Origin of the sequence: Flexivirga oryzae (assembly GCF_014190805.1) — a bacterium.
Lineage (GTDB): Bacteria > Actinomycetota > Actinomycetes > Actinomycetales > Dermatophilaceae > Flexivirga > Flexivirga oryzae.
Genome location: NZ_JACHVQ010000004.1, coordinates 56081 through 112579, shown reverse-complemented (window position 1 = coordinate 112579; position 56499 = coordinate 56081). Strand labels below are relative to the sequence as shown.

The 56499-nt window shown below is 69.0% G+C and carries 55 protein-coding genes and 1 pseudogene (2 of these 56 only partly in view); 26 read left to right on the top strand and 30 right to left on the bottom strand.

Features of this window, described 5'->3' with window-relative positions; genetic code table 11:
• Positions 1-1046, top strand: the 3' portion of a protein-coding gene (gene paaK, locus FHU39_RS19735; RefSeq protein WP_183322449.1) for a phenylacetate--CoA ligase PaaK. Its footprint begins 256 nt before the window's first position; 1046 of the gene's 1302 nt are visible here — the last part of the coding sequence; its start codon lies beyond the left edge, outside the window; its stop codon occupies positions 1044-1046.
• Between the two features lie 23 nt (positions 1047-1069).
• Here the strand turns inward: paaK and FHU39_RS25090 are convergent, their stop codons facing one another.
• Entirely contained in the window at positions 1070-1642 is a 573-nt protein-coding gene (locus FHU39_RS25090) for a DivIVA domain-containing protein (protein WP_183322448.1), read from the bottom strand.
• A gap of 33 nt (positions 1643-1675) precedes the next feature.
• Here FHU39_RS25090 and galE point away from each other — a divergent pair, with 33 nt between their 5' ends.
• Entirely contained in the window at positions 1676-2695 is a 1020-nt protein-coding gene (gene galE / locus FHU39_RS19725; protein WP_183322447.1) for a UDP-glucose 4-epimerase GalE, read from the top strand.
• 107 nt (positions 2696-2802) lie between these two features.
• On the opposite strand, the gene FHU39_RS25265 is transcribed toward galE, so the two are convergent.
• Positions 2803-2997, bottom strand: coding sequence for an MbtH family NRPS accessory protein (locus FHU39_RS25265; RefSeq protein WP_183322446.1), 195 nt, complete (start codon positions 2995-2997; stop codon positions 2803-2805).
• A 228-nt stretch (positions 2998-3225) separates the two neighbouring features.
• Here FHU39_RS25265 and FHU39_RS19715 point away from each other — a divergent pair, with 228 nt between their 5' ends.
• The gene (locus FHU39_RS19715) at positions 3226-4902 is read left to right on the top strand and encodes an alpha/beta hydrolase (RefSeq protein ID WP_183322445.1); all 1677 of its coding nucleotides are present in this window, start codon (positions 3226-3228) and stop codon (positions 4900-4902) included.
• 191 nt (positions 4903-5093) lie between these two features.
• Here the strand turns inward: FHU39_RS19715 and argS are convergent, their stop codons facing one another.
• Entirely contained in the window at positions 5094-6932 is a 1839-nt protein-coding gene (gene argS, locus FHU39_RS19710; RefSeq protein WP_183322444.1) for an arginine--tRNA ligase, read from the bottom strand.
• Positions 6933-7019: 87 nt separating this feature from the next.
• Here argS and FHU39_RS19705 point away from each other — a divergent pair, with 87 nt between their 5' ends.
• Positions 7020-7814, top strand: coding sequence for a hypothetical protein (locus FHU39_RS19705; RefSeq protein ID WP_183322443.1), 795 nt, complete (start codon positions 7020-7022; stop codon positions 7812-7814).
• A 69-nt stretch (positions 7815-7883) separates the two neighbouring features.
• Positions 7884-8696, top strand: coding sequence for a hypothetical protein (locus FHU39_RS19700; protein ID WP_183322442.1), 813 nt, complete (start codon positions 7884-7886; stop codon positions 8694-8696).
• 72 nt (positions 8697-8768) lie between these two features.
• Here FHU39_RS19700 and FHU39_RS19695 read toward each other — a convergent pair whose 3' ends face one another.
• Genes FHU39_RS19695 through FHU39_RS19685 form a run of 3 tightly spaced genes read right to left on the bottom strand, consistent with a single transcriptional unit; the run spans position 8769 to position 12189 of the window.
• Positions 8769-11084 carry an MMPL family transporter gene (locus FHU39_RS19695; RefSeq protein WP_183322441.1) on the bottom strand — a complete coding sequence of 772 codons (2316 nt, stop codon included), beginning with the start codon at positions 11082-11084 and terminating at the stop codon, positions 8769-8771.
• A gap of 34 nt (positions 11085-11118) precedes the next feature.
• Complete coding sequence (locus FHU39_RS19690; RefSeq protein WP_183322440.1) at positions 11119-11751, bottom strand: TetR family transcriptional regulator; 633 nt, start codon at positions 11749-11751, stop codon at positions 11119-11121.
• Positions 11752-11808: 57 nt separating this feature from the next.
• Positions 11809-12189 (bottom strand): hypothetical protein, encoded by a 381-nt coding sequence (locus FHU39_RS19685; RefSeq protein ID WP_183322439.1) that lies wholly within the window; start codon positions 12187-12189, stop codon positions 11809-11811.
• Between the two features lie 260 nt (positions 12190-12449).
• Here FHU39_RS19685 and FHU39_RS19680 point away from each other — a divergent pair, with 260 nt between their 5' ends.
• Both FHU39_RS19680 and FHU39_RS19675 read left to right on the top strand, forming a co-directional pair.
• A complete protein-coding gene (locus FHU39_RS19680) occupies positions 12450-13613 on the top strand; it encodes a sensor histidine kinase (protein WP_246336788.1) in 1164 nt (387 codons plus the stop codon).
• Positions 13610-14260 (top strand): response regulator, encoded by a 651-nt coding sequence (locus FHU39_RS19675; protein ID WP_183322437.1) that lies wholly within the window; start codon positions 13610-13612, stop codon positions 14258-14260. Before FHU39_RS19680 ends, FHU39_RS19675 begins: the two co-directional genes overlap by 4 nt.
• Before the next feature lie 7 nt (positions 14261-14267).
• Here the strand turns inward: FHU39_RS19675 and FHU39_RS19670 are convergent.
• The 3 genes and pseudogenes from FHU39_RS19670 to FHU39_RS19660 form a co-directional block, all read right to left on the bottom strand.
• Positions 14268-14844 (bottom strand): annotated as a pseudogene (locus FHU39_RS19670) (amino acid ABC transporter ATP-binding protein).
• A gap of 38 nt (positions 14845-14882) precedes the next feature.
• A complete protein-coding gene (locus FHU39_RS19665; RefSeq protein WP_183322436.1) occupies positions 14883-15674 on the bottom strand; it encodes an amino acid ABC transporter permease in 792 nt (263 codons plus the stop codon).
• Between the two features lie 46 nt (positions 15675-15720).
• Entirely contained in the window at positions 15721-16563 is an 843-nt protein-coding gene (locus FHU39_RS19660; RefSeq protein ID WP_183322435.1) for an ABC transporter substrate-binding protein, read from the bottom strand.
• A 311-nt stretch (positions 16564-16874) separates the two neighbouring features.
• Between FHU39_RS19660 and FHU39_RS19655 the strand changes: the two genes are divergently transcribed.
• Positions 16875-18086 carry a cystathionine gamma-synthase gene (locus tag FHU39_RS19655; RefSeq protein ID WP_183322434.1) on the top strand — a complete coding sequence of 404 codons (1212 nt, stop codon included), beginning with the start codon at positions 16875-16877 and terminating at the stop codon, positions 18084-18086.
• A gap of 73 nt (positions 18087-18159) precedes the next feature.
• Here FHU39_RS19655 and FHU39_RS19650 read toward each other — a convergent pair whose 3' ends face one another.
• The 3 genes from FHU39_RS19650 to FHU39_RS19640 all read right to left on the bottom strand — a co-directional run bounded on the left by FHU39_RS19650 (position 18160) and on the right by FHU39_RS19640 (position 20814).
• Positions 18160-18600 carry an OsmC family protein gene (locus FHU39_RS19650; RefSeq protein WP_183322433.1) on the bottom strand — a complete coding sequence of 147 codons (441 nt, stop codon included), beginning with the start codon at positions 18598-18600 and terminating at the stop codon, positions 18160-18162.
• Positions 18601-18640: 40 nt separating this feature from the next.
• On the bottom strand, positions 18641-19771 hold the full coding sequence (gene cds1, locus FHU39_RS19645) for an L-cysteine desulfhydrase Cds1 (protein WP_183322432.1): 1131 nt from the start codon (positions 19769-19771) through the stop codon (positions 18641-18643).
• A gap of 104 nt (positions 19772-19875) precedes the next feature.
• The gene (locus FHU39_RS19640; RefSeq protein ID WP_183322431.1) at positions 19876-20814 is read right to left on the bottom strand and encodes a LysR family transcriptional regulator; all 939 of its coding nucleotides are present in this window, start codon (positions 20812-20814) and stop codon (positions 19876-19878) included.
• A gap of 205 nt (positions 20815-21019) precedes the next feature.
• Here FHU39_RS19640 and FHU39_RS19635 point away from each other — a divergent pair, with 205 nt between their 5' ends.
• From FHU39_RS19635 to FHU39_RS19620, 4 genes are all read left to right on the top strand, one after another.
• Positions 21020-21589 (top strand): DUF4282 domain-containing protein, encoded by a 570-nt coding sequence (locus tag FHU39_RS19635; protein ID WP_183322430.1) that lies wholly within the window; start codon positions 21020-21022, stop codon positions 21587-21589.
• A gap of 148 nt (positions 21590-21737) precedes the next feature.
• On the top strand, positions 21738-22853 hold the full coding sequence (galT, locus tag FHU39_RS19630) for a galactose-1-phosphate uridylyltransferase (protein WP_183322429.1): 1116 nt from the start codon (positions 21738-21740) through the stop codon (positions 22851-22853).
• Positions 22850-24031, top strand: coding sequence for a galactokinase (gene galK / locus FHU39_RS19625; RefSeq protein ID WP_183322428.1), 1182 nt, complete (start codon positions 22850-22852; stop codon positions 24029-24031). Before galT ends, galK begins: the two co-directional genes overlap by 4 nt.
• Before the next feature lie 15 nt (positions 24032-24046).
• Positions 24047-24565 (top strand): low molecular weight protein-tyrosine-phosphatase, encoded by a 519-nt coding sequence (locus FHU39_RS19620; protein ID WP_343066027.1) that lies wholly within the window; start codon positions 24047-24049, stop codon positions 24563-24565.
• A 6-nt stretch (positions 24566-24571) separates the two neighbouring features.
• Here the strand turns inward: FHU39_RS19620 and FHU39_RS19615 are convergent, their stop codons facing one another.
• The gene (locus FHU39_RS19615) at positions 24572-24949 is read right to left on the bottom strand and encodes a hypothetical protein (RefSeq protein WP_183322427.1); all 378 of its coding nucleotides are present in this window, start codon (positions 24947-24949) and stop codon (positions 24572-24574) included.
• Positions 24950-25110: 161 nt separating this feature from the next.
• Here FHU39_RS19615 and FHU39_RS19610 point away from each other — a divergent pair, with 161 nt between their 5' ends.
• From FHU39_RS19610 to FHU39_RS19575, 8 genes are all read left to right on the top strand, one after another.
• Positions 25111-25884: a VOC family protein gene (locus tag FHU39_RS19610; protein WP_183322426.1), complete on the top strand. Its 774-nt coding sequence runs from the start codon at positions 25111-25113 to the stop codon at positions 25882-25884.
• Positions 25885-25898: 14 nt separating this feature from the next.
• Positions 25899-26858, top strand: coding sequence for an FAD-dependent monooxygenase (locus tag FHU39_RS19605; protein WP_183322425.1), 960 nt, complete (start codon positions 25899-25901; stop codon positions 26856-26858).
• Between the two features lie 81 nt (positions 26859-26939).
• Positions 26940-28352, top strand: coding sequence for an adenylosuccinate lyase (gene purB, locus FHU39_RS19600; RefSeq protein ID WP_183322424.1), 1413 nt, complete (start codon positions 26940-26942; stop codon positions 28350-28352).
• Between the two features lie 449 nt (positions 28353-28801).
• On the top strand, positions 28802-30070 hold the full coding sequence (locus FHU39_RS19595) for a hypothetical protein (protein ID WP_183322423.1): 1269 nt from the start codon (positions 28802-28804) through the stop codon (positions 30068-30070).
• A gap of 301 nt (positions 30071-30371) precedes the next feature.
• On the top strand, positions 30372-31349 hold the full coding sequence (locus tag FHU39_RS19590; protein WP_183322422.1) for a hypothetical protein: 978 nt from the start codon (positions 30372-30374) through the stop codon (positions 31347-31349).
• A 364-nt stretch (positions 31350-31713) separates the two neighbouring features.
• Positions 31714-32454, top strand: a complete 741-nt coding sequence (locus FHU39_RS24420; protein ID WP_281379813.1) for a guanyl-specific ribonuclease — start codon at positions 31714-31716, stop codon at positions 32452-32454.
• 646 nt (positions 32455-33100) lie between these two features.
• Positions 33101-33382 carry a metal-sensitive transcriptional regulator gene (locus FHU39_RS19580; protein WP_183322421.1) on the top strand — a complete coding sequence of 94 codons (282 nt, stop codon included), beginning with the start codon at positions 33101-33103 and terminating at the stop codon, positions 33380-33382.
• 42 nt (positions 33383-33424) lie between these two features.
• Positions 33425-33640 carry a heavy-metal-associated domain-containing protein gene (locus tag FHU39_RS19575; RefSeq protein ID WP_183322420.1) on the top strand — a complete coding sequence of 72 codons (216 nt, stop codon included), beginning with the start codon at positions 33425-33427 and terminating at the stop codon, positions 33638-33640.
• A 43-nt stretch (positions 33641-33683) separates the two neighbouring features.
• Here the strand turns inward: FHU39_RS19575 and FHU39_RS19570 are convergent, their stop codons facing one another.
• From FHU39_RS19570 to FHU39_RS25085, 8 genes are all read right to left on the bottom strand, one after another.
• Positions 33684-34337, bottom strand: a complete 654-nt coding sequence (locus tag FHU39_RS19570) for a VOC family protein (protein ID WP_183322419.1) — start codon at positions 34335-34337, stop codon at positions 33684-33686.
• Positions 34338-34371: 34 nt separating this feature from the next.
• Positions 34372-35181: a TrmH family RNA methyltransferase gene (locus tag FHU39_RS19565; RefSeq protein ID WP_183322418.1), complete on the bottom strand. Its 810-nt coding sequence runs from the start codon at positions 35179-35181 to the stop codon at positions 34372-34374.
• Position 35182: 1 nt separating this feature from the next.
• Entirely contained in the window at positions 35183-35965 is a 783-nt protein-coding gene (locus FHU39_RS19560; protein WP_183322417.1) for an HAD hydrolase family protein, read from the bottom strand.
• Positions 35966-36107: 142 nt separating this feature from the next.
• On the bottom strand, positions 36108-37304 hold the full coding sequence (locus FHU39_RS19555; protein WP_183322416.1) for an ABC transporter permease: 1197 nt from the start codon (positions 37302-37304) through the stop codon (positions 36108-36110).
• Positions 37301-38194, bottom strand: coding sequence for an ABC transporter ATP-binding protein (locus FHU39_RS19550; RefSeq protein ID WP_183322415.1), 894 nt, complete (start codon positions 38192-38194; stop codon positions 37301-37303). Before FHU39_RS19550 ends, FHU39_RS19555 begins: the two co-directional genes overlap by 4 nt.
• Positions 38195-38315: 121 nt before the next feature.
• The gene (locus tag FHU39_RS19545) at positions 38316-38753 is read right to left on the bottom strand and encodes a hypothetical protein (RefSeq protein ID WP_183322414.1); all 438 of its coding nucleotides are present in this window, start codon (positions 38751-38753) and stop codon (positions 38316-38318) included.
• Between the two features lie 129 nt (positions 38754-38882).
• The gene (locus tag FHU39_RS19540; RefSeq protein WP_183322413.1) at positions 38883-39569 is read right to left on the bottom strand and encodes a response regulator; all 687 of its coding nucleotides are present in this window, start codon (positions 39567-39569) and stop codon (positions 38883-38885) included.
• Between the two features lie 55 nt (positions 39570-39624).
• Positions 39625-40902: a histidine kinase gene (locus tag FHU39_RS25085; protein WP_183322412.1), complete on the bottom strand. Its 1278-nt coding sequence runs from the start codon at positions 40900-40902 to the stop codon at positions 39625-39627.
• Positions 40903-41077: 175 nt separating this feature from the next.
• On the opposite strand from FHU39_RS25085, the gene FHU39_RS19530 reads away from it, so the two are divergent.
• On the top strand, positions 41078-41488 hold the full coding sequence (locus FHU39_RS19530; RefSeq protein ID WP_183322411.1) for a hypothetical protein: 411 nt from the start codon (positions 41078-41080) through the stop codon (positions 41486-41488).
• A 7-nt stretch (positions 41489-41495) separates the two neighbouring features.
• Here FHU39_RS19530 and serS read toward each other — a convergent pair whose 3' ends face one another.
• The gene (gene serS / locus FHU39_RS19525; RefSeq protein WP_183322410.1) at positions 41496-42806 is read right to left on the bottom strand and encodes a serine--tRNA ligase; all 1311 of its coding nucleotides are present in this window, start codon (positions 42804-42806) and stop codon (positions 41496-41498) included.
• A gap of 96 nt (positions 42807-42902) precedes the next feature.
• On the opposite strand from serS, the gene FHU39_RS19520 reads away from it, so the two are divergent.
• Positions 42903-43820 (top strand): diacylglycerol kinase family protein, encoded by a 918-nt coding sequence (locus FHU39_RS19520; RefSeq protein WP_183322409.1) that lies wholly within the window; start codon positions 42903-42905, stop codon positions 43818-43820.
• Complete coding sequence (locus FHU39_RS19515; protein ID WP_183322408.1) at positions 43817-44266, top strand: SRPBCC family protein; 450 nt, start codon at positions 43817-43819, stop codon at positions 44264-44266. The genes FHU39_RS19520 and FHU39_RS19515 overlap by 4 nt, the downstream gene beginning before the upstream one ends.
• On the opposite strand, the gene FHU39_RS19510 is transcribed toward FHU39_RS19515, so the two are convergent.
• Both FHU39_RS19510 and FHU39_RS19505 read right to left on the bottom strand, forming a co-directional pair.
• Positions 44263-44874: a TetR family transcriptional regulator gene (locus FHU39_RS19510; RefSeq protein ID WP_221185739.1), complete on the bottom strand. Its 612-nt coding sequence runs from the start codon at positions 44872-44874 to the stop codon at positions 44263-44265. The two genes, FHU39_RS19515 and FHU39_RS19510, sit on opposite strands and share 4 nt — an antisense overlap.
• A gap of 190 nt (positions 44875-45064) precedes the next feature.
• A complete protein-coding gene (locus FHU39_RS19505; protein WP_183322406.1) occupies positions 45065-45457 on the bottom strand; it encodes a hypothetical protein in 393 nt (130 codons plus the stop codon).
• 16 nt (positions 45458-45473) lie between these two features.
• On the opposite strand from FHU39_RS19505, the gene FHU39_RS19500 reads away from it, so the two are divergent.
• Positions 45474-45890, top strand: a complete 417-nt coding sequence (locus FHU39_RS19500; protein ID WP_183322405.1) for a sortase domain-containing protein — start codon at positions 45474-45476, stop codon at positions 45888-45890.
• Positions 45891-46293: 403 nt separating this feature from the next.
• Here the strand turns inward: FHU39_RS19500 and FHU39_RS19495 are convergent, their stop codons facing one another.
• A complete protein-coding gene (locus FHU39_RS19495; RefSeq protein ID WP_183322404.1) occupies positions 46294-47148 on the bottom strand; it encodes a prephenate dehydratase in 855 nt (284 codons plus the stop codon).
• Between the two features lie 102 nt (positions 47149-47250).
• Here FHU39_RS19495 and FHU39_RS19490 point away from each other — a divergent pair, with 102 nt between their 5' ends.
• Entirely contained in the window at positions 47251-49425 is a 2175-nt protein-coding gene (locus tag FHU39_RS19490) for a hypothetical protein (RefSeq protein WP_183322403.1), read from the top strand.
• Between the two features lie 92 nt (positions 49426-49517).
• Here the strand turns inward: FHU39_RS19490 and FHU39_RS19485 are convergent, their stop codons facing one another.
• The 5 genes from FHU39_RS19485 to FHU39_RS19465 form a co-directional block, all read right to left on the bottom strand.
• Positions 49518-50384, bottom strand: a complete 867-nt coding sequence (locus FHU39_RS19485) for a DUF5926 family protein (protein WP_183322402.1) — start codon at positions 50382-50384, stop codon at positions 49518-49520.
• Between the two features lie 70 nt (positions 50385-50454).
• Positions 50455-51321, bottom strand: coding sequence for a P1 family peptidase (locus tag FHU39_RS19480; protein ID WP_221185738.1), 867 nt, complete (start codon positions 51319-51321; stop codon positions 50455-50457).
• A gap of 5 nt (positions 51322-51326) precedes the next feature.
• On the bottom strand, positions 51327-51755 hold the full coding sequence (locus FHU39_RS19475) for an ATP-binding protein (protein ID WP_183322400.1): 429 nt from the start codon (positions 51753-51755) through the stop codon (positions 51327-51329).
• 24 nt (positions 51756-51779) lie between these two features.
• Complete coding sequence (locus FHU39_RS19470; RefSeq protein WP_183322399.1) at positions 51780-52604, bottom strand: glycerophosphodiester phosphodiesterase family protein; 825 nt, start codon at positions 52602-52604, stop codon at positions 51780-51782.
• Between the two features lie 201 nt (positions 52605-52805).
• Positions 52806-54254: a UDP-N-acetylmuramoyl-L-alanyl-D-glutamate--2,6-diaminopimelate ligase gene (locus tag FHU39_RS19465; RefSeq protein WP_343066025.1), complete on the bottom strand. Its 1449-nt coding sequence runs from the start codon at positions 54252-54254 to the stop codon at positions 52806-52808.
• A gap of 358 nt (positions 54255-54612) precedes the next feature.
• Here FHU39_RS19465 and FHU39_RS19460 point away from each other — a divergent pair, with 358 nt between their 5' ends.
• Positions 54613-56499, top strand: the 5' portion of a protein-coding gene (locus FHU39_RS19460; RefSeq protein WP_183322397.1) for a hypothetical protein. Its footprint extends 156 nt past the window's final position; the window shows 1887 of its 2043 coding nt (coding positions 1-1887); it begins with the start codon at positions 54613-54615; its stop codon lies off the right edge, out of view.

Here is a 56499-nt window from a genome sequence, read left to right as displayed (position 1 = left end):
GGACGCAGGTGGTGCGGGTGCACGCGAGCAGCGGCACGACCGGCGCACCGACGGTCGTCGGCTACACCCAGCAGGACGTCGACACCTGGGCCGATCTCGTGGCCCGCTCGCTGCGCGCCGCCGGCGTCCGGCCGGGCGACGTCTGCCACGTCGCCTACGGCTACGGCCTGTTCACCGGCGGGCTCGGTGCGCACTACGGCGCCGAACGGCTCGGTTGCACGGTCATCCCGATGTCCGGCGGGCAGACCACCAAGCAGGTCCAGCTGCTGCGGGACTTCGGCGCCCGCGCCATCATGGTGACGCCGTCCTACTTCCTGTCGATCCTCGACGAGATGACCGCCCAGGGCCTCGACCCGCGCGAGTTGCCGCTGCAGATAGGCGTTTTCGGAGCCGAGCCATGGACCGATGCCATGCGCGCCGAGATCGAGGAACGTGCCGGCATCGACGCCGTCGACATCTACGGGTTGTCGGAGGTGATGGGCCCTGGTGTCGCGATGGAGTGCGTCGACACCAAGGACGGCCCCACCATCTGGGAGGACCATTTCCTGCCCGAGATCATCGACCCGGTCACCGGCGAACCGGTCGGCGACGGCGAGGAGGGGGAGCTCGTCTTCACCTCGCTGTCCAAACAGGCGATGCCGGTGTTGCGCTATCGGACACGGGACCTGACCCGTCTGTTGCCCGGCACATCCCGGCCGTCGTTCCGGCGGATGGCGAAGATCACCGGCCGCAGCGACGACCTGATGATCGTGCGCGGCGTCAATGTCTTCCCGACCCAGATCGAGGAGCTCGCACTGCGGTACGACGGGCTGTCGCCATACTTCCAGTGCGTGCTGACCCGGCCCGGCCGGTTGGACGAGCTGACGGTGAACGTCGAAGCCGCAGAAGGCTTCCCGCAGGAACGGTGGGCACAGGTCGAACAGGACCTGGCACGTGACATCAAGGACCGCATCGGCACGTCCGCCCGGATCGTCGTGCTCCCGGTCGGCGGCATCGAGCGGTCGGTCGGCAAGGCCCGCCGCATCGTGGACCAGCGGCCCAAGTAGGACGGCACCGGCTCGAGCAAACGTCACCGCAAGGGCCGGATGCGTTCCAGCTGATCGAGGAAGTGGTCGACGGCGGCGGCGTCATACCCTCCGCGCCCGGGGCGCGCCATGTGGAACTTCGCACTCTGGATGTCCGGCAGCGGCTCGCCGTTCGCCATGGCCCGCAGCACGTTGTCGAGGAAGTCGTCGACCTGATCGGTTTCGTAGGAAGACCCGAACCGGGTTGACACGAAGGTGATCTCGCGCACCCAGACCTGCTGCTCCCGGCTCCAGGTCAAGCGCTGCTGCGTCTGCTTCGGGTCCTCCGGCGCGGCCGCCTCCTCGATCTGCTGCGTCATGTCGAACTGCCGTTGCCACTCGGCGATGTTGTCGAACAGCGCCGTGACCGACTCCGGGGAGTAGCCCTCGCGGAACCGGGATCGCCGCAGTCCCGCCGTACTGATCGGCGGCACCGGTTGCCCGGTGCGCATCAGTGACAGGACGCGATCCAGCTGTCGCTTGACGTCGGCGACGACGTAACCACCGCGTTGCTGCACGGTGAGCACAGGATTCTCGACACGGGCAATGTGATCAGCTGTCCACGGGGTCCTCGCCACGGGCTCCATCCTTGCACCGTAGCCTTGGTGGCCATGCGGGTACTCGTCTCCGGCGGCGCCGGTTACATCGGATCGCACACTGCGCTGTCGCTGCTCGACAACGGGCATGACGTTGTCATCGTCGACGACTTCGCCAACAGCAAGCCGACGGTGCTCGGCCGGCTCGAAGCGCTCGCGGGCAAGACCATCCCGTTGCACGCCTTCGACCTGACCGATGTGGACAAGACCGAGCACCTCTTCGCCCAGGAGAAGTTCGACGCGGTCATCCATTTCGCCGGACTGAAGGCCGTCGGCGAGAGCGTCGAGAAGCCGCTCGCCTACTACCGCAACAACCTCGACAGCACGTTCTCGCTGCTGCACGCGATGACCCGGCACGGTGTGGACAAGCTGGTCTTCTCCTCGTCGGCGACCGTGTACGGCGACCACGCCCCCGTGCCGTATCACGAGGACTACGAGCCGCTTTCGGCGTCATCGCCGTACGGCAGGACGAAGGTGATGATCGAGCGGGTGATCACCGACGTCGCGAGCATCACCAAGGACTTCCGGGTCGCCCTGCTGCGCTACTTCAACCCCGTCGGCGCGCACCCCTCCGGCCGCATCGGCGAGGATCCCCAGGGGATCCCGAACAACCTCATGCCGTTCATCGCCCAGGTGGCGGTGGGGCGCCGGGACAAGCTGACCGTCTTCGGCGACGACTACCCCACGGACGACGGCACCTGCGAGCGCGATTACATCCACGTCATGGACCTCGCGGAGGGGCACGTTGCTGCGCTCGAGCACCTGCCGGCGATGGGCGAGCCGGTGCGCGCATTCAACCTCGGCACCGGGCAGGGCACCTCGGTGCTGCAGTTGTTGCACGCTTTCGAGCGTGCGGTCGGGCACGAGCTGCCCCACGAGATCGGGCCGCGCCGTGCCGGCGACCTGGCGGCGTACTGGGCCGACCCGACCCGCGCCCACACCGAACTGGGCTGGCACGCCACACGCACCATCGACGACATGTGCGCCGACACGTGGCGCTGGCAGTCCGACAACCCGCAGGGCTTCCCGGACTGAACAACTCATCGAAAGGAGCACCACCGCACCGACAGGAGCACAAATCCGACCGGTATTCCTGCTCCGCTCGGTCGGGATGTGCTCCCCTCGATCGGGGTGGGACCGCGTCAGCGGTGGTGCGCGGCAAGTGTTGGCTTGTCACCCCGGTGGCGCTCGACGTACGCCACGCACTGTGCGTGCGTGTCGGGACCGAACGCAACGCGCCAGTCGACGGGGATCTGTGCGGCACAGGGCCAGATGGTGCAGCGGCCGACTCGACCTATCAGCACGAAATAAAGCTCTGTGTCCGGCGTACCGGACATCGTGACCCTCCAGCTCCTACCAAGCCCCCGAGCTTCATACGACCCGTTTCCAGTGTGACGCATGCGAGGCTCGGTCCGCAGGAGGTTCCGCCGAAGGGGCCCGATCGGTCGGAACCATCCACAGGGGTCATCGCGTCAACGTCGCGACATACAAAGCCGCCACAGCGCGGACGAGAAGGAGTTCCAGTCATGCGCCGTCGCCTGTCGCACGCCGTCACCGTAAGTGCCATGGCCATCCTGCTCGCCGCGGGTGGCGGAGCCCTCGCCGCAGGCCCGGCCTCGGCCGCCGGCCAGACCGACGCCCTGTCACCCACGAACGCGAACCTCACCAAGTACACGACCCAGAAGCTGGCGTGGAGCGCGGCCCTGTGCCCGCAGGAGGTCAAGGAACTCGGCAAGGCAGCGGCCCGGTCACAATGTGCACGGGTCAAGGCACCCAAGGACTACGCCGACCCGGGCAAGGGCGACATCACCCTGATGGTGACTCGCACCACGCCCGAAAAGGCCTCCCACAACAACAGATTCGTCTTCACCAACCCGGGTGGCCCGGGTGGCCCCGATGCACGCTTCTCGGTGATTGTGGCGTCGATGTCCCCGATGGGCCAGACCGAGACCGTCATCGGGGTCGACCCCCGCGGCACCGGCGAGAGCACGCCGGTGAGCTGTGACCAGCCCAAGAGCAATGTCAAGGACAGCCACCAGCTCACCCCGGCCAACGTCAAGGCGCTGCAGACCGCCGTCAAGGCGTCGGTGGACAAGTGCGTGGCGCAACACGGTGATTACCTGCCCTACATCACGACCGACAACACCGCGCGAGATCAGGACCTGGTCCGACGGCTGCTCGGTGCCAAGACGATCGACTACTACGGTGTCTCGGCGGGCACGTGGCTCGGCGCCCACTACGCCACACTTTTCCCGTCGCACGTCGGGCGTTTCGTGCTCGACAGCAACACCGACTTCACCTCGAGCTTCCAGAGCAGCTTCGGCTACCAGCCGATGGGTTTCCAGCGCCGCTTCTCCGATCAGTTCCAGCCGTGGGCCGCCCGTCACAACGACACGTACCACCTGGGATCCACCAAGTCCGCCGTGAACGCGACCTACCTGCGGGTGCGCAAGGCCGCCGTCAACGGCGAGCTCGGCTTCTTCTCGGCGAACGTCGTGGACAACGTGATGGCCCAGCAGATGTACTCCGACAAGGGGCTCATCACGGCGGCGAAGTTCCTCGGCTTCCTCGACGAGGCACGCCAGGGTGACAAGCTCGCGCTCTACCAGGCGTTCGCGCTGCTCTCCACCGGGTCGGACAGCTACACCGACAACCGTGAGTCGACCACCTTCATGGCCACGACCTGCAACGACACCTCGTGGAAGAAGGACCCGAACTACTACGTCACCAAGGCGCGCAGCCTCGGCCCGCAGTACCCGCTGCTGGGCTACAACCAGGTCGTGAGCCAGTGCGCGTACTGGCCCTACAAGGCCAAGAACACCAAGATCGACCTGTCCAAGGCACCCAGGATCCTGATGGTCGACAACACACTCGACCCGGCCACGCCGTACGAAGGCGCCGTGGACGCCCACCGGAAGGCACCCAACACGGTGCTGCTCACCGTCAACAACCAGGGTTTCCACGGCGCGGTGATCGGCAGCAAGAACACCTGCGTCACCGACGCGGCATACGGCTTCCTGATGAACGGCAAGCAGCTGCAACACGATTCGGTCTGCCAGGGCCTGCCGTTGCCGGGCGACAGCAAGGTCTACCCGGTCGGCAAGCAGGTCTCCGGACCGGCCCCCAGCGAGGTCCAGCACAAGTCGAAGACCCCGCCGCACAAGTCCGAGAGCCTCGGCGACACCATCCTCGACCTGCTCGGCAAGCTGATCGGCGACATCCTCGGCGGCACCCACTCCTGAGTCGCTGCGACTCGCCGCCTCCCTCGCCGAGAGGCTCACCACGGCACCGAGAGGCTCAGAAATCCGGGCGATTCGACCCGGTATTTCTGAGCCTCTCGGTATGTATGTGAGCCTCTCGGCGTGGAGGGAGGGGGCGCGCGTCGGAGGTGGGCGCGCGTCTGAGGTGGGGGGCGTGCGTTGGGGTGGGCGCGCTACATCTGGTCGGGGGACTCGATGCCCAGCAGGTCCAGACCCTTGACCAGCACCTTGCGGGTCAGCGCGCACAGCGCGAGACGGCTGTCGCGCACCGCCGCGTCCTCCGCCTTCAGCACCGGGCAGTGCTCGTAGAACGCCGTGAAGGTCGTGGCCAGGTCGTAGAGGTATGCCGCCAGCCGGTGCGGCTCGAGCGTCTCGCCCACCTCGGCCACCACGGGTCCGAAGTCCAGCAGCCGCAACGCAAGGGCCCGCTCGTCCGGTTCGGTCAGGATGATGGGGCCGTTGACCTCGACCGCGTCGGCCCGCGACAGGATCGATCGGATCCGCGCCGTTGCGTATTGCAGGTAGGGGCCGGTGTTGCCCTGCAGCGCCAGCATCCGGTCCAGGTCGAAGGTGTAGCCGGAGTCGTGCGACACCGACAGGTCGGCATACTTGATCGCGCCGATGCCGACCTGGTGCGCGATCGACGCCCGCTCCTCCGCGGACAGATCCGGGCGCGACTCGGCGACCACCTCGGCGGCACGCTGCAGCGCCGAATCCACCAGGAACTGCAGCGAGATCAGGTCTCCGGACCGGGTCCGCAGGATCTTGCCGTCGGTGCCGACGACATTGCCGATCTGCACGTGGATCGGCTCGGTGCCCTGGATCCAGCCGGCCTTGTCGGCGGCCGCCCAGACCATCCGGAAGTGCAGGTTCTGCGGGGCGCCGACGACATACAGTGCCCGGTTGGCGTGCAGGTCGAGCGAGCGGTGCCGGATGGTCGCCAGATCCGTTGTCGCATAACCGTATCCGCCGTCGGACTTGCGGATGATGAGCGGCACCGGTTTGTCGTCACGGCCGGTGAACTCGTCCTGGAAGACGCACAGGGCGCCATCGCTGACGACGGCGATGCCCTTGGCCTCCAATGTGTCGCAGACCTCGGCGAGCTCGTCGTTGTAGGACGACTCCCCGCGCAGGTCGTCATCGGTCAGTGTGATGCCCAGGTCGCGGTAGACCCGGTTGATGTAGGTGCGGGTGAAGTCCATGATCTTCACCCACAGCCGTTTGCTCTCGGCGTCTCCGCTCTGCAGCGTGGCCACCCGGGCCCGCGCTCTCACCGCGAAATCACCTGCTGAGCCAGCAGGTTCGGCCTTCGCCGAGTTGACGACTCGTTCCTCATCGTCGACTCGCACCTGCTCCTGATCCTGGCCGGCCTCCGGCCGGACGTCCGACGCGTCGAACTTGGCCCGCGCGGCACGGTAGAACGAGTTGGGGTCGGTCTCCAGCAGCTTCGCCTCGTCGCTGTCCTCACCGACCTCGAGCAGGTGCTCGATGAGCATCCCGAAGGCGGTGCCCCAGTCACCCAGGTGGTTCTGCCGGATGACGTCGTGCCCGAGTGCCTCCATCGTGCGCACCAGCGAGTCGCCGACGACGGTGGTCCGCAGGTGCCCGACGTGCATCTCCTTGGCCGCGTTGGGCGAGGAGTAGTCGACGACGACGATCTGGTGCTCGGGCGTCGGTATGCCGACCCGCTCGTCGGCCAGCTGGTGGTTGGCCGCCGCAGCGATCCAGTCGGTGCGCAGCGTCAGGTTGAGGAATCCCGGCCCGGCGACCTCGACGGAAGCGATCAGCCCGTCGTCCGGCGCGATCCGGTCGGCGATCGCCTGGGCGATCTCCCGCGGCGGGCGGCCGACCTGCTTGGCGAGCGCCATCGCGGCGTTCGCCTGGAAGTCCGCGTCGGTCTGTCGTTTGTTGGCCGGGCGGATCACCGGGTCCGCCTCTCGCCACTGCGGTCCGAGGGCATCGGCGAGAGCCTGCTGGACGCGTGTGGTGAGTGCGAGGGCCGGGTTGGTCATGCCGCTTAGGGTATGGGTTGCCCTGCACGGCGGACGAATCGATATCACCCGCTCAACGTCCGGCCCGCGGCCAACTACGATGCGAGGATGCGGTCCGCAACAGGTGCCGGTGTCGGTGCGCTCCTCACCCTTGCTGCGGGTGTCGCGCTCTCCGGCTGCGCCTCGAACGGTGCCGTGACCGTGACACCACCCAGCGGCAGCGCCTCGTCGGTGGTCCAGACCGCGAGTCAGGGCGGTGGGGCGGTCCCGGATGCCAAGACGCTGGTGCATGAGGCGCGGGCGGCATACCGGGCGGCGAAGTCGGCACACGTGCACGCCACCATCAGCAATGCCGGGGACACGCAGGTCGTCGACATCCGGGGAACGATGGACGGCAGCAACCAGGAACTGACCGTCGACGACCCGGAGAACGGCAACGCGACGGTGCGCACGGTGGACGACAAGTACTACGTCAGGGGCGACAAGGACTTCTGGACGTCGGCGGCACATTCGGGCGGCACCACGGCATCCCTGTTGGCCGGTAAATGGGTGCTCGCGCCCGACACCGCGACCGGCGACTTCAAGCAGATGACCATCCGGCACCTGCTCGACGAGATGCTCGGGCCCGACGCGATCAGCGACTCCGACACCGAGCAGATGAAGACGTACGCGACGACCGAGCAGGACACCGATCTGTTCGCCGCAGTGTCGGTCGATCCCATGTCGGAGGACGTCAGCACCCTGAAGGTCGTCGCCGCCGACCCGCACAACGTCGTGGAGGTCTCCGGCAACTCCAGCGACGGCTCCGACGGCACGGCCGACTTCGACGGATGGAACTCGCAGGCGAAGATCACCGTGCCGGAGGGGTTCATCTCGTTCCCGGGTTCCGGATCGACCGTCTGACCGGCGGATCGGGCGAACGGGCCGTGGCGGTCGCGCCGCCTGCGCTGACCGTCGCGTAGCGTTGGCGCCATGCGTACCGTCACACGTCTGTCCCAGGTCACGACCGTCGCGGCCCTCGGCTTCGCGCTCGCCGCCTGCGGATCGAGCTCCAGCTCCGGCAACTCCACCTCCGCGGCGAGCCAGGCCGGCACCGCGTCCTCGGCCGCTGCGGTGCCCGCGACCAGCGCGGCAACGGCACCGGCAACCGCCGACGGCGACTCGGCCGTGCCCGACGCCACGACGCTGATCCACCAGGCGCGCGCGGCATACAAGAAGGCGGACTCCGCCGCCATGCACGCCGACGTGACCGACTCCGGCGAGCACGAGGTGATCGACCTCAAGGGGACCATGGACGGCTCCAACCAGGAGGCGACGTTCGAGACCGCCGAGGGCAACACCACGATCCGCACGGTCGACTCGAAGTACTACGTCAAGGGCGACAAGGCGTTCTGGACGTCCGCGGCCAAGGCCCCCGAGACGACCGCGCAACTCCTGGCGGGCAAGTGGGTGCACGCCCCGGCGACCATGGCGGCCAGCCTGCAGGACGTGACCATCAAGGGCTTCCTCGACGATGCGATCGGCCCGGACAACGTCAGCGACGCCGAGCTCGCCAAGGCGACGACGAAGAAGACGTCGTACGAGGGTCAGGATGCCTACGTGGTGACGTCGGCCAAGACCAAGAACACCATCACGATCGCCGCCGACACCAAGCTGGTGCTGGAGATCAACGGTGAGCAGGGAACGAGCACGTCGCACGGCAAGGTCACCCTGAGCGGGTGGAACAGCCAGCCGCGCGTCGAGGCACCGAGCGACGCGCTCAACTTCCCGTCCTCCGCGTCGTGACGTCCTGAGTGCCCGGAACGGCCCGGTGAGCGCGTGCTCACCGGGCCGTTCGTGGTATGCCGGGCGTCTCGCTCAGACCGTGACCAGGTCCGAGTCGTCCCGGGACTCCGGCTTGGCGAGCTGCTTGGCAAGGCCCTCGCCCTCCACGTCGACCCGCGGCAGGATCCGGTCCAGCCACTTCGGCAGCCACCACGCCTTGTCACCGAGCAGGTACATCAGCGCCGGGATGAGCGTCATCCGCACCACGAACGCGTCGAAGAAGACCGCCACCGCGAGCGCGAAGCCCATCGACTGGATGAGGCTGTTGCTCTGCAACATGAATGCCGCGAACACCGAGATCATGATCGTCGCGGCCGCAGTGACGACCCGGGCGCCGTGACGGAAGCCGTCGACGATGGACTCGCGCGCACTCGCGCCGTGGACGTACGCCTCACGCATCCGGGTGACGAGGAAGACCTGATAGTCCATCGCCAGCCCGAAGACGATCCCGATCAGGATGATCGGCATGAAGCTGACGATGGGCTGCCCCTCGACCAGGCCGAGGAACCCGTCCTGGAACACCGCGACCGTGGCACCGAGGGTCGCCAGCACCGAGAGCAGGAAGCCGAGCGTCGCCATCAGCGGCACGACGACCGACCGGAAGACGATCATCAGAAGGATGAAGGCCAGGCCGATCACCACCGCGAGGTACTTCGGCAGGGCACTGCTCAGCTGGCTCGACACGTCGGTCTGCACCGCGGTCGCGCCGGTGACACCGACCTGCGTGCCGGTCCTGGCCTCGATGCCGGACTGACCGTCGCGCAGCGCGTTCAGCAGGTCCAGCGTCGACTGGTCGTCGGCGCCGCCCTTGGGTGTGATGAGGATCTGGGCGCCCGTCTTGTCGGCGTTGACGCCGACGATCTGGGCGTTGACGACGTTCTTCTGGCTGCCCGCCCAGCCCATCACCTGGCCGTAGGCGGCCATCCGCTGCTGGGTGCCGTCGACCTGGCTGCCGTCGACGACCACCAGCAGGGGCGCCTGGCGTCCCGCGCCGAACGCGTCGGTGACCAGGTCGGCGGCCTTGCGCTGGGTGGTGGACGACGCCTCCGTCGAGTCGCTGGGCAGCGCCAGGTGCAGGCTCTTCATCGGCAGCGCCAGACCGCCCAGGACGACGACCACGAGCGCGACGACGATCGCGGGCTTCTTGCCGAGCAGCTTCGCCCAGCGGACGCCGTTGTTCGTGGTCCTCCCGTCAGCTGCGATCTTGTCCGCACGCCGCCGCAGCTGACCGCCGAACGCCTTCGACTTCAGCAGGCCGAGGACCGCGGGAAGCAGGGTGAGCGCGACGCAGACCGCGAAGAAGACCGAACCGGCGGCCGCCAGCCCCATCGAGGTGAGGAAGGGTATGCCGACCACGGACAACGCGCACAGGGCGATGAGCACGGTCAGGCCGGCGAAAACGACTGCACTGCCTGCCTTTCCGACCGCGAGTCCGGCGGCGTGTGACCGGTCGTCGGTCTCCTGCAACTCGGTCCGGTAGCGCGCCAGGATGAAGAGCGTGTAGTCGATGCCGACCGCCAGGCCGATCATGGTCGCGAGGATCGGCGTGGTCGTGCCGATGGTGGTGAAACCGGTCGCGAACTGGATGGCCAGCTCGCCCATCAGCACGCCGACACCGGCGGAGATGATCGGCATACCGGCGGCGACCAGCGAGCCGAAGGTGATGAACAGGACCAGCGCGGCCACGATGATGCCGAGCAGCTCACTGCTGCCGCCGGTATCGACCGTCGCCTGCATCGCGGTGCCGTTGACCTCGGCCCGCAGTCCGTCCTGCCGGGCGCCGGCGAGCGCCTTCAGCACGTCGTCCTGCGTGCTGGTCCTGACGTCGGCGACCGAGTCGACCTTGAAGTTCCAGCTGATCGTGCCGGTGCTGCCGTCCTTCGACAGCGGCGACAACGCCTGGGCGTTGCGTTTCGCCGCCGCCTGCTCCTGCGGGGTCTTGCCGGCCGCCGCGAGGATCTGTTTGGTCTGCGCCTGCGACGCGACGACCGGGTTGACCGGTTGCGCCTTCGGGTCGGTCGGCATCTGCGGGACCTGCTTCAGGTCGGTGATCAGCTCATTGACGGCGTTCTTGTATTTCGTCTCCTGCAGCGTGTGCCCGGCCGGTGCCGCGACGACGACCGTGGCACTCGCCTGGTCCTGCACATCGCCGGTGCCCGGGAACAGTTTCTGCTCCATCGTCTGCGCCTGCAACGACGGGATGCCGGGGATGCTGAACTTGTCGACCATCGGTTTGCTGATGCCGAGGGCGACGGTTCCGAAGCCGACCAGGATGATCACCCAGCCGGCGAGGAAGATCGGCCACCGCCGGTAGGCGGTACGACCGAGCCGATAGAGAAGGGAAGCCATAGCTGTGCTTAGAGAAGGGGTTGATGACGCTGTGTCAGTTGAAGATTCGGCGTGCTACTGCGAGGTTGTCGAGGAAGACGCCGGCCAGATCTCGGTCGTCGTCACCGGTGCTGAATTCCGCCATCGAGACGTCGAAGACGGCTCCGAAGAGTGCGACGAGGAGACGGGACTCGGGGTCTCCGGCGGGTATGCCGGACCGTTGCTCCACCAACTCCTGGACCCCCTCGACGAACCCCGCGAAGATCTCGTGCGCCGCGATCATCAGTTTGGGGTTGAGCTCGAAGCACCGGCGCATCGTGCGCCAGTCCTCGCGGGTCGTCTCGACGTCGGCGGACACCCGCAGAATGGCCAGCACCAGCGTCGCCACGTCGTCGATGAACTCCCCCGTGGGGCCACCGGCGAGGAACGTGTCGATGTCGGCCTGACGCAGCTGCGGGCCACCGCCGATGGTCGCCTCGAGCTTGCCGTCGAAGTAGTTGAACAGCGTGCGTCGGGACACCCCGGCGCGTTCGGCGAGCTCGTCGAGGGTGAAGTCGTCATACCCCTTCTCGACCGCGAGTCGCTGCGCCGCACTGGTGATCCGGTGCGCCGTCTGCAGCCGTTTCAACGGCATCGGCTCGGCGATCCGCAGCCGCGGGGCCACTGGAGTGGTGGATGTCTTACGCACCCTTGTAGTTTTGCCCTTTTGATGTTCAAAGTGCAAATCGATGCGGTGTGATCCGCCTCACCCGAGGAGCATGGCGGCCCCCTGACGACGACTGCCACCGACGGTATGGCGCAGGCGCCGCTCCAGGAACCAGGCCTGCGCACCGAGGCTCACGCCGAGATAGACCAGCACCGTTGCGGAGTCGAATCCACCGAACCCGTGAGCCTTTTCACCGAACAGCAGCGGCCCCGCGAACGCCGTCACGACATGCCCGGCAACCGCGACGGCCCACCAGCCGACGGTGCGCAGGGTGCCCTGTCGCATCCAGCTGCCGTCGGGCTCACGCCATACCCGCATCGACTCCGCACGTGGCCAGGCGATCGCGGTCGCCACCAGCAGGCCGGCGATGCCGCCCGCCACCTCACCGGGGGTGACGTGGTGATTGCCGATGAACGACATGGCGTTCACCACGCCGATCGCGCCCAGGATGAGCGGTAGCTTCAGCGGGTTGTCCTTGATCCGGGCGGCATGAGTTGCCGGGCCAGGATGAAGCCCAGCACGACGACGACTTCGGTGATGATGGTGAGTGTTGCGGTCATGCCATCCACTGTCGCCCGGGGGCGACCTCCGGCGCCTCCACCCGCGGGTTGATCCAGGGTGGAGATCGGGCGCGAACGGGTGGAGACGGGCCGGCCGAACCGTAGGTTTGGCGTGTGAGCATGCCCCGACTGCAGGACCTTCGACTGGACCGGCTGGTGATCCGGCTGCTGGTCTCGATCGGCCTGCTGCTCGGTGTGCTGTCGGCGACGGGTGTCACCGGCCACGCCCATCCGGGCTGGTGGCGGTCGGGCCTCGGTGCCGGCGCGGCACTGGTGGCCCTGGTCGCCTTCGTCGCCGGTGGCGCCTGGTGGACCAGCGATCCGGACGGGGAGTTCGGGGAGGGTCGCTGGACGACCGCGCAACTGTGGACGATGGGCCTCGGGGCCGCGGTGCCGCTCGTGGCGCTCCCGTCCTCCGGCATCACCTGGTTCGCGTTCGTGCCGATCGCGACGGTCGCCCGGTCCCGGGATGCACGCAGCGCCACGGCGCTCCTGCTCGCCCCTGTCGCCGCCCTTGGTTACGCATGTCTGCACCAGCACTCCCCCTGGCCCACCCTGGCGATCAACCTCGGTTTCGCCGCGGTGGTGATCGTGCTGTTGCAGCAACGTCGCCGGCAATTGGAGGCCGCCGAGTTCGCCGCCGCCCAGGCACAGGTGATCTCGCAGGAACGGGCCCGTACGGCGACCGCGGAACAGCAGCGGGAGATCGCCGCCCAACTGCACGACGTCCTGGCGCACACGCTGTCCGGGCTCATCATCGCGCTGCAGACAGCCGGTCTCGAAGCACGGCGGGAACAGGCGAGCCCCGAGCTGCAGCAACGACTTTCGGCGGCGACCGAGCTGGCGAGGGAAGGGCTCCAGGGTGCACGGGAAGCGGTCGAGTCGTTGCACGGCGCAGCCGCCGCCACCGCGCAGCCGCTGGACGAGTGGCTGCAGGGGACCGTGGACCGCATCCGCGCCGCCTCGGGCGTCCGGATCACCGTCGCGGGCGAAGCGCGCGGCATACCCGCTCAGCGCGACGAGGTGGCGCGCGCCGTGCTGCGCGAAGCACTGACCAACTCGATGCGGCACGCACCCGGCCTACCCGTGCGAATCACGCTGGCAGAGAGCCAGATCCGCGTGCTGACGGTGGGTGACGTCAGCGCCGCGCCACGCACGGACCAGGTCAGCGGCGGGCACGGGCTGGCCGGGCTGCGCCGGCGGGTGGAGAGCCGCGGGGGACGATTCGAGGCAGGAGCCACCGCGGACGGGTGGCTCGTCGTGGCACGGTGGGAGGCGGTATGACGGTGCGGGTGGTCATCGCCGACGATCAGACCGTCGTGCGTGAAGGGCTGCGTTCGATGCTCGGGTTGCTCGACGGGATCGAGGTCGTCGGCGTGGCGGCCGACGCCGAGTCGGCCCTGTCCCTGATCGCCCAGGTCGACCCCGACGTGCTGCTGACCGACCTGCGGATGCCGGGGATGGGCGGCGTCGAGGGCATCCGCCGGCTGCGCTCCGGGGGCTCACGGACGCAGGCGGTCGCACTCACCACGTACGACGACGACGCGACGATCGTCGACGCACTCTCCGCGGGTGCACTGGGTTTTCTCAACAAGGACGCCGATCCGGCGACGATCGCGGCGGCGCTCCGGGCCGCGGCCGGCGGCCGGTCGTTGCTCGACGCGGGCGCCACCGGGGCGATGCTGCGCGCCGACCGGCGCTCAGCGGAGCCACCTACGCCATACGAACCACCCGACGGGCTCACCGAACGCGAACTCGACGTCCTGCGCCTCGTCGCGACCGGACTGACCAATCAGCAGATCGCCCGCGAACTGTTCGTGTCGGTGAGCACCGTGAAGACGCACGTCAACCACCTGCTCGCCAAGACCGGCTGCACGGGACGGGCGGCGCTGGTGCGCTACGCGTACGAGCACGGGCTCACCGGTCGGTGATCGACACCTACACGTGCGTCGGGTCCAGCACTCGCCGGAGAAACTCCCTGGTCCGCTCCTGTTGCGGGTCACCGATCACCGACCCCGGAGCACCTTCCTCCACGATGACCCCGCCGTCCATGAAGATCACCCTGTCGGCAACCTCCTTCGCGAACGCCATCTCGTGCGTGACCACGATCATGGTCATGCCGTCCTCGGCGAGCGTCCGCATCACCGTCAGCCCCTCGCCCACGAGCTCGGGGTCCAGGGCCGAGGTGGGCTCGTCGAAAAGCATCAGCTCCGGCTCCATCGACAACGCCCGCGCGATCGCAACCCGCTGCTGCTGACCGCGCACCGTCGAGGTCGCAGTCCGGATCGATCAGCTCGGTGCCGCGGACCCGGATGCTGCCCGACTGCGGCGTCTCCAGCACGTTGAGGCAGCGCAGGAACGTCGACTTGCCCGAACCCGACGGCCCGATGACGCAGACCACCTCACCACGGGCCACCTGGAAGTCGACGCCACGCAGCACATGGTGATCGCCGTAGGACTTGTGCAGTCCTCGCACGTCCACGATCGGGGGCGATGTCAGGTCTTGGTGGTCCATTACTACCTCTGTTGTCGTCGGAAGGATCCCAGCGGTGGTCATCGCGCCTCCATCCTGCGCACCAGGAAGGACAGCGGCAGAGTGATGACCAGGTAGGCGAGGCCCGCCATCACCAGCGGCGTGATGTTGGCCTCGTTGTTGGCCATTCCCTGCCCGAACGTCGTCAGCTCGAACTCCCCGACCGACAAGCCGATGGCGAAGACGAGCGACGAGTCCTTGATCAACATGATCAACTCGTTGGTGAGCGGGGGAATCATGATGCGGAACGCCTGCGGCAGGATGATCTTGCGCATGGCCGTTCCCGCCGACATACCGAGGGAGCGGGCCGCCTCCGTCTGTCCCTTCGGCACCGCCTGGATGCCGGCCCGGATGGTTTCGGCCATGTAGGCACTGCCGACCATGCCCAGCGCGACCCAGACCGTCCCGTACGGCGCGAACGGAATGATCAACCCGCTGAACGCCAGCGGCAGCAGGGACAGTGCGATGAACACCACCAAGGTCGGCAGGCCGCGGAAGAACTCGACGTATGCCGTGGCGATCCACCGATAGACGGCGACCTCGGACAAGCGCATCAGCGCCAGGACGGTCGCGGCAACGAGTCCGAGGACGAAGCCGCCGACGGTGTAGGTGACCGTGTGCAGAAGTGCCTGCCCCAGACCCTGTGTGATCGTCGAGCTGGCTATCGGGAGGTTGAAGAAGACGTGCGCGACTTCGGCCCAGTTGACCGTGATCGCGGCAGCGACTGCCACCGCGCCGAGCGCGACGTACTGGATGAGTCTGATGCGCTGGGCGCGCTTGCGCGGGGATGCCGCTGCGGTGATGCTGGTCATGGAGATCTGCCCTGCCTCGTGTGGTTCGTCGTACGCCGGATGCCGGCTATTTGGTTGCAGCCTGCGGGGCACGACCCAGCCACTGCTTGTAGATCTTGGTGTAGGCGCCGTCCTGTTGCGCCGTGGCGATGACGGCATCCAGCTCGTGGGCGAGCTGGGTGGCGTTCGCGTCGTTCTTCTTCACCATGAAGCCGTAGCGCTCGCCGGTGTTGAACTCCGCCGTCACCTTCACGCCGGCGTTGTGGTTGGCGAAGTCGAGCTCGGGCGCGTTGTCCTGGATCGCGGCGTCGACGGCACCGGATCGCACCGCGTTGAACAGCGAGAGGCTGTCCGGGTAGACCACGGTCCGGTAGCCGTAGGCCTTCGCGTTCTTGTCGCCGTAGATCTGCCCGGTCGTGGCCGTCTGCACTCCGAGCCGCTTGCCCTTCAGGCTCGCCAGGCCGGTGTATGACGAGCCGGCCTTGACCATCAACGCCTGATTGGCATCGAAATAGGAGTCCGAGAACTGCACCGCCTTCGCACGCTCCGGGGTGATCGTGGCGGCACCCGCCCCGACGTCGCACCGCTTGGCCGCGAAGGCCGCTCCGGAGACGATCTGACTCCAGTCCATGCTGATGACATTCGTCCGGACGCCGAGTTTCGCGGCGAGCAGGTCGAGCATGCTCACGTCGAAGCCGACGACCTTGCCGCCCTGGTCGAACTCGAACGGCTTGTAGGGAAGGTGCGTGCAGACCGTCAGAGTCGCACCCTTGACCAGCGAGACACCGCCAGAGGACCGCGCCGCCGACGCACCACCCCCGCTGCTGCAGCCGGCAGCTGCGCACGCGATCGCAACCGACACGACGGCCGCTGCCGCGGGCCTGCCGAGTCTCATGGACATCTTCTTCATCGGGGCCGCTCCTTGCTTGCCGGGGAATCCTGGTCGCTGTGACCTGCGCAACAGAATGGCTCGGCAGAAGCATTAAGTCGACGCCGTATTAGTGAGGGGTTCTCATACCCACACTTATAGGTTTGCGCGGATTTCCACCCGACCGCGGGCCGTGCCGCAGCGGGTCCGGCCCGGATCGCCGCCGGAAGCCAATTCATAAGTCGCACTTTCACATGGCCAAGGAGATCGCACCTGGTGCTAATGATTCGTTGTGATCGACACTCGCAATACCCGCATTCACGACGACGATCAAAGGACAGGGACCGCAGACGATGAACGCTTTCCCCCACGACGCCCCATCCACGGAACCGACACCGGGCTTCTCGACACGCGCGATCCACAGCGGCCAGCAGCCCGATCCGGTCACCGGCGCGGTCGTCCCGGCCATCTACCAGACCTCGACGTACAAGCAGGACGGCGTCGGCGGCCTCCGAAACGGTTACGAATACTCACGATCCGGCAATCCGACCCGCACGGCGCTCGGAGAGTGCCTGGCCGCGCTGGAGGGTGGCGAGCGCGCCTTCGCGTTCTCGTCCGGGCTCGCGGCGGAGGACGCCGTGCTGCGCGCCGTGCTGCGGCCCGGTGATCACCTGGTGGTCCCGTCCGATGTGTATGGCGGGACCCGGCGACTGGTCGAGAAGGTGCTCGGGCCCTGGGGCGTCGAGCACACGTCGGCCGACGTCCGTGACCCGGAGGCGGTTCGCACCGCGATCCGGCCGGGGCGCACCAAGCTGGTCTGGCTGGAGACGCCCACCAACCCGATGCTGAGCATCGCCGACATCGCGGCACTGGCCGAGATCGCACACGCTGCAGGAGCGCTGCTCGCGGTCGACAACACCTTCGCCTCGCCGTATCTGCAGCAACCGATCTCGCTGGGCGCCGACCTCGTGACCCACTCGGTGACGAAGTACTGCGGTGGGCACAGCGACGTCGTCGGCGGCGCCGTCATCACCGCTGCACGCTCCGCGGGGGACGACTTCGCCGACCTCACCGAGCGGATCTCCTTCGCGCAGTTCGCTGCCGGTGCCGTCGCCGGACCCTTCGACGCCTGGCTGGTGATGCGCGGCCTGAAGACGCTCGCCGTCCGCATGGAGCGACAGTGCGACAACGCCGAGGCCGTCGTGCGGTTCCTGCAGGACCACCCGGCGGTGAGGACCGTGCACTACCCCGGGCTGGCCGACCACCCCGGACATGAGCTCGCCGGCCGCCAGATGCGCCGCTACGGCGGCATGGTGAGCTTCCAGGTCGGCGCCGGCGAGGACGCCGCCGTGAAGGTGTGCGGCGCGACCCAGGTGTGGACGCTCGGCGAATCCCTCGGTGGTGTCGAGTCACTCATCGAGCATCCGGCCCGTATGACGCACGCCGGTGTGCGCGGCACCGAGCTGGCCGTCCCGGACGACCTGATCCGGCTGTCGGTGGGCATCGAGGACGTCGACGACCTCATCGACGACCTGGCACAGGCGCTGTCGAGCGCGATGGGCTGACCGCCCCGTCCGCTCGGCGACACAGCAACACCCCGACCGCCGTCGCGGTCGGGGCGTTGCTCCGTGGTGCGACTCAGCCGGCGACCGACATCTGCACCACGGAGGGCAGCTCGATGGTGCGGCTCACCGTGCACAACCGGTCGTGGGCGCGCTGCACCGCTTCGGGGAGCCGGTCGCGTGCGGTGTCACCTGCGCTGTCATCGGGGAACTCCACGCGGAAGCTCAGCCGCGGATCGTGCAGCCGGTTGCCGTCCTCGTCGCGCACCTTCTCCGCGGTGACCTGCACATCGAACGAGGTCGGCTCGGCGCGCCTGCTGGTGAGCATGTCGACGTCGATGGAGGCGCAACCGGCGAGCGCCGCGAGCAACAGTTCCACCGGGGTGAAGTCGGTGTCGTCGCCGGTGCCGATCCCGATCGTTCCGCCGCGCGTGTTGGTGGCGCGGAACTGCCCGGCCGCAGTGCGGGACAGGTCGACGGCGTGCAGCGCCACCGCGCTGGGAGTGGTCGTGGTCATGGAGTCTCCATCTCTTCGTGCGGATTGGTGTCGTGCGAGGTCACCCGAGCCATTCCCCCGCGTCCAGGGCGTGCTCGAGGGTCTGTCGGTATGACGAGGGGTCCAGGCCCATCCCCGCCACCCAGTCATCGTCGTAATACGTGTCGGCATACCGCTCGCCGCCGTCGCACAGCAGCGTGACGATGCTGCCGCGCTCCCCCGCGGCCCGCATCTCACAGACCAGTCGCAGCACGCCGAAGAGGTTGGTGCCGGTGGACCCGCCGGCGCTCAGGCCGGTGCGTTCCCGCAGCAGGTGCATGGCCGCGAGGGACGCGGCGTCCGGAACGCACAGCATCCGGTCGACCACGCCCGGCTGGAACGACGGCTCGACGCGGGGCCGCCCGATGCCCTCGATGCGCGAGCCGGCACCCGTCTCAAGCTCCAGATCACCGCGGCGCCAGCCCTGGTAGAACGCGGAGTTCTCCGGATCGACCACGCACAGCTGTGTCGACAGTCCGCGGTAGCGCAGGTACCGCCCGATCGTCGCGCTGGTCCCGCCCGTGCCCGCACCGACGACGATCCAGGTCGGCACCGGGTGCGGCTCCATGCTCAGCTGCTCGAAGATCGACTGCGCGATGTTGTTGTTGCCGCGCCAGTCGGTGACGCGCTCGGCATACGTGAACTGGTCCAGGTAATGACCGCCGGTGCGGTCGGCGATCTGCTGCGCGGCGGCATACATCTCGCTTGCCTCGTCCACGAATTCGCAGCGCCCGCCGTGCCGTTCGATCAACTCGACCTTGCGACGACTGGTGCTGCGCGGCATCACCGCAACGAACGGCAGGCCGAGCAGCCGGGCGAAGTACGCCTCGCTCACCGCGGTGGAGCCGCTGGACGCCTCGACCATCACCGAGTCGCGATGGATCCAGCCGTTGCAGAGGCCGTAGAGGAACAGGCTGCGCGCCAGCCGATGCTTCAGGCTGCCGGTCGGATGGGTCGACTCGTCCTTCAGATAGACCTCGATCCCCCACTCCGCAGGCAGCTGCAGCGGGATGAGATGCGTGTCCGCGGAGCGGTTGGCGTCGGCCTGCACCGTGCGTACCGCCCGGTTGACCCAGTCACGGTCCGCGGCGCTGGCGCGGGCAGCCGTGATCGGCGTATCGCTGCGGTCGGCAGGATGGGCGAGCGCTGACATGAGGGTCCTTCGAGTCTCGAGGTGCCGCCGACTGCGGCACCCTTCGAGTCTGGCCCCACTAACTCATTAGCACCAGATCGAACTCATTGGAACTGATCAAAGTTTTACTTATGTTTCGCGGAGCCGCGCGGCCCACCACGCTGCGCCTTCGACTCCGCGGACGCAGCCCGCAGGGCACCGAGCATCGTGCCCACTGCGGGGATGTGCTGATAGTCGGCGAGCGTGTATGCCGTCACCGCACGACGCACGACAGGTCGCAGCGGCCGGACCACGACGCCCGGGTGCCGGAGGAACGACAGCACCAGACCTGGCATGACGGCGATCCCGCTGCCGGCGACCACCAGGCTCTGCATCGCCAGATTGTCGTCGGTCGTGAAGGAGATCACCGGACTGAAGTCCGCAGCAGCGCACGCCGCCACGAAGGTCGTCCGGCAGCGGGGGCAGCCGGCGATCCAGGTCTCGTCGGCGAGCTCCGCCAGGGCGAGTGTGCGGCGCCTGGCCAGCGGGTGGTCGGCGGGAAGCACCACGACCATCTCGTCATCGAGCAGCGGCCTGGCCGTCATACCCTCGTGATCGACGCCGGCCTCGGCGTCGTAACTGAACGCGAGCGCGATGTCGCAGTCACCGCCCCGCAACAGCGCCAGCGACTCCGGCGGCTCCGCCTCGAGCAACTCGACACGAACGCCCGGGTTGCTGGCCCGCAGCCGGCTCACCGCCGCCGCGACGATCGTCGCGCTGGCACTGGGGAAGGTGCACAACCGCACGCGGCCCAGCGCCAGGTGCTTGATGGCGGCGACCTGCTCCGCAGCTGCGCTCAGATCGGCCAGGATCGTCTCGGCGTGCCGTGACAGCAACTCGCCCGCTTCGGTCAACCGCAGGTTGCGACCGGAGCGGGTGAACAACGGGGTGCCGACGCTGCGCTCCAGCGCACGCATCTGCTGACTGATCGCCGGTTGGGTGTAGCCGAGTGACCGGGCGGCCGCGGAGTAGGAGCCCGAGCGCACCACCTCGTGGAACATCCGCAACTGCCGCGAATCCAACATGCCGCAACTATAAGTTGCGCTATGAGATTTCGGCCGCACACGAAGCGACGCGGGCAGGGCAGCGGGCGACCCGAGCGGTCGGCACGGCAGGCCCGATCCGACGGTCACCGGAGCGTGCGTTGGACGCTCAGCCGATCACCAGGTTTGATGGATGTCGACAGCAGGCCGCCGAGCGGGGGCCTCCCCAAACCCCAGGAGGGAATGTATGTCGACGCCCACAGGTGGCTCGTGGAACAACGATCAGCAGGGCCAGGGTGGCCAGGGCGGCTACCAGGGACAGAGCCTCGGTCAGGGCTACGGCCAGCAGCAGGCGGGCCAGCAACAGCAGCAGCCCGAATACGGCCAGCAGGCTCCGCAGCAGGAGACCCCGCAACAGGCGGCGGGGCAGGCGCAGCACGGCGGTTTCGCCGGGCAGGCCCAGCAGGCCGGGCAGCAGTGGGCCTCCGACGCCGGCCAGATCGCGTCGGGCGCCGGTGAGGGCATCGGCGACCTCTTCTCCGACCTGCAGTTCAAGAAGTCGCTGACCGAGAAGATCGCCGGCCTGACCTACCTGGTCGTCATCGTCTGGGCGGTCATCAACTTCATCAGCCAGCTGACCTGGAACTTCGGCAGCCAGGACTTCGGCGGCACCAGCATCAAGAACATGGGCACGATGTCGGCGATCGTCCACTCGCTCGCCGACCTCGCGCTGCTCGTCGTGATCGTCGCGTTCGTGCGGGTGATCCTGGAGCTCGCGACCAACGTCGCGCGCATCGCGCAGCGCAACAAGAGCTGAGTCCGAACGCACCACAGCGGCCGGCACCCCGTTCGCGGGTGCCGGCCGTTGTGCTGTCCGCGGACAACGGTGCGCGAACCCCGCCGCACGTGATACAACATGAACAAACATTTTCAAACGTTCGATCAATGGGTTTCCGGGAGACACGATGGAGCGCACGGCCGGCCGGCTGGCCGACGGACGGCAGATCATCTGGTACGACGCGGATGGCACCCACCGGACGGCTGTCGCCGACCGGCGTGATCTGCCCACCACCGTCACCGGCTCGCAGTTGCGGCGCGACCCGTTGACCGGCGAATGGATCGCGGTCGCGTCGCACCGGCAGAGCAGGACGTACCTGCCGCCCGCCGACGAGTGCCCGCTGTGCCCGTCGGATGATCATCTGTCCGAGATCCCGTCGCCGGAGTACCAGGTCGTCGCGTTCGAGAACCGCTTCCCGTCATACGAGCTCAACGCAGAAGCTCCGGACGCCACCGACGGTCTCGATACAGCCTCCTCCGCTTCGCTCCCCCGCCCACTCGACCCGCATCTGGAGCAGATCCGCGCGGGCCGCGGCCGGTGCGAGGTCGTCTGCTTCACCAGCGACCACAACGCGTCGTTCGCCCAGCTCACCCCACAGCAGGCGCGGCTGGTGGTGGACACCTGGGCGGACCGGACCACCGACCTGAACGCCATCGACAGCGTGCAGCACGTCTTCCCCTTCGAGAACCGCGGCAAGGAGATCGGCGTCACCCTGCAGCACCCGCACGGCCAGATCTACGCCTACCCCTTCATCCCCCCACGCGCGGCCACCGAGCTCGCACACGCGCAGGCCTACCAGCAGGAGCACGGCCGCAGCCTCTTCGGCGACATCATCGCCAGCGAATCCGCCGCCGGCACCCGGGTGATCGCCGAGAACGCCGAGTGGATCGCGTTCGTGCCGTTCGCCGCCCGCTGGCCGATCGAGGTGCACTTCTACCCCACGCGACAGGTCCCCGACATCCCCGCGCTCGACGACGCGGCACGCGACGGCTTCGTCGAGGTCTACCTGGACGTCCTGCAGCGCTTCGACCGGCTGTATGACGAGCCGACCCCCTACATCGCCGCGTGGCAGCAGGCCCCGGCGCGTGAACACCGGGACGTGGCCTGGCTGCACCTGGAGCTGTATTCGATCCGTCGCGGTGAAGGCAAGGTCAAATTCCTCGCCGGCTCGGAATCCGGCCAGGGTGCGTTCGTCAACGACGGCCTCCCCGAAGGTATGGCGCAACGGCTGCGTGAAGCATGAGCCTCGTCCGGACGCCCGCCGAGATCGACGTCGACGCCGTCGTCGCCCGCTTCCGCGAGCTGTATGACGCCGAGCCCGACGGTGTCTGGGCGGCACCCGGACGGGTCAACCTGATCGGCGAGCACACCGACTACAACGGCGGATTCGTGCTGCCGATCGCACTCGCGCAGCACACGGTCGCGGCCGTGCGTCAGCGCGCCGACGACACCGTGCGGGTCGCGTCGGCGACGGTGGACGGCGGTGTCCCGGTCACCGTCGAGCTGCCCGGGGTGACCGAGGGCGGCGAGTACGGCTGGGCGGCATACCCGGTGGGTGTGGGGTGGGCCGCGGCACAGCGCGAGCTTCCGGTGACCGGCCTGGACATCGCCCTGGACTCCAATGTCCCTGTCGGCGCTGGTCTCTCGTCGTCCGCGGCGCTGTCCTGCGTCACCGCACGCGCCTGGTCCGACCTGCTCGGCTGGGATCTCGACGACGAGACGGTGGCAGACCTCGGCAGGGATGCGGAGAACAAGATCGCGGGCGCGCCCACCGGGCTGATGGACCAGCTCGCGTCGGTGTGCGGCCGGGCGGCGCACGCCATGCAGATCGACACCCGCGCGGTCACGATCGAGCAGATCCCCTTCGACCTGCCCGCCTGCGGGCTGTCCCTGCTGGTGATCGACTCGCACACCGAGCACACCCATACCACCGGCGAATACGCCGAACGTCGGCACTCCTGCCAGGAGGCGGCGCTCCGGCTCGGGGTCCGCGAACTGCGCGACGTCCCGCTGGAGAGCCTGGCCACGACGCTGGACAAACTGCCGCCGCTGCTGCGCCGTCGCGCACGGCACGTGGTGACCGACTCCGCGCGCGTCGAGCAGGTCGCGCAGCTGCTGACCTCCGGCGACGACCCGCGCCGGATCGGGCCGCTGCTCAGCGAGTCGCACGCGTCGATGCGGGACGACTTCGAGATCACCGCGCCCAGCGTCGACGCGCTGCAGGAGGCCGCGCTAGCCGCGGGTGCCCACGGTGCCCGGATGACCGGCGGCGGTTTCGGCGGCTGCGTCATCGCGCTGGTCGACAAGCAGCAGGCGGAGCCGGTGGCGCAGGCGTGTGTCGCGGCCGCGGCGGACGGGGGGTTCGCAACCCCCACGGTGTTCGAAGCTGTCGCCAGTGGCGGTGCCGCCCGCCTCCGGTGACGTAGGGTCGATCGGGTGACGGCTACTTCCGCCCAGGGGCACCCTTCGCCGTACCGCGTCTGTTTCGTGTGTTCGGGCAACATCTGCCGATCGCCGATGGGCGAGGTCATCCTGCGGTCGATGCTCGACGATGCCGACCTCGGCGGCGAGGTCGCGGTCGACTCGGCGGGCATCGGCGACTGGCACGTCGGTCAGGGCGCGGATCCCCGCACGCTCGCCGCCCTCAAACGCGGTGGGTATGACGGAAGCGCCCACGTCGCGCGGCAGTTCGAGGCGTCATACCTGGAGGACCACGACCTCATCCTGGCTGCCGACCGTGGCCATCTGCGCGACCTGCTGCAACTCGCCGAGGGCCGCGACGGCGACGCCGAGACGCGGCTGGTGCGGGAGTTCGACCCGGACGCGATGGCCGCCGGGGAGCTGGAGCTGGACGACCCCTACTTCGGCAACGCCAGTGACTTCGACCGCTGCCGTCACGAGATCGAGCTCGCCTGCCGCGGCCTGGTCGCCGAACTGCAGCGCGAGCTGCGGTAACGCGGCTCAGCCGACCGGGCAGGCGGCCTGCGCCAGGCCGGTCGCCCAGCGCAGCATCTCCAGGTCGTCCGGCTCCCTGGCCCCGACCACGTATGGCGGGCAGTCACGGGTGGCCACGTAGTGCAGTGCAGCGACGACGACCCGGCAGCGGGGGTCGGTGCGCAATGCTTCCGCGGCCGCCCGCGACAGCCCGGGCTCGGTGAGTTCCTCGATGTGGGCATCGACGATCGCCTCGGCGATGTCCAGATGGATGCGCGTCGCGATGTCCATGCCCCTCGCCCGCTGCTGGGTCTCGACGAACGACAGCAGCGTGCGCAGTCCTGCGGCGTCGCCGAGCATCCGGCCGGCCGCGTCCCGCGACACCCGGAAGTTCACTGATTGCATGGGATCCCTCATCCCCACACCTCCCACCCTCGTGGTTATCCGCTCACGGTAAGGCGGTCCCGCACGGTTCGGGACCGGGTTGGCCAAACCTTGGTGATTTCCTGACGTTCCCGCTCGGTGGCTGAGACCGACGGGGCCGCCTGCGCATAGGCTCACGTCCCATGAGCACTCACACCACGTCGTGGCCTGCCGGCACACCCTGCTGGGTCGACTGCGCCTTCGAGCCGGCCCACCGCGGCATGCACCACGCACAGGACTTCTACGAGAAGCTCTTCGGCTGGGACGTCCGGCGCGACGCCGACATCGACTACCTGGTGTGCCGCAAGGACGCCCTGCCGGTCGCGGGACTGGAGCACAAGTACACCGGAGACGCACCGCCGTTCTGGACCACCTACTTCGCGACCGACGACATCGACGCCACCTGCGCAGCCGTCCGCGCCGCCGGTGGCCAGGTGCTGACCGAGCCGCTGGACGTGCGCAACGCAGGCCGGGCGGCCTACTGCGCGGACCCGACCGGAGCGTTCTTCGGGCTGTGGCAGGGTGCGGAACTGCTCGGTTTCGGGCTGGTCAACGAGCCCGGCGGGGTCGCCTGGAACGACCTGATGACCCGCGACCTGGAGGGCGCGAAAACGTTCTACAGCAACGTTTTCGGCTATGTGTACGACGCTCGCGGCGACTCCTACGCCATCGCGAAGCTGCCGACCGGGGAGACGGTGTGCGGCATACACCAGGCGAATGCCCTTCCGGACGATGCGCCGCCGTCGTGGCTGGTGCACTTCGCGGTCGCCGACCGGGACTCCTCGGCGCAGATCGCCCAGGAGCTGGGTGCCTCGATCCTGCTGACCAACGACACGCCCTTCGGCCCGGAGGCGCTGTTGCAGGGGCAGCACGGGGAGATCTTCACGGTCATCGCGATCGACGACACCGCCGACTGAGTGTCCCAGGCGGTATGACGACCCGGATCGCGATCGTCGGCGGCGGCATCGCCGGGCTGACCCTGGCGACGCTGCTCGACCGGCAGCGGTTCGAGGTGAGCGTCCACGAGGCGCAGCCCGAACGCGCGACCACCGGCAGTGCGCTGGGCCTGTGGGGGCCGGCGCGCCGGGTGCTGCGCCGCATCGGGGCACTCCCGGACGGCGGCGCGCAGCCGGCCGAGGGGGCGCTGCACCGGATCGACGGCCGCCGGGTGGTGACCGCCCGGGGCGCCGGGCCGGTGATGGTGGACCGGCCGACGCTGCTCGCCGCGCTGGATGCGGCGGTGCCGACGAGCGTGCACCGCGTGAGCGAGGAGGTCACCGATCCGGCGTCGCTGGATGCCGACTTGGTGATCGGTGCGGACGGGGTCCGCAGCCAGGTCCGTGGGCTGGTCGTGCCGCATGCGGCGGCGCGCGTCGCCACGCCGTACCTCGCGCTGCGCGGAATCCGCTCCGGCACAGTGCCTCCCGGCGATGCGGGTGAGTATTGGGGCCGTGGCCTGCTCGCCGGGCTGGTGCCGATCGGTGGTGGCCGGACCTACTGGTTCACCAGCCATCGCAGCGAGCTGAGCGAACCGCTCGACCTGGCGGTGGTGCTGGCCGAGGCCCGCGACCGTTTCGCGGACGCGGCACCGGCGATCCGGCGGATGCTGGACGGTGCCGGCCCGGACACGCTCGCGACCTCACTGTGGGTCGCGCCGCCGCTGCGGAGCTACGCCCGCGGCCGGTACATCGTCGTCGGGGACGCCGCACACGCCATGCTCCCGAACCTGGGCCGCGGCGCCTGCAGCGCCGTCGTCGACGCGGCAACGCTCGCCGGCACCCTCAACACCGGCGGCGACCTGCGTCGTTGGCAGGCCAGGCGGATCCCGGCGACCCAGGTGGCGCGGGTCGGGTCGGCCGCCCTCATGCGCATCGCGCTCGCCATACCCTGAACGCCGCGTGGGCGCTTCCCCCTGACTCGCAGGGCGGACGCCCGGAACGCGGCCGTCCACTGCTCTGGGACACTGTGGATCATGCGTTCGCTTGCTGAAGCTCACCCGCCGATCGCGCTCGGCGCCCTGGACGGGCGTTACCGGGCCGCCGTCGCACCGCTCGTCGACTTCCTGTCCGAGGCCGCGCTCAACCGGCAGCGGGTGCACGTCGAGGTCGAGTGGCTGATCCACCTCACCCGGCAGGGCGCGGTGCCCGGCGTGCGCCGGCTGACCGACGACGAGATCAAGCAGTTGCGCGACATACCGCAGCAGTTCGACGTCGCCGACATCGCCGAGCTGGCGGACATCGAGCGCGAGACCGTGCACGACGTCAAGGCGGTCGAGTACTACCTGAAGCGGCGGCTGCCGCAGATCGTCGGCACCGACGACGCGGCCGGGCTCTCCGAGCTGGTCCACTTCGGCTGCACCAGCGAGGACATCAACAACCTGTCCTACGCGCTGATGGTGCAGGGCGCGACGCGCAAGATCTGGCTGCCACGCGCCTCGGCCCTGGTCGACCAGATCGCAGCGATGGCACGCGAACTCGCCGACGTGCCGCTGCTGGCACACACCCACGGGCAGCCGGCCACGCCGACGACCATGGGCAAGGAACTCGCGGTCCTCGCGCACCGGCTGCGCCGTCAGCTGCGCCGGATCGAGCGCGCCGAGTACCTCGGCAAGATCAACGGCGCGACCGGCACGTATGGCGCACACGTCGCCGCCGTACCCACGACCGACTGGATCGAGGTGTCCCAGCTGTTCGTGGAAGGCCTGGGGCTGGAGTGGAACCCGCTCACCACCCAGATCGAGAGCCACGACTGGCAGTCCGAGATCTACAGCGACATCTCGCGGTTCAACGCGATCCTGCACAACCTGGCCACCGACGTGTGGACCTACATCTCGATGGGCTACTTCGCGCAGTCGCGCGGGCAGGGCACCGTCGGCTCCAGCACCATGCCGCACAAGGTCAACCCGATCCGCTTCGAGAACGCCGAGGCCAACCTGGAGCTGTCCAACGGCATCTTCGACGTGCTGTGCCGCACGCTGGTCACCTCGCGGTTGCAGCGTGACCTCACCGACTCCTCGATGCAGCGCAACATCGGCACGGCATACGGGCACTCACTGCTGGCGATCGACAACGTCTCCCGCGGCCTGGCCGGGCTCGACGCGGCCCCGGAGAAGATGGCCGCCGACCTCAACGCCAACTGGGAGGTGCTCGGCGAGCCGATCCAGTCGGCGATGCGGGCCCTCGGCGCACGTGGCGTGCCGGGCATGGAGCAGCCGTACGAGCGGCTCAAGGAACTCACCCGCGGCCGGCGGATCAGCGAGGAAGACCTGCGCGAGTTCGTCCGCGGTCTCGGGCTGCCCAACACCGTCGAGGCACGTTTCCTGGAGCTCACCCCCGCCACGTATGTCGGGCTCGCGCCGCAACTGGTGAAGTTCCTGCAGGGCTGACTTCCGCCGGGCGGCCGGCCACCTCGGCCCGGGTTCGCGCATTCTTGATCGCAGCTTACTTGAACGGTCGATGAATTTACTAATGAAAATTGCGCGACGACACGCAGATTGAAAGTCAAGAACTAGTAAGTTTTTGACCTAATTACAGTCAAGCCGCTCCGGATTTTCGGGCGACGGTTCTAGCATTTCAAATACCCGAAATGACGAATTCGGGACATGGACGGCTGACTCACAGCAACGATCGACACGACCCAATTCATTGGACACGGTGTTCCTCTGTCGATCGCTGCTGCAGCATTTCTCACCTGCTGTGTTTTGTGCTGCTCACAAGCGCGCACTAATCCAGTAGAAGGCGACCACGGATCGTGCATCACGAATTCCGCATGTCGTCAATTGTTAATTCTGCCATCGCGCAATTGCGATGAACGCTGCGTGAAAGAGGTAAAGCCATGGCTTCAGTCGATGACCAATTGTTCGGTCAGACCTACCAGCAGATCCTGTCGAGCGTGCTGGGCGGCGAGAAGGAGAACTTCCAGCTGATCTACCCCTATCTGGACTGGTGGTGGCCCACCGCGCCGAGCGGCCAGATCGCCGCGCCCGCGTTGAGCCTGCTCAACTCGGTGCCGCAGTGGTCCGCCGTCGGTCAGTTCGACCCATCGGGTGCCACCCTGCTGAACTGCTACCAGCAGACGTTGCAACACGTGAACCCGACCATTCCGCCCGACCAGCAGCAAGCGGTCACCAATGCGCACAACCTGTTGGTCGCGGCGCAGAACCAGTACCAGAACGACCTGACCGCGCGGAATCAGGCCTGGGCCCAGGCGAAGTCCAGCAATCCTCCTGACGCACCCGCGCTGGTGTTCGCCGACTGGGCACTGCAGAGTGGCTGGACGGGCACCCTGGCCGAAGACACCAAGGCCACGGCCGTCGCGCAACGCAACTACGCCCAGGCCTTCGGACAGCAGAGCCCTGAGCTGACCCAGGCACTCGCTGCTGCCACGCAACCGGCGAATGTCACTCCGATCACGGCCGGTTGGACCGCCGTCAACCAGGGCGACGGCACCCTGGTACCCGCGCCGGCCTTCTCGATGAGCACCAGCAGTGGGCAGGACTGGGTCAACCTGCTCTCGCAGGGCGGCGGCAATCAGGTCACCATCAAGGTCGGCCAGGGCCAGGGCAGCTACGACTTCAGCAAGTCCTGGGCCGGCGGGAATGCCAGTTACGACGCCTTCTTCTGGGGTGTCGACGCCGATGGTTCCTGGGAGAAGTGGGATCTGGACGAGTCCGACGCGTCGGTCTCGGCCACGATCAGCCTGACCGCGACGAAGGTCCTGACGGCCCCCGGTGCCTGGTACAACGGCGGATACCTCAAGACGCTGGCCGGCGGCGGCAGCTTCTACAGCCCGTGGACCAGCACCGGCGGCTCCTCCCCGATCTTCGGCGAGGGCGGTCTGCTCCCGCTGCAGGTGGTCGGGCTGGTGGCCGGTTATCAGCCGTCCTACGAGATCACCATGAGCGCGAACACATACACCCAGCACTATCAGAAGTACGAGGCGTCAGCCGGTATTCGGATCGGGCCGTTCCGTTTCGGTGGTAGCGGCGGACACGAGTCCAACACCATCGAAAGGGCCGACTCCACGACCAGCTTCAAGGGAAAGTCGACGGCGACCTACCCGTTCCTGATGGGAATCATCACGGCGCAGCCAGGGATTTCCTGACCTCAGGTGAACACAATAATCCGGACCCGGATCGCATTTCCCGGGTCGGGGGATTCCGCCTGCATTTAAATGCCACATTTACTAGGAGGAGATTCTGATGGGTCGTCATGACAAAACCTGGCTTGTTGCCAATGGTGGCGACGGCGAGAGGTATTACGCGTACTGCAGGAAATACAGCGACGCCTTTGAGACCGCGTTTAAAGCCCAGGTAAGGGCACGGACCGGCGATTGCAGGACGGTTCACTGGTCGAACAGCGAACCCAGCAGCGGCACCGAGATCGAGCTCTAGGTCCGGTGCAGGATGTCATCGGCGTTGGCCGCGCTGGCCGAGGTTCTCACGGTGGAGCTCAAGCTCAACCCGCGCACGACCCACAGCGCCGCCACGTCGGTGACATCGACCATGCAACTACTGATCCCGGCCACCTCGTGGAACTGGCCGACGGACACCAACGGCACGAGTTCGGGCGCGTTGTACGACTTCTGCTCCTGGATGCCCGAGTCCGCCTCCGCTGCGCAACCGTTCACCCCGTCCACGATCCGGTTCAGTGACGGCTACCAGCAGTTCCTCAACGGTCTGCGGATCGATGGTTCGATCACGCACGCTCTCGAGAAGTTCTCCGACGACACGTATTACACGACCGTGCTGTATGCCGAGTCCGGGCAGCCGCGGCAGCCGGCGTGGAACATCTCGCAGTTCCCACAGGCCTGGCTGGCGGACGTCAGTGGCGACCCCTCGACGGGCGGGACGATTCACGTCACGCTACCGACTGCGGGAGAGCCCGGTGGTCCGGCGGACACCACCTGCTTCGGACTCGTCTCACCGGACGGAGCGGACAGGCCGGCGCCCCTGAGCGCCGGCCCCGGACAGTCCGTGGACATCCACGCCGACGCATGGGGCCAGATCTCGGTGCGCCCGGCCGGTTGGTACGACGGTGCGTTCCTCGCGCTGCGATCCGGCGGCCCGTTCAACCCCGGCATCACCGCCGATCAGTTCTTCGGCCCCAACGGCCTGCTGCGGAACATGCTCACCGGCCTGTGCGTCGCACTGAACCCCACGGTCACCGCATCGGTCACCGCGGACTTCGCCACCAGGCTCCGCGGCGCGCGCGAAGCCGGGTCCAGCCTGCGCGTGGGTGGGATCCGGTTCGACTCGTTCCAGGTCGGCACCCGCGTGGACCCGCGGAACGGCACCGTCCAGCTGACCGCGTCACCGACCAGCAACTCTCCCCACCCGGTCATCGTGGGTGCGATCGTCAGACGGGTCGGCAACCGGATCTGAGCGAGCGCCACCCGCAGCGAGCGGAGTACTCGCCGCCCGGCTCAAGGAACTCACCCACGGCCGGCGGATCAGCAAGGAAGACCTGGGCGACCCTGCAGGGCTGATCCGTCGTCGCCTACTGCGCGATGGCCGTGACCAGCGCGACGACGGCGAAGCCGGCGAGGACCACCAGTAACGCGAGGAGTCTGATCTTCAGTGGGGTCATCGGGCTTCCTGAGGTTCGTGCGCTGGACGGCGGCCGGTGGATTCACCGATTGTGACGGAGCGCGCGACTGTCCGGTTGCGCCCTGGTTGCCGAAGTCCTGACGAAATCCTGACCGTTCGGTCACCTGCAGGATTCCTTCGCATTGGCAGGGTCGGTGCCATGAAAATTCTTACCCCACGTTTCGGATTCGCCGTCGCCGCCGCCTCCCTCGCCACCGGGGCCGGACTGGCTGCGAGTCCCGCCGCGCACGCCGTCCCCACCGGGACCGCGTTCGTCGCCACCGCGTCCAGCATCCCGGACTGCGCGCTGTCGTCCCTGCCCGCCCAGGCCACCGACACCGCCGACCTGATCGAGGCGGGCGGGCCGTTCCCCTACCCGAAGAACGACGGCGTCGTCTTCGACAACCGCGAGGGTCTGCTGCCCTCCGAGGGGTCGGGCTACTACCACGAGTACACCGTCATCACGCCCGGCGCCTCCAACCGCGGCACCCGCCGGATCATCACCGGCGGCACCCCACTGACCAGTCCACCGGTCTGGTACTACACCGGCGACCACTACTCGTCCTTCTGCAAGATCACCGGGATCAACGGCGGCGGTTCCGGCGGCATCGCCGACTGCGATGCGTCGTCGGTGCCCGACGAGGTCGCCGACACCGAGGAACTGGTCAAGGACGACGGCCCGTTCCCCTACGACCAGGACGGCAGCGTCTTCCAGAACCGCGAGGGCCTGCTGCCGTCGGAGTCGTCCGACTACTACCACCTCTACACCGTTCCGACGCCAGGCGATTCGACCAGGGGTTCGCGCCGGATCGTCACCGGCGGCACGTCGCTCACCGACCCGTCGATCTGGTACTACACCGCCGACGACTTCGCGTCGTTCTGCAAACTGTCGGTGAACTGACCGGGCGCCGACACCGGTCATAGGTCGCCCCAGTGGGGACCTACGCGCGCCCGGGGGCGCCATACCCGCGCATACCTCCACACTGGGGCGACTCCGGCACACCACACACCCCGACACCGGTCATAGCTCGCCCCAGTGGGGACCTACGCGCGCCCGGGGACGTCATACCCGCGCATACCTCCACACTGGGGCGACTCCGGCACACCACACACCCCGACACCGGTCATAGCTCGCCCCAGTGGCGACCTACGCGCGCCCGGGGGCGCCATACCCGCACATACCTCCACACTGGGGCGACTCCGGCACACCACACACCCCGACACCGGTCATAGCTCGCCCCAGTGGCGACCTACGCGCGCCCGGGGGCGCCATACCCGCACATACCTCCACACTGGGGCGACTCCGGCACACCACACACCCCGACACCGGTCATAGCTCGCCCCAGTGGCGACCTACGCGCGCCCGGGGACGCCATACCCGCACATACCTCCACACTGGGGCGACTTCGGCACGCCCCGGCACGCTCCGGCACGCGCCGAGACTGCCCGAGAGCGCTCAGTGATACCCCCATGGGGTATTCTGTCGGTATGGCGTGAGCGGCGCGCGGGACCGGCCCGCTCGATCCACCCGGCGTTTGGAGGCAGGTATGGCGGGATACACCGGCACCAAGGACGAGTACCTCAAGCGGCTGCGGCGCATCGAGGGACAGGTCCGCGGCATACAGCGGATGGTCGAGGAGGACACCTACTGCATCGACGTGCTCACCCAGGTCAGCGCGGTGACCAAGGCGTTGCAGACGGTGAGCCTCGGCCTGCTCGAGGACCACGTCGGGCACTGCGTGGTCGACGCGGCACGTGAGTCCGACGAGGCGGCGCAGCAGAAGGTCCGGGAGGCCTCCGACGCGATCGCCCGCCTGGTGCGCAGCTGACCCGGTCGCCCCGAACACGCAACACCGACAAAGGAGAAGCCCATGACCATGACCGACATCCTGGTGCGCGGAATGACCTGCGGACACTGCGTCAGTGCGGTGACCGAGGAGCTGAAGACGATCGACGGCGTGCAGGAGGTGCAGATCGACCTGCACGAGGGCGGCGACTCACCGGTCGTCATCACCAGTGACGGCGAGCTCGACCCCGACGCGGTCGCCTCCGCCGTCGACGAAGCGGGCTACGAGATCGTCGGCTGAGGCCGACCGTTCCCGCGCCGACCGCGTCGCCGGCCGGACGCCGTCAGATGCTGACCGGGCCCTCGGCGCAGTTGAACTTCACCGACATCACACCCGGTGTGCCGTGCGGCGCGGCGAAATCGAAGTCGATCGCCGGCTCCCACTCGTCCCGGTCGACACCCGGCTCCCCGACCAGGCCCAGCCATTCACGCACCCGGTCCGGCGAGCCGGCGATCTGCATGCCGGCGAGCGCGGCGGTCGTCGGGCCCTCGGTCGACGGGTGCTCCTGACCTGCCGGCCACTTGATGAAGAACGGCACCTGCGGGTCGGCCATCAGACCGCGTATGCCGATCTGCTTCCAGCAGATCTCGACGCCGTCCGGACGGTGCCGGTTACCCGGGACCGCGCTGCGGCCGAGCAGCCGCTCGGCGATCGACATGTCCTCGACCTCGACGACCCAGCCGAGCCAGCCGCCGCCTGCCGCGGAGCGTGCGCGCACGGCCTGGCCGAAGGGTGCCTTGTCGGACGCCGGGTGGTCCAGCACCTCGACGACCTCGATGAAGCGGTGCTCCATCAGCGGGATGATCGAGTTGCGAGTGCCGAATCTCGGGTGCAGGCCGCCATCGACCGGCTCAACCCCCAGCAGCGCTCCGAGTCGCTTCGCCGTCGCGACCATTCCGTCGGGTTCTGCGGCAAAAACCAGATGATCAACTCGCATGAACCGATCGTGCCACTGTGGGTCGGGGCCGCTTTCAGCGGGTCCGCCGCTGCCGTACCGCCTCGTAAAGAATGATGGCGGCGGAGGTCGCGACGTTCAGTGAATTCGCCTTGCCAGTCATGGGGATCCGCACCCGCACGTCGGCCGCGCCGAGGGCTTCGTCGGTCAGCCCCTCCTTCTCCGTGCCGACCGCGATCGCCACCGGGCCGGTCAGGTCGACGTCGGTGTGCAGTTCGGTCGCGGCAGGGGTCGCTGCGACGACCCGGATGCCGCGTTCGCGAGCCCACCCGATCGTCTCGGCGGTGGTCGCCGTCGCCACCGGCACCGAGAAGACCGTGCCCTTGGAACTGCGCACCACGTTGGGGTTGCCCCAGTCGGTCACCGGGTCGGCCGCCACCACCGCATCGACGCCCGCGGCATCGGCAGTGCGCAGCATGGCGCCGAGATTGCCTGGCTTCTCGACGCCTTCGGCGATCAGCACCAGCGGGTCCGCCGGGAGCACCAGTTCGCGTGGGGTCGCGCCGACCGAGGGGACCACGGCGAGGAAGCCGTCCGCGCCCTCCCGGTAGGCGACCTTCTCGAACGCCGCCCGCCCCAGCCGAACGACCTGGGCTCCCACGTCCCGCGAGCGCCGCACGACGTCGTCCTGCGCGTGCGGGTCGGCCATCAGCTCCGGGCAGGTGTAGAGCTCGACCGGGCGCACGCCGGCGGCGAGGGCGAGCGCGAGCTCGTCATACCCCTCCAGCAGGGTGCGCCCCTCCTGCTCCCGGCGCCGGCGGCGGCGCAGGGCGACGAGCGTCTTCAACCGCGGGTTCGCCGCCGAGGTGATCGTCTGCTCGGTCACGTCACACCAGCTGCCGGAGTATGACGGCAGCGCCGTCCTCCTCGACCGGGAGCGTCACCTCGTCGGCGACCACCTTGACCTCGTCCGGCGCCTGGCCCATGGCGACGCCACGCGCCGCCCAGTGCAGCATCTCCAGGTCGTTGGTGTGGTCGCCGATGGCGACCGTGTCGGCGGGCTCGACGTGCAACTGGCGTCGGACCTGTTCCAGTGCGGACGCCTTGGAGACGCCTTCGGGGTTGACGTCCAGCCAGGCCGTGTAGCCGACCGCGTAGTTGACCCCGTGCAGCCCGAGCCGGTCGACCAGCCGCGCGAAGTCCTCGGAGGTGCCGCTCGGGGAGCGGAAGGTGAGCCGGGTGGTCGGCACCGTGCCGAGGTCCTCCCACGCGAGTACCTCCACCGGGCCGACCAGTTCGCCGTCGGGGAACTGTGCGCTGACCTTGGTGCCGACGCCCGGGTCCTCGACCCCGACGACCGCGTCCGGCCAGGCGTCCTTGAGCAGGGCGAGCACCGGGGTGGCGTCGAAGGTGACCTTGTCGACGATCTCCCAGTCGGCGCCGTGCAGTGTCGCGGTGACCGCACCGTTCGATGTCACCGCGAATCCGCCTGTCAATGAAAGGCGTTCGATGACCGGCACGGCGCCGATAATGCTGCGGCCGGTTGCGATCACGACGTGATGGCCGGCGTCGGCAACGGCCCGGACCGCATCCCTCACCCCGTCACTGAGGTGGCCGTCGTGGTGGAGCAGAGTGCCGTCGATGTCGAGAGCGACCAGTTTCTTCTGCACGTGAACAGACTATGTCGAGACGCGCCCCTGCCACCGAGAGGCTCACCAACGCCCGACAGGCCCAGAAATACGCGCCCCACGAGCCCCACGGGTTGTCTGTGTCTGAGCCTCGGTGATAGGTGGGCCTGTCGGTGAAAGGGTGCTACTCGGTCCCTGCGCGCAACGCCTGGCGGAAGCTCATCTTGTGCGAGGTCTGCAGCAACGCGCGGCGGTACATCCGCTCGGCGAGCCGCAGGATCGCGTAGGCACCGGCCAGCGCGAGCACGAGCGACGCCGCCGCCTCCCACCACGCGGTGCCCCCGGTCAGAATGCGGGCCGGCATGGCGATCGTGGAGAAGATCGGCACGAACGACAGCACGGTCTGCGCCGTCCCTGTCGCGAGGATGCCGCCGAAGAAGACGATCGCCACCAGCGCCGTCATCGGCGCCGACGTGGACTGCACGTCCTCGGACCTGGTGGCGAGTGCACCCACCACCGCCCAGAGCGCGGCAAGTGCCAGGAAGCCGACCAGGAAGAACGGCAGGAACCACCCGATGCCGGGCGCCAGCTGGTCGAGCAGATCGGCGTTGTCGGTGACGAGCAGTCCGCCCACACCGACGAGGGACAGCAGCACCACCTGGGCCAGTGCGAGCACGGTGTTGCCGACGATCTTGCCGATCAGTAGCTGTCGCAACGGGATCGCCGAGGCGATGATCTCGACGATGCGGTTCTGCTTCTCCTCCACGACGCTGTTCGCGATGGCCATCCCGAACAGCAGCGCCGCCAGATAGAACAGCATGCCGAAGACGACGCCGCCGGCTCTGGCCGTCCCCTCGTCGTCACCGCCGGGCTGCAGCAGGTCGTAGGACAGGTCGGCGCCGCGCTGCAGGTCGGCCAGCGTGGTGCCGGCCGCTGCCGCGTTGCGCCGGACCGCGTCCTGCTGCACCGCCTGGCCGAGATAGGTCGCCAGCTCCGTGGTGCGGCTGGACTTGCCGACCAGCCGCCAGCCGTCGCCGGCGCGCAGCAGACCCGCGTCGGCCTTGCCTGCGGTCACATGCTTCTCGACGTCCGCGGCGGAGGTGGCGGCCACCGGCTGCAGGTCCAGCTTGGCGTCCGCCGACTTCGCCAGGGCCGACGCGGACGCGACGATCGACGAACCGGCCGATCCCTGCACCGCGATCTTCTTGGTCTCGGTGTGCCCGGCGAACACGAACTGTATGCCGATGGCGGCGACCACGAGCACCAGCATCAGCGCGGTGGAGACCAGGAAGTTGCGGTCGCGCAGCTTGACCGCGACCTCGCGTGCGGCGACGAGGCGCCATACCGAATGTGTTGTGGTGTCGGTGGTTCCGGCGCTCATGTGGCTACCTCCGCGGTGACCTCGCGGTAGATATCCGCGACGGACGGCACCAGTTCGGCCAACTCCCGCACCGGGCCGCGGCGCATGGCTTCGGCGAGCAGGCGGTCGGTGTCCGACGCGGCGGCCAACTGCACGATGGCGGTGTTGCCGGCGACGTCGACGGTCCGCAGCCAGTCGAGGTCGCGCACCCAGCCGGCGTCGCTGCCTGCGACGAGGCGGTGCCGGACGGGGCCGCTGCGGCGCAGTTCGTCGGCGGCTCCGTTCGCGACCAGCCGGCCGTGGGAGAGGATGACGATGCGGTCACAGAGGCGTTCGACCAGGTCCAGTTGGTGTGAGGAGAAGAGCACCGGCACACCTGCGACGGTGAACTCCCGCAGCAGCCCGACCATGTCGTCGACCGCGGCGGGGTCGAGCCCGGAGAACGGCTCGTCCAGCACCAGCATCTTGGGCCGGGAGATCACCGCGGCGATGATCTGGACCCGCTGCTGGTTGCCGAGCGACAGCGTCTCCAACTTGTCCTTGGCACGTTCCCCGAGGTCGAAGCGGGCCAGCATCTCACCCGCACGCTCGCGTGCCTCCGAGCGCGAAACCCCGTGCAGTTGCGCGAGATAGACCAACTGGTCGAGCACCGGCTGCTTGGGGTAGAGCCCGCGCTCCTCGGGCATGTAGCCGAACTCGCGCCGGTCCCGGGCGGTGATCTCCCGGTCGTCCCACCGCACGTGTCCACCGCTCGGGGCGAGGACGCCCATGATCATCCGCATGGTGGTGGTCTTGCCGGCGCCGTTGCCGCCGACGAAACCGACGAGATGCCCGGCCGGCACCTCGAAGCTGACGTCGTCGACCGCGAGCGTGTCGCCGAACCGGCGGGTCAAGCCGTCCAATCGCAGCATGGCTCCATCACTTTCGTCAGTTCTTGTCCATTCACGTCGACCGTATGTCGAGGGGCTCGCGGGTGGATCCGGCGCAGGGCGGAGATGATGGGGCAAGGCTCCGCCACCGGGCGGAGCATGCTCAGCGGCCCAGGTCGGCAAGCAGCGCGCGTCCCGCCCGACCGCTGACCACGAACTGCGAGCCGTCGGCCAGCAGGAGACGGGCGCCCGGGCCACCGCTGAGGATCAGCGCAGTCGTCCCTCGGCCGGTGCGGCGCCAGCCCCAGCCGCCGAAACGCAGTGGGGCGATGTCGATGGACTCAACCTTGCGGATGTCGGCGATGTCGATGGTGCGCCCGGGCACCGGAACCAACCGGAGTTCCACCTGGTTCTGGCCGATCCGGATCTCGCCGTACATCGACGCGATGAGCGACCCGACCATGATCAGTGCGGCTCCGACGATGACCTGCCAGATGCTTGCCGACCCCGCGAGTGCGAAGCCGAGAACCACCACGCCGGCGAGCGCCACGACGACCCCGACGCCGGTGATGACCTTGGAGTGTTCCCGATAGACCTTCACGCGCCTGCTCCCTTCACGTCTGCCCTCGACGGTAGACGGCCCCCGTTCCCAGCGGATCCGGCGGGAGACGGAGTTTCCGCGGACCCCGTCATCCGAGCGGCGGGCTGCGCCGCCCGTCCGCGTGCCGGCTCATCCGCCCGGACGCAGCAGCCCGGTCTCGTAGGCGAACACGACCGCCTGCACGCGATCTCGCAGGTGCAGCTTCGACAGGCAACTGGACACGTGGGTCTTCACGGTCGCCTCACCGAGGAAGAGACGTTGCGCGATCTCGGCGTTCGCCAGCCCTCTGCCCACCAACTCCAGCACCTCGCGCTCGCGCGGGGTGAGGCGGTCCAGCGCCCTCGCGCGCTCGCCGTCCACGGCGGCGGGAGCGGCCTCGCTCATCCGCTCGATCACCCGCAGGGTGACCTCGGGTGCGAGCAGCGCGTGCCCCCGGGCGACCGACCGGATCGCCTCCACCAGGTCCTCGGGGTCGGTGTTCTTCAGCAGGAATCCGCTTGCCCCCGCACGTAATCCGTCGAAGAGGTAGTCGTCCCGGTCGAAGGTCGTGAGCAGCACCACCTTGGCCAGATCGTCGGCGACGATCTGCTCGGTCGCGGCGATCCCGTCCATCACGGGCATCTGCACGTCCATCAGCACCAGGTCGGGCCGAAGGCGTCGTACCAGCTCCACGGCCTGGGCACCGTCGGCGGCGTCGCCCACCACGTCGATGTCGTCCTCGACGGACAACATCATCGCGAAGCTGCTGCGTACGAGTCGCTGGTCGTCGACCACGACGACCCGGGTGGGCCGGGCGGGCGGCGTGTCGTCCGTCATACCTGCACCTCTCGGGGGCGAATCAGTGCGTGCTGCAAGCCTATCCGGCCGTTGCTCAACCGAACGGCAGCCGCACCCGGACCCGGTAGCCCGCGGTCTGGCGTGGCCCGACCTCCACCTCGCCGCCGAGCGCTGAGGCGCGCTCGCGCATGCCGACCAGTCCGAGGCCGGTGCCGCCGGTCCCGGTTCGGGCGTGCCCGTCGTCGAGGATCTCGACCTCGGCATACGCCCGATCCGCACGCTCCCCGAACCGGGTCACCACCGACGCGCGTGTCGCCGTGCTGTGCCGCTGCACATTGGCCAGCGCCTCCTGCACGGTGCGGTAGATGGCCAGCCCGACACTCGGTGGTGCCGTCGCGGCGCGCGGCGGCTCGGTGTCCGCGACCGCGTAGTCGACGGTGAGCCCGCTCGTCCGGTAGTCGTCGATGAGTTGGCCCAGGTCATCGAGCCCCGGAGTCGGCGCGCGGTCGGGCTCCGGACCCGAACGCAATGTGCCCAGCAGAGAACGCATCTCGGTGACGGCGGACCGGGAGGAATCCTCGATGCCGGCGAGCGCCTCCCGCGCCGCCTCCGGCTGTTTGGCGAGCACCCGGCGTGCTGCACCGGCCTGCACCCCGATCACCGACACGTGGTGGGCGACCACGTCGTGCAACTCCCGGGCGATGCGCAGCCGCTCGGCGTCGACGGCCTTCTGCCGCAGCTGCTCGGCCTGCTCGTCGATGGTCCTGGCCTGCAACTCCAGCTCGGTGCGCCGCCGCAGGTTGCGCCATTCCAGGATGCCGAGCAGCACCGCGCCGCCGAGGTAGATGACATTGGTCAGGATCGTGATGATGGTGGCGCCCAGCCACCCGGGGACGAGCTGCGAGCCGCCCGGCCCGGCATACCCCTTGATCGCCAGCGCGTAGGCGACCCAGCCGGCGAGGACGAGCAGGCACCCGCCGACCACCCAGCCGCCGATCACCCGGTGCCGGCTCCACGCCGTGCCGGAGTAGATCGCGAAGAGGTAGACGAACTGGATCCCGAGGGTCGTCGTGAGCTGGCCGTCGAGTTGTCCGGTGACGACCCAGGCGCAGGTCACGAACGCCGTGGCGCTCAGCGGGAAGCGCCGCCGGACCACCAGCGCGGCGCAGGGGATGACGACATACAGGTATTGCAGCCGCAGATCCGTCTGGTCCTGCGCGAGCGCGCCGACGGCCCGGTAGGCCTCCGTGCACGCAGCGGCGACCACCAGCCACAACAGCGCCACCGGGGCGTCCAGGCGCCACCACCTGGCGGGCAGCGGACGGGTCCAGCTGTCGTCGATGGTGAGCGTATGACGCCACGAGTCGGACACACCGTGAGGTTATCCAGTGGTGTGCGGCCTGGCCTCCGTCGGACGACGGAGATGCCGGGGGCTTTTCAGTCCGCGTTCAGCATGACCCGCGACACTGCGGCCACTCAGCGGATGTGCAGGGGGCAGTGATGTGGGTCCATGATGCGGTGTGGATGAGCACCCGGACGGTCGCGCGATGAGCTTCAGGTACAAGGTCAGGGGCGCCTGGGACGATCAGTTGCCGCCGGACCTGCGTGAGCCGTATGCCGGTGCGCGTGCCAAGGCCAGCGCGTCCGGGGCGGCGCCGCTGGGCGTGTGCGGAGCGACCATTTTCGGTTTCATCCTGCTCCTCGCTGCCGTCGCGATCGCGAAGACCGCACTCGTCGGACCACAACCGCCCAAGACCGCGTCCAACCTGCTCCTCGGCGGGGTCGTCGTCCTCGCCTTCGCTCTCGTGGCGCTGCTCGTCTTCCGATACGCGTGGATCCGCTACTCCTGGGCGCGCCAGGTGAGGGTTCTGACCGGCGTCAACGCGCTCACCTGGGACGTGACGAAACCACTGCCCACCCGCGGCCGCCCCGACATACCCCTCGGTCGTCAGGGGTGACGCGACCTCACGCGGGCCAGATCACGTCCGTGCCGAGGAACGGCTGCAGCGCGGCCGGCACCCGCACGGAACCGTCGGCCTGCTGGTGGTTCTCCAGCAGCGCGACGATCGGCCGGGTGTCGGTGAGCATGGTGCCGTTCAGCGTCGCGACGAACTCGGTCTTGCCGCCCTCGCCGCGCTGGCGGATGTTCAGCCGGCGCGCCTGATAGGTCGTGCAGTTGGAGGTCGAGGTCAGCTCGCGGTACTTGCCCTGCGTCGGCACCCACGCCTCGCAGTCGTACTTGCGGGCCGCCGAGCCGCCGAGGTCACCCGCCGCCACGTCGATGACGCGGTAGGGCAGCTCCAGGCCGTCCAGCAGGCGCCGCTCGATGCGCAGCAGGTTCTCGTGCTCCGCGACGGCCTGTGCCGGGTCGCAGTAGATGAACATCTCGGTCTTGGTGAACTGGTGCACCCGGAAGATGCCGCGGGTGTCCTTGCCGTAGGAGCCCGCCTCGCGCCGGTAACAGGTCGAGGTGGCGGTGTAACGCAGCGGGCCGCCGCTCAGGTCGATGATCTCGTCGGTGTGGTAGCCGGCGAGCGCCACCTCGCTGGTGCCGGTGAGGTAGAGGTCGGCCGACTCCAGGTGGTAGACGTCCTCGTGCGCGTCCAGGTAGCCGGTGCCGCCCATCGTCGCCGGGCTGACCAGCGTCGGAACCACCAGCGGGGTGAAGCCCTCCTCGGCGGCGATGCTCTGGGCGTAGGCCATCAGCGCATTGGACAACCGGGCACCGGCGCCCTTCAGGAAGTAGAACCGCGAGCCGCTGACCTTCGCGCCGCGCTCCATGTCGATGGCGCCGAGCTTCTCGCCGAGCTCCAGGTGGTCCGACGGCTCGAAATCGAACTGCCGGGGCTCACCGACGACCTCCAGGGTGACGAAGTCGTCCTCACCACCGGCCGGCACACCGTCGAGGACGATGTTGTCCAGCTCGCGGATCAGCGCGGTGAACTCCTTGTCCTCCTGGTCCGCGGCGGCCTCCCGCCGCTTCACCTCGGCCGCGAGTTCGGCGGCCCTGGCGCGTGCCTCGTCGGCCTCCTTGGCGAGTACGTCGACGTCGTCCGCCCCCGCCTTGCGGGCGGCGTTCAGCTTGCCCATGGCGGCACCGACCGACTTGCTGACCGACTTCTGCTGGGAACGCAGGCTCTCGAACTCGGTGATGGACGAGCGACGCTTCTCGTCGGCTGCGAGCACCTGGTCGACCAGGGACTCGTCGGCGCCGCGGGCACGCTGGCTCGCACGCACGAGGTCGGGGTTGTCACGCACTAGCTTGATGTCGATCACGACAGGCAAGGCTACGCGGCGTGCCGCAGCCTTGTGCAACCCGATAACGTCACCCGGAGTCGAAGTGACCTGTCAGTAGCGAGGAGGGTGGCACCGGTGAAACGGGCCGCGGTCGTGGTCAACCCCACCAAGGTCAAGAACCTGCGCACCCTGCGGGACCAGCTCACCGCGGTGTTCCGGGGCTATGGCTGGGCACCCCCGCTGTGGTACGAGACCACCGCGGCAGAGCCCGGCACGACCCAGGCGTATGACGCCCTCGCGCACGCCGTCGACCTCATGGTGGCGCTCGGCGGCGACGGGACCGTGCGGTGCGTGGCCGCGCCGATGCTCGGCACCGGCACACCGCTCGCGGTCCTGGCCGGCGGCACCGGGAACCTCTTCGCCCGGCAACTGGGGCTGCCCGTGGGCCGGTATGCCGACGCGCTGCGCATCGGTCTGTCCGGGCAGGACACCCCCGTCGACGCGATCCGCATCGATGTGGACACCACCGGAGCCGGCAGCTTCGACACCGGGCACATCGGCCTGGTGATGGGTGGCGTCGGCCGTGACGCGGACATCATGGCCGACACCACCGAGCGGCTGAAATCCAGACTGAGCTGGGCGGCATACCTCGTGGCCGGCCTGCGGCAACTGCGCCACGAACTCTTCCCGGCCAAGATCGCCTTCGACGACCAACCGGCCTTCGCGAGCGAGGTGACGGCGGTGCTGGCGGGAAACTGCGGCATCCTGCAGGGTGGCCTGCGGCTCATGCCGGACGCGGTCGTCGACGACGGTCTGCTCGATGCGGTCGTCGTCCGCGGCGGCGGGCTGCGCTGGGCGCCCGTGCTCGGCAAGGTCGTGGCACGCTCGCGCACCGACTCGGTGCACTTCCGGCGCGCCCAGTGCGCCGAGATCACCGTCCGGGTGGACCCGCCGCAACGCGTCGAGGTGGACGGCGATGTCATCGGCGTTGCACACTCGGTGCGGTTCAGCGCCGACCGCGGCGCCCTGACCGTGCGCCTGCCACGCGGATGAACCGACACTTCCGCTTCGCCAGCAGGCACCAATTGGCCGCGCCCCGGGACGCGGTCTTCGACGTGCTCGTCGACGCCGAGCGCTGGCCGACGTGGTGGCCGCAGATCCGGTCCGTCATCCCGTATGACGACACCCACGGGCGCGCCGAGATCCGCAGCGTCCTGCCGTTCACGCTGCGCATCGAGCTCACCTCCGAGATCGCGGACCGTGAATCCGGTGTGCTGCGAGCCAGTTTGACTGGTGACCTGGTCGGGTGGTCCGAGTTCGTCATACACGCGGCTGGGCAGGGGACTGCGCTGGAGTACTCGCAGGAGGTCGACCTGCGGTTGTCCGGCCAGCTCGGCCGGGTCGCGTGCTCGGCTCCGGCCCGACCGTTGCTCATCGCCAACCACGCGCTGATGATCCGCCGCGGCATGCACGGGCTGCAGCGGGCGGCCGCCGGTTAGTTCAGGGCTGTCAGACCCGGGTGGCTCTGTGCGGGGTGCAGCAGCCTGCCGGTCACCCACTCGATCCCGGCAGCGGTCTCCTCGGGAGTGCCGGACGGGTGGATGACATGGCTGAGCACGGTCCGCACCACGACGTCGATGGCCGTCTCCAGATCGTCCGGGCCGAGTGCCAGGTCGAAACGCCGCAGCCCGCCGATCACGGTGTCCTTGGCGATCGTGAGTAGCTCCGAACTGTCGGTGGTCAGCAGCGGCAGCAGCTCGGAGTCGGCGCCGCGCGAGCCCGCGACCACGCCGCGCAGCAGTGGGTTCTCCCGGCCGAGCCGGAGCACCGCCAGGGACGCGTCGTGGATCGCGGCCACCGGGTCGTCCGGATTGGCGTCGAACGCCCCGGTGACCTGGGTGAGGAAGACGTTCAGCTCGGCCAACACCAGCTCCCGTGCCAGGGACGGCTTGTTGCCGAACGTGTTGTAGACCGACTGCCGTGACACGCCCACCTCGTCGGCCAGACGCGCCATCGTGACCTTGGACCAGCCGTCGGCGATGGTCATCGCGGCAGCGGCACGCAGCACGCGGTCGCGCAACGTTTCACCGCCGGTCGGAGTGGTCACGACCGCGATTCTAGACATCTGTCCGATCGGGTACCTGTCGAATCCACGGATCGGGGAACACCTTTCGCGGACCGTGCCCTGGGGCAAGACACGTGACAGCGGCTGCTCGAGCCGCTCCGTCCCGGTGCCGGTTCGGCTGATGCAGGGTGATGATCCGCGGGGTTGTCCTGCGAATGCACAGCGGAGATGTTCATAATCGGACAGGTGGGGGTCGGCCCGATCCGCACGCGCCGACGATCCGAGGACCTTGCATGCAGACCCGCACGTCCCGTCGCCGATCCCGCACCTGGGGCGGGGTCGCGATCGCCGCGGGAGCGGTCATCGCGGTGGCCGGTGGCGTCATACTCGTGATCGGGCTGCAGCACGACTCCGGTGAGCCAGCGGCGCTCCCGTCGACCTCGGCGACCGTGCCGTCGACGAGCAGCGCGGGCACCAGTTCGCGCGCGGCCACCAAGTCCTCGAAGGCCAGTGCGTCGTCGGCGCCGTCGCCGAGAACGAGCTCGAGAACTGCGACGGCCCTACCGAAGCCCACTAGCAACAGCACCCCTGTGCCGATCGCCAATCCCGCTGGGGCAGCGTGCATTCCGAAGAGTCTGAGCGTGTCGAGCATCGGCATCACGGGCGAGCAGATCGTTGCCATGGGCACCAATTCGCAGGGCCAGATCTACCCGCCGGCGCACACGACGATGTGGTACGACCGCTCGGCCCAACCCGGCCAGGACGGCATCTCGGTGATCGCCGGTCACGTCACGTATGACGGGCCGGACAACTTCTACAACCTGCGCAACGTCTCGGTCGGCACCCGGGTGACCGTCGTGTGCGCGAACGACAAGGTGGTCAACCTCGAGGTCACCCACATGGAGTCGATCCCGAAGGACAAGCTGACGACCGACCAGCGGGTCTGGGGCGGCAGCTCCACTCCCGTGGTCACCCTGGTCACCTGTGACATCAACTCGCCGATGGTCGCCGGGCACCACCTGAACAACTTCGTGGTCTGGACCCGGCCTGCCGCGTGAGGGGTGGCGGGGTTGGCGCGGCGGCGCGGGCGGTCGCGGTGCGGGGCGGGCGGCCGCGGTGCGGGGCGGGGCGGGCGGCCGCGGCGTCATACCGGAGTCGCCCCCGGGGGGACCTATGCGCGCCCGAAGCCGAGAACCGGTACGCCACTCCCCACTGGGGCGACCTATGACCGCCCGGCACCCCGGAACCGGTCATACGTCTCCCCCGGGGGCGACCTATGACCGCCCGCGGCCGAGAACCCGTACCGCACTCCCCACTGGGGCGACCTACGAGCAGCCGGCACCCCGAAACCCGGACACACACCTCCCCCGGGGGGACCGATGACCGCCCGAAGCCGAGAACCCGTACCGCACTCCCCACTGGGGCGACCTATGAGCAGCCGGCACGCCCCAAGCCGCGGCGTCAGTGCCGCTCGGGGGACGCGGGGTAGACCCCCAGGATCTTCACGTCGGTGGTGAAGAAGCGCAGCTCGTCGAGCGCCCGCTTGAGTTCCGGGTCGTCCGGGTGGCCGTCCACCTCGCTGAGGAACTGCGTGGCGGCGAACCGGCCGCCGACCATGTACGACTCCAGCTTGGTCATGTTGATGCCGTTGGTGGCGAACCCGCCGAGCGCCTTGTAGAGCGCGGCCGGGATGTTGCGGACGTTGAAGATGAAGCTGGTCACCATGGGTCCGGAGCCACGCGGCGGCACCACGAAGTCACGGGACAGTACGACGAACCGGGTCGTGTTGTGGTCCTCGTCCTCGATGTCCTCGCGCAGCACGTCGAGCCCGTAGATCGATGCGGCGAGCGGGGGGCTGATCGCGCCCATCGTCGGGTCGGCGGCTTCCGACACCTCGCGTGCAGCGCCGGCCGTGTCACCCGAGATCACCGGCTCCAGGCCGAGTTCGCGGATCACGTTGCGGCACTGGCCGAGCGCGTGCACGTGACTGTGCACGGTGCGCAACTGGTCGATGGACGCTCCCGGCACCCCCATCAGGGAGAACCGGATCCGGTGGAAGTGCTCGGCCACGATGTGCAGGCTGCTGGCCGGCAGGAAGTGGTGTATGTCGGAAACGCGTCCCGCCAGCGAGTTGTCGATCGGGATCAGCGCCAGATCGGCGTCCGGCCCGCCGTCGTCGGTCAGCTCCACGGCCGCGAAGACGTCCTCGAACGACGCGCACGGCACGGCCTCCAGGTGGGGGTATTCGCGTTCGCACACGGCGTGCGAATTGGAGCCGGGTTCGCCCTGGTAGGCGATGCGTCGAGGTTGGATCACTCCCGAAGTTTACGAGCGCCACCACTGGCGGGAACGGCGGGTGACTCACACCACGCCCGCAGGACCGGGGGCTTGATGGGTTCGTCCCGTACGATTTGCCCGGTGTTACGACGGTGGCTGACGTGGGTGGTGTGCCTCGCCGTCGTCGCCGTCGCCGGATCCTTCCTGATCTCCTACCTGACCCGGTGGCCGGCCGCGAAGTCGATCAGCCAACCCGGTCCGATCATCGTGGTGAGTCAGCCGACGCTGTCCTGGGACCAGCTCAGCGCCACGCGCACACCCACCCTGTGGCGGCTCGCGAAAGAGGGCGCGGTCGGCTCGATGACCACCCGCAACCTCAGCTCGCACAGCTGCGACAGCCAGTCCTGGCTGACCTTCGGCGCCGGCAAGCGCACCAGCTACGGCGCCGGCGTCCCGATGACACCGCCCGGCCAGCAGCCGAAGCCGTGCCCCGTCCAGGACGCACCCACGCTGCTCACGACGACACCGGCCACCGGCGCGGGTTCGCCCGCCGCCTTCTCGTTCTGGAAGGACCTGCGCACCGCGGCCCTCGCCCGCACGGTGCCCGCCGACCCGTCCAACCTCACCACCCGGATGACGCAGGCCGGTCAGTGCATCACCGCGGCGGGCCGCAACGCGGCGCTCGCCGCTGCCAACACGGTCGGCCGGGTCGAGCACTACGTCGCAGACCCGGCCACCGTCGACGTCACGTCCTGCCCGATCACGCTGATCAGCCTGCCCAGCATCGACGACTCGCTGCTGGGCCGGATCCTCGCCCGCGCACCGGAGAACGCGACGATCGTGGTCGCCGGGTTCGCGGACCAGACCGGCCCCGAGGTGTTGCACACCGTCGTGATCGACGGGCCAGGGGTGCCGCACGGACTGCTGACGTCATACTCCACCCAGCAGCCGGGCGTCGTGCAGCTGACCGATCTGAGCGCCCTGGTCCTGTCCCGGTTGGGCAGCAAGGCGCCGCACCTGCCCGAGGGCCGCGTACCCATGGTGCAGCCACGGGGCTCCGGGACCAGCGCGATCACCGACGCGTCGATGGTCGCCATGCAGCTGCGGATCGAGCACGGCCTGTCCGGCGACTTCCTCGCCCGGTTCATCGTCACCATGGCGGTCCTGCTCGGCGCCGGCGGTGTGTGGTGGCTGGTGCGCCGGCGTCGCGCACGCGCCGGCCGTCGCGTCGGCTCCGGCAAACTGCTGCGGTGGTGGGTCAGCGGCTGTGCCGCGATCACCGCCTCGATGCCGGTCAGCACCTGGCTGATCGGCCTGATCGCCTGGTGGGACGCGCCCGAACCACGGACCGCGCTCGGCTGGGGCATCGTCGGGCTCGCCGCCCTGATCGCGCTGCTCGCCCTGATCGGACCGTGGCGTCGTCACCCCATCGGAGCTCCGGTCTTCATCGCTACCGTCACGCTGACGGTGCTGCTGCTCGACGTCATCCACGGCACGCCGTTGCAGTTCGTGTCGATCATGGGCCTGCAACCGGTGTATGGCGGGCGCTTCTACGGCATGGGCAACGTCGGCGACTCCCTCATCGCGACGTCGGCGCTGCTCATCTCGGCGCTGCTCGCGGGCGTGCTCTACGCCAAGGGCCACCGCAAGCTCGCCGCCGCCACCGTGATCCTGATCGGGCTGGTGACCCTGCTGATCGACGGCACCCCGACGTGGGGCGCCGACGGCGGCGGCCCGCTGGCCATGTTCCCGGCGTTCGCCTACCTGGCCCTCAACGCCGGAGGCCTGGCGCTGACCTGGCGGCGGGCGGCGCTCATCTGCGGGGCCGCGGTCGGGATCGTCGGCACCATTGCGGTGCTCGACTACCTGCGCCCGCCGCAATACCGCACGCACCTGGGCGATTTCGTCGCCCAGATCCGCTACCACGGTGACTTCTCCGGCATCGAGCGGATCATCACCGCCAACTGGAACATGTTGAGCAGCAACGCGTTGACGGCCGTGGTGCCGCTGATCCTGGTGCTGTCCTTCGTGGTGCTGCTCACACCGTCGCGCTGGCCGGGCCAGGCACTGATGCCGCTCGTCAGCCGGGTCCCGCTCCTCGGTGAGGGTCTGGCGGCCATCGTGGTGTTCTGGTTCATCGGGTTCGCCTCGAACGACTCCGGCGTCTCCATCCCGCCGACGGGTCTGTTGCTGCTCGCGCCGCTGCTGATGCTGCTGGCGGCGACACCGACGGCAACGCCATACACCCGGCAGCGGGTGAAGGGCACCCTCGCGCACCCGAAGGCCCGGGCCGAGCCGGCGGCCGACTCCGAGTAAGTATCCGATCCGGGGTCCCGCGAAGGATCGCAGCGACCCCAGGGTCCCCGAGAAGTATCGGAGCGACGAAGGAGCGGAGAACTTCGTGGGGTTCAGCGAATCGTGATCTGCCGCGACACCAGACCGGCTCGCGCGCGGCGTTCCTCGTCGGTCAGTGCGTCGCCGGCCCGGACCGAGGCGAGCGCCTCCTCGAAGCGGCCCGCGAGTTCGCCCATGGCGGTGTCGTATGACGCCGCCTCGGCCGACGCGTCGACCTCCCACACCGGGACCAGCAGGCCGCAGGTCCGGAAGGCGCCCAGCAACCGGCCCTCGCCTCCCAGCGCATCGCGGTGTGCTGCGTGCAGCCGCGCGAGCGCGGCGGTGGCCTCGTCCTCCGCGTGCGGCAGCACCCACCGCACGTACGTGCGTTCACCGATCCGGCACCAGTAGGCGGAGTCGGCGGACGGCAGCGCCTCGGTGGGTGAGACGGCGGCATTGGCCTGCTCCAGCGAAGCGGCACCCGCCTCGTCCAGCTCGCCCTCCTCGACCCAGAAGTCGAAACCGTCGTGCAACTGCAGCTCGAGCGGCTGGTCGGTCAGCAGGTCCTGCAGGCGCGGGGTCTCGGCGGTCACCGGCGGGGGCTTCGGCACCGGCACCCCCGGCTCCGCCTGCACGGTGGCGAGCAGCGCCGCGGCCAGGTCCCGGGACAGGTCGCCGGATCCGGCGCCAGACTGGGTGGCGATGAACCGCTCACCGTCGCTGCGGCACAGCCCCGCCCACGCCAGCGGCAGCACGGTTGCGACGGTCGCGGTGTGGTCGGCGCCGTCATAGGTGAAGGCCAGGCGCGCCGTCGCGGCCGGCAGGATCTCGCGCAGCGCGACCCAGCTGGTCTCGCTCGCCAACCCGTCGAACGGCCTGGCCGCGAACGGGACTCGCGCGGGCTTCTTGTGAGCGCCCTTGCGGCGCGATGCCTTACCCATGAACGCCAACCTTAGGTGGTCGGTCGGGCACCCCGGTCATGCACATCGCGCGCTCCACCGCGCGATGTGTCTAACCCGGGTGATGCTGGCCGGCCCCGCGGATCGCGTCGGTCACGGCGGCGAGCGCGAGCAGCCGTACGACGTCGACGTGCGCCGGCACGCCGCCGGTTGCTGCCGCGACGAACGCGTCACCGTCGAACCGCGTGTGCGGCGGGTTGATGGCGCGCGCCAGCCCGTCGTGCGCGCCTTGCGCGACGATGCGGCAGCCGACCTTGTCGAGCCGGGCGTTGGTGACCACGACACCGATGGTGGTGTGCGTACGGTCGAACTCGAACGACCCGCGCAACGCCTCGACCGGCGCCAGGTCGACGGTCCGCGAGCCGGTGTCGATGTCGCCGAAGGCGTTGACCACCACCAGCGCCCACATCACGACGTCACCGAGCCGACGGGTCGCGGTGTGTATGCCGCCGGGCCGCGCTCCGTCCGGGCCGCGCCAGTGGCTGACGTAGGCGCCGGTGCCGGCACCCACCTGTCCGACCGGCGGGTCGTCGCTGGTGACCGCGGACGCGGCGGCATACCCCTGCTCGGCGCCGGGGCGCACCGTGCTGTCGCCGACCGCGAGATCGAAGATGCCGAGCGCCGGCACGATCGGGACCGCGCCCGCCGGTGTGGGGACGCCGCGGCCGAGCTCCTCCATGCGGCGCATCACTCCGTCGGCCGCGGCCAACCCGAAGGCCGAGCCACCGGTGAGCAGCAGCGCGTCGATACTGGTGACGGACTTCTCCGGCTCCAGCAGGGTGAGTTCCCGGGCGGCGGGTGCACCGCCCCGGCACTCGTACGACGCCACCGTGCCGACCGGGAATTCGATTGCGGTGCAGCCGGTTTGCGCCTCGGCGTCGGTCCAGTGACCGACCTTGACGCCGTCGACGGGGATCACGGTGCTCAGATCCTGCGGCGGGACGCGCCACCGAGGGCGGCCCACACCATGGTGTGGCCGTCGTCGTCGTCGACACCCCATTCGTAGGCGAGCGAGCGGACGATCCGCAGACCGCGTCCGCTCGGCGCCCAGTCGGCCTGCGGCTTCGGCTTGGGTTGTTTGTCCGAACCGCCGTCGGTCACCTCGATCTCGACCCGCGGGGGCCGGGCCCGCCAGCGCACCCGGACGGTGCCGTCGGGCAGCGGGCGGCCGTGCAGGATCGCGTTGGCGACGAGTTCGGCGACGACCGTCTCGGCCTCCTCGACGACGTTGTCGGGCAGCTTGCCGGTGCCGAGATCGGCCACGACCTCTTCGCGCACCTGCGGCACGGAGTCGATGGTCCACGGCAGGCGCACCGTCCGCACCCACGGCTCAGCTCTGTGCTTGTCACTCACGGAGCCATCATGCACGACGGGCCGTCAGCGCCCCGCATAGGCAACGTCAACCATCTCCCGCACCAGGCCGGGACGGTTGGAGATGATCGCGTCGACGCCCAGTTGCAGGCACAGCTCGATGTCGGGCTCCTTGTCGACCGTCCACACGTGCACCTGGTGGCCGTAATGGTGTTGGCGGGCAACGAATTCGGGGCTACGCCGGACCATCCCCATCCGCGGGCCGACGATCGCGACGTTGGCCGGCAGGCCGTCGCGGAAGAACGGCGAGGTGCTGACCTCGACCAGCTGGACCCGCTGCAGGTGCGGTGCCAGTTTCGCGATCCGCTGGATCGCCATGGACGAGAACGACATCACGCGCACCACGGGCTTGTCCGGTGCCGGCCGCAGCAGGTCGAACTCCCCCAGCAGGTTGACGAGGCGCCGCTCGACCTCCCCGGCATACCGGGTCGGGTGCTTGGTCTCGATGACCAGGTCGGGCTTGCGTTCGCTGGCCATCGCCGACCGGATCAGCTGCCGCAGGGTGAGGATCTTGGCGTGGTGCCGGTCGGGCTGCTCGGTGTCGTCGGCGTGCAGGGCCTTCCAGCTGCCCCAGTCCATGCCCTCCAGTTGGGCAAGCTCCAGCGCGGACACGACCCCACGCCCGTCGGAGGTGCGATTGACCCTGCGGTCGTGGACGCAGACCAGGTGCCGGTCGGCGGTGAGCCGGATGTCGCACTCGAGCCCGTCGGCGCCTTCTGCGATGGCGTGCTCGTAGGCGCCGAGGGTGTGTTCGGGGTTGTCATGGCTGGAGCCGCGGTGAGCGATCACCTTGGGCGGGCCGCCACCGAGTGGTGAGCCGATTGTGCGCACGTGCCCATCGTTGCAAAGGTCGCCGCGAGTATGTCGGCGACCCGCAGGTATGTCGGCCACCCGCGCCGCCCCCGGCGCCCCGGTCCCCTGCGCCGACAGGCCCACTTACGATCGACAGGCTCACCAATCGGACCTCCGAACGGGCGCAAAACGCCCTATTTACTGAGCCTCTCGGTCGTTACTGAGCCTCTCGGCGTGTCGTCAGCGGCCGGTGAGGAGCTCGGTGACGACGGTGACGTCGTGGAACGGCACGTCGCCGTCGGCCAGGTGCTGCACCCGTTCGTGGCCCTTGCCCGCGACCACTACCACGTCGCCGCGTTGCGCGTCGTGCAGCGCCGCATCGATCGCAGCACGCCGGTCGAGCACGATCCGCGTGTTCGACGGGTCCGCGCCGGCCATCACCTCGTCGGCGATCTCCTGCGGATCCTCGTGATAGGCGTCGTCGGTGGTGATGATGGCGACGTCGGCCAGTTCGGAGGCGACGGCGCCCATCTTGGGTCGCTTGTCACGGTCGCGAGCACCGGCTGCGCCATACACGCACAGCAGCCGGCCGTCGCCGGCCACCTCGCGCGCGACCTCGAGCACCGCGCGCAGCCCGATGTCGGTGTGCGCGTAGTCGACGACGACCTCGAAGCCACGCTCCACTGCGGCCGGCACCCGCTCGAACCGGCCCGGCACCTGGGCCATGTCACGGACCGCTCGCGTGAGTACGTCGGGCGACATCCCCATCTCGAGGGCGATCCCGGCGGCGCCCGCGACGTTGTGCACGTTGTAGTCACCCAGCAACGGGATCCGCAACGACACCGTGCCGTGCCCGGGAGTGACCAGATCGAAGACCGTGCCGGTGCCGTCCCGCCGCTCACGCTCGATGCGGTAGTCGGCACCGGTGCTCACGCCGAAGGTGAGCGTGCCCTCGATCTCACCGGCCAGCCGCGCACCCCACTCGTCGTCCGCGTTGGACAGCTTCGGCCCCTGCGTCCACTCGAACAGCTTGCGCTTGGTGCGGTAGTACTCCTCCATCGTGCCGTGCAGGTCGAGGTGATCACGGGTCAGGTTGGTGAAAAGCGCTGCTGCATAACGGGTTCCGTCGACCCGGTGCAGATGTATGCCGTGCGAGCTCGTCTCCAGCACTACGTGCTGCACACCGCCGTCGCGCATCCGCGCCAGGTTGGCCTGCACGACCGGCGCTTCCCCGGTGGTGCGGACCGCCACCTGGTGGTCGGACCCCACGATGATCTCGGCGGTCGTCATCAGGCCGGTCGCGGCCTCGCCGTACGCAGCGCTGAGGATGGCGTGCAGCACGTACGAACTGGTGGTCTTGCCGTTGGTGCCCGTGACGCCGTACACGGTCAGGTCGTATGACGGATGCCCCGCCAGCTCGGTCGCGAGCGCCGCCAGCGCGACCCGGTCGCTCGGCACCACGGCTGTCGGCGCTCCGTCGATCGCCTCCTCGGCGACGATCAGGATCGCGCCGCGTTCCAGCGCCTGCGGCACGAAGTCGGCGCCCCGGGAGGTGAAGCCGTTGATCGCGACGAAGGCGCCACCGGGCACGACAGCGCGCGAATCGTGGGTGACGGCGACGACCGGCCCCGGCAACGGGGGCACATCGACGCCGAGCACCCGAGCGACGGTTTCCTGGTCCAACGACACCGCAGGAGCGTACCCGGAAGGCCGGGTGTTCACCGCTCCCGCCATGCCACGCCGCACCAACGCCGCAGCTGCGGGGCCGCGAAGAGACGTTCCACGCGTCGATGCACACCGCTAGCGACCTCTAGGAAATTTCTTATATTTTGGAATACATCCCCATCCGGAGGGACCGGACACCCGTCCGGTGGACACGAAGATTACGAACGGGTCTCACGGGCCTTCTCGATAGTGGTCTGTGGCGACGTCCGTGTCAGACTCGCGGAAGGACCGGTCGGCGTCGCATCGGACTGCAGCCACTCGGCAGTACGCGTCACCGGACGAGACACACCACCGCAGCTACGTCGAGAGATTCGCCACGCAGATGACTGAGCCCGAACACGAGGTCCCGGCGCGCCCGGCGTTCGTGCTGCGGGTGCGTGCGGACTCCACCGGCGCGCAGACCGGCTGGCTGGACGACGAACCCGTAACGCCGCCGCCGGGCGTCGGCATCCATCGCGCACTGATCCAGGCCGCGCGGCAGCGCGCCGACCGCACCGACCGGGGCAGGACCATCAGGGTCGCCGGGGTGACACCCGACGGGACGGTGTTCCACCTGGCGGTCGGCCCGGACGGCCGGACGTGGGAGGTCCCACCACCGGCGGAGGACGACGACCCGGACGCCGTGCCCGACGAGGTCTCCCATGTCGCGGAGCTGCAGGAGCACGACGGCCGGCTGGTCGGGCTGGTGGACGGCGAGGAGATCCCGCTCGCCGCGGGTGAGGACCCGTACGAGCAACTGTTGCGGGAAGCCCGCAGCCGGGCCGACACGCACGCTGCCGGCCGCACCGTACGCGTCCTCGGGCGCACCCCCGACGGGCGGGTCTGGCACATCGCGCTCGCCGCCGACGGCACGCAGAGCGTCGTGGCGCCCGTCGCCACGTCCGTCAAGGCGCCGGCCGCACCGGTCAACGCGTTCCGTCCGCTCGAGGCCGAGGACGAGCCCGCGCCGCAGGCGGCATACGCGGTGGAGTCGGAGGACGAGCCGGAGGACGCGCCACCCACGCAGGTCGAGCCACCGGCGGTCGACACCCCCGCCACCGACGAGCTCACCGACGATCTGGGCCGGCCCATCCCGACCACCACGACCCAGGCCGGCGGCCACCCGCAGTTCAGCCCGCTTCCGCCGGCCCCGGAGGAGCCCGACGAGGCCGAGGACGAAGCCGCCACCGCACCCGAGGCGACCGCCGAGCCGAGCCGCGGCCCGTCCCGACGCAGGCTGCTCCTCGGCGGGGCGGGTGTCGTCGTCCTGGCGGGGGCTGCGACGGCCGGCTTCTTCGAGCTGCGCGGAAACAGCACGAAGGCCACCCCTTCCCCGACGATGACGGGGACGCCGCTGCCGGACGGGCTGCGGCCGCCGGCCGGCCTGCCGGCGAGCTACCTGTGGTCCGTCGTCAACCTCTCCGACGTGGCACCGCGGCTGGCCGTCACCGACACGCGACTGGTGTGCACCGTCGACAACGACACCACCGGGGGCACCCAACTGCTCGCGCTCGACGCGACCACCGGCAAGTCCGTGTGGAAGGCCGACCTGCCCATCGATGCGATCATCGCGAACGGGCCGACCCTGTGCCCGATCGACGGCACCAGCTCGATCGTGCTAACCAGCCAGAGCCAGATCATCGCCTACCCGCTCGGCGGCGGAGAAGCCAAAACCTGGCCGCTGCAGAGTGATTGGAGCACGTCGATCACCCCGAGCGGCGTCATCGTGACCAAGCCGGACGACAACGGCGCGGCCCACGTGCTGCACGACGACCGACTCGTGCGACGCGCGATCGTCAAGGGCACCAACGCCGTGGCGGTGCTCCGCGACGGCACGCTCGTCGCCACCGACTCCCACGGCCGGGTGTGGCTGAGCGACGACGAGAAGAAGGTCCCGAAACCCAAGAAGTTGCAGGCACCGCCGGGCACGGTGGCCGGCACCTACGTCGCGGCCACCGCGACCCAGCTGATCACCGCATTCGTGCCGAAGGACCGGCCGACGACGTCGCGGCTGCGCGCGTTCACGCTGCCGGACCTCGAGCCACGCATGACCACCGAAGCCATCGACCCGGCGGTCTTCCCGAACACCTTCCTGCTCGCACCGGACGAGAGTTGGGCGGTCGGCGGCAATTCCTGGATCGACATGCACACCGGGAAGAGTCACGTCATCACGGCACGGTGGTCGCCGATCGCGATCTCCCAGTACGACTCGTGGAGCAAGTCCGGCGAC

What these genes read in the sequence shown, in the direction of transcription:
- FHU39_RS19705 (WP_183322443.1), top strand. Translation starts at nt 7,020, where the DNA reads ATGCGGTCCGCAACAGGTGCCGGTGTCGGTGCGCTCCTCACCCTTGCT.
- FHU39_RS19530 (WP_183322411.1), top strand. Translation starts at nt 41,078, where the DNA reads ATGAGCTTCAGGTACAAGGTCAGGGGCGCCTGGGACGATCAGTTGCCG.
- FHU39_RS19615 (WP_183322427.1), bottom strand. Translation starts at nt 24,949, where the DNA reads ATGCAATCAGTGAACTTCCGGGTGTCGCGGGACGCGGCCGGCCGGATG.
- FHU39_RS19575 (WP_183322420.1), top strand. Translation starts at nt 33,425, where the DNA reads ATGACCATGACCGACATCCTGGTGCGCGGAATGACCTGCGGACACTGC.
- FHU39_RS19700 (WP_183322442.1), top strand. Translation starts at nt 7,884, where the DNA reads ATGCGTACCGTCACACGTCTGTCCCAGGTCACGACCGTCGCGGCCCTC.
- purB (WP_183322424.1), top strand. Translation starts at nt 26,940, where the DNA reads ATGCGTTCGCTTGCTGAAGCTCACCCGCCGATCGCGCTCGGCGCCCTG.
- FHU39_RS19580 (WP_183322421.1), top strand. Translation starts at nt 33,101, where the DNA reads ATGGCGGGATACACCGGCACCAAGGACGAGTACCTCAAGCGGCTGCGG.
- argS (WP_183322444.1), bottom strand. Translation starts at nt 6,932, where the DNA reads ATGACCAACCCGGCCCTCGCACTCACCACACGCGTCCAGCAGGCTCTC.
- cds1 (WP_183322432.1), bottom strand. Translation starts at nt 19,771, where the DNA reads ATGTCAGCGCTCGCCCATCCTGCCGACCGCAGCGATACGCCGATCACG.
- galT (WP_183322429.1), top strand. Translation starts at nt 21,738, where the DNA reads ATGGAGCGCACGGCCGGCCGGCTGGCCGACGGACGGCAGATCATCTGG.
- FHU39_RS19660 (WP_183322435.1), bottom strand. Translation starts at nt 16,563, where the DNA reads ATGAAGAAGATGTCCATGAGACTCGGCAGGCCCGCGGCAGCGGCCGTC.
- FHU39_RS19605 (WP_183322425.1), top strand. Translation starts at nt 25,899, where the DNA reads ATGACGACCCGGATCGCGATCGTCGGCGGCGGCATCGCCGGGCTGACC.
- FHU39_RS25265 (WP_183322446.1), bottom strand. Translation starts at nt 2,997, where the DNA reads ATGTCCGGTACGCCGGACACAGAGCTTTATTTCGTGCTGATAGGTCGA.
- FHU39_RS19590 (WP_183322422.1), top strand. Translation starts at nt 30,372, where the DNA reads ATGTCATCGGCGTTGGCCGCGCTGGCCGAGGTTCTCACGGTGGAGCTC.
- FHU39_RS19595 (WP_183322423.1), top strand. Translation starts at nt 28,802, where the DNA reads ATGGCTTCAGTCGATGACCAATTGTTCGGTCAGACCTACCAGCAGATC.
- FHU39_RS19715 (WP_183322445.1), top strand. Translation starts at nt 3,226, where the DNA reads ATGGCCATCCTGCTCGCCGCGGGTGGCGGAGCCCTCGCCGCAGGCCCG.
- FHU39_RS19505 (WP_183322406.1), bottom strand. Translation starts at nt 45,457, where the DNA reads ATGCACGCTGCCCCAGCGGGATTGGCGATCGGCACAGGGGTGCTGTTG.
- FHU39_RS19485 (WP_183322402.1), bottom strand. Translation starts at nt 50,384, where the DNA reads ATGGGTAAGGCATCGCGCCGCAAGGGCGCTCACAAGAAGCCCGCGCGA.
- galK (WP_183322428.1), top strand. Translation starts at nt 22,850, where the DNA reads ATGAGCCTCGTCCGGACGCCCGCCGAGATCGACGTCGACGCCGTCGTC.
- FHU39_RS19640 (WP_183322431.1), bottom strand. Translation starts at nt 20,814, where the DNA reads ATGTTGGATTCGCGGCAGTTGCGGATGTTCCACGAGGTGGTGCGCTCG.
- FHU39_RS19695 (WP_183322441.1), bottom strand. Translation starts at nt 11,084, where the DNA reads ATGGCTTCCCTTCTCTATCGGCTCGGTCGTACCGCCTACCGGCGGTGG.
- FHU39_RS19610 (WP_183322426.1), top strand. Translation starts at nt 25,111, where the DNA reads ATGAGCACTCACACCACGTCGTGGCCTGCCGGCACACCCTGCTGGGTC.
- FHU39_RS24420 (WP_281379813.1), top strand. Translation starts at nt 31,714, where the DNA reads ATGAAAATTCTTACCCCACGTTTCGGATTCGCCGTCGCCGCCGCCTCC.
- FHU39_RS19665 (WP_183322436.1), bottom strand. Translation starts at nt 15,674, where the DNA reads ATGACCAGCATCACCGCAGCGGCATCCCCGCGCAAGCGCGCCCAGCGC.
- galE (WP_183322447.1), top strand. Translation starts at nt 1,676, where the DNA reads ATGCGGGTACTCGTCTCCGGCGGCGCCGGTTACATCGGATCGCACACT.
- FHU39_RS19675 (WP_183322437.1), top strand. Translation starts at nt 13,610, where the DNA reads ATGACGGTGCGGGTGGTCATCGCCGACGATCAGACCGTCGTGCGTGAA.
- FHU39_RS19650 (WP_183322433.1), bottom strand. Translation starts at nt 18,600, where the DNA reads ATGACCACGACCACTCCCAGCGCGGTGGCGCTGCACGCCGTCGACCTG.
- FHU39_RS19685 (WP_183322439.1), bottom strand. Translation starts at nt 12,189, where the DNA reads ATGTCGTTCATCGGCAATCACCACGTCACCCCCGGTGAGGTGGCGGGC.
- FHU39_RS19540 (WP_183322413.1), bottom strand. Translation starts at nt 39,569, where the DNA reads ATGACGGACGACACGCCGCCCGCCCGGCCCACCCGGGTCGTCGTGGTC.
- FHU39_RS19550 (WP_183322415.1), bottom strand. Translation starts at nt 38,194, where the DNA reads ATGCTGCGATTGGACGGCTTGACCCGCCGGTTCGGCGACACGCTCGCG.
- FHU39_RS19635 (WP_183322430.1), top strand. Translation starts at nt 21,020, where the DNA reads ATGTCGACGCCCACAGGTGGCTCGTGGAACAACGATCAGCAGGGCCAG.
- FHU39_RS19680 (WP_246336788.1), top strand. Translation starts at nt 12,450, where the DNA reads ATGCCCCGACTGCAGGACCTTCGACTGGACCGGCTGGTGATCCGGCTG.
- FHU39_RS19555 (WP_183322416.1), bottom strand. Translation starts at nt 37,304, where the DNA reads ATGAGCGCCGGAACCACCGACACCACAACACATTCGGTATGGCGCCTC.
- FHU39_RS19515 (WP_183322408.1), top strand. Translation starts at nt 43,817, where the DNA reads ATGAACCGACACTTCCGCTTCGCCAGCAGGCACCAATTGGCCGCGCCC.
- FHU39_RS19570 (WP_183322419.1), bottom strand. Translation starts at nt 34,337, where the DNA reads ATGCGAGTTGATCATCTGGTTTTTGCCGCAGAACCCGACGGAATGGTC.
- FHU39_RS19655 (WP_183322434.1), top strand. Translation starts at nt 16,875, where the DNA reads ATGAACGCTTTCCCCCACGACGCCCCATCCACGGAACCGACACCGGGC.